The 56,562-nt window shown below is 61.6% G+C and carries 54 protein-coding genes (2 of these 54 cut by a window edge); 23 read left to right on the plus strand and 31 right to left on the minus strand.

Features of this window, described 5'->3' with window-relative positions:
• The 3 genes from uvrD to HX801_RS16925 all read left to right on the plus strand — a co-directional run.
• On the plus strand, positions 1-46 hold the end of the coding sequence (uvrD, locus tag HX801_RS16915) for a DNA helicase II (protein ID WP_003213452.1). It extends 2,138 nt beyond the left edge of the window; 46 of the gene's 2,184 nt are visible here — the last part of the coding sequence; the start codon falls outside the window, past its left edge; its stop codon occupies positions 44-46.
• Between the two features lie 191 nt (positions 47-237).
• Positions 238-1,113 carry a Tim44 domain-containing protein gene (locus HX801_RS16920; protein ID WP_003213454.1) on the plus strand — a complete coding sequence of 292 codons (876 nt, stop codon included), beginning with the start codon at positions 238-240 and terminating at the stop codon, positions 1,111-1,113.
• Positions 1,114-1,249: 136 nt separating this feature from the next.
• Positions 1,250-1,657, plus strand: coding sequence for an SMI1/KNR4 family protein (locus HX801_RS16925; RefSeq protein ID WP_003213456.1), 408 nt, complete (start codon positions 1,250-1,252; stop codon positions 1,655-1,657).
• Positions 1,658-1,737: 80 nt separating this feature from the next.
• On the opposite strand, the gene HX801_RS16930 is transcribed toward HX801_RS16925, so the two are convergent.
• The gene (locus tag HX801_RS16930) at positions 1,738-3,501 is read right to left on the minus strand and encodes a cation:proton antiporter (RefSeq protein ID WP_177022401.1); all 1,764 of its coding nucleotides are present in this window, start codon (positions 3,499-3,501) and stop codon (positions 1,738-1,740) included.
• Between the two features lie 295 nt (positions 3,502-3,796).
• Between HX801_RS16930 and HX801_RS16935 the strand changes: the two genes are divergently transcribed.
• Positions 3,797-4,282, plus strand: a complete 486-nt coding sequence (locus HX801_RS16935) for an acyl-CoA thioesterase (RefSeq protein WP_003213461.1) — start codon at positions 3,797-3,799, stop codon at positions 4,280-4,282.
• On the opposite strand, the gene pdxY is transcribed toward HX801_RS16935, so the two are convergent.
• Positions 4,279-5,151, minus strand: coding sequence for a pyridoxal kinase PdxY (pdxY, locus tag HX801_RS16940; protein ID WP_003213465.1), 873 nt, complete (start codon positions 5,149-5,151; stop codon positions 4,279-4,281). The two genes, HX801_RS16935 and pdxY, sit on opposite strands and share 4 nt — an antisense overlap.
• A 117-nt stretch (positions 5,152-5,268) precedes the next feature.
• On the opposite strand from pdxY, the gene HX801_RS16945 reads away from it, so the two are divergent.
• Positions 5,269-5,667 (plus strand): DUF3301 domain-containing protein, encoded by a 399-nt coding sequence (locus tag HX801_RS16945; RefSeq protein ID WP_003213466.1) that lies wholly within the window; start codon positions 5,269-5,271, stop codon positions 5,665-5,667.
• Here the strand turns inward: HX801_RS16945 and HX801_RS16950 are convergent.
• Genes HX801_RS16950 through dksA form a run of 4 tightly spaced genes read right to left on the minus strand, consistent with a single transcriptional unit; the run spans position 5,661 to position 8,950 of the window.
• Complete coding sequence (locus tag HX801_RS16950) at positions 5,661-6,623, minus strand: GTP-binding protein (RefSeq protein ID WP_008439499.1); 963 nt, start codon at positions 6,621-6,623, stop codon at positions 5,661-5,663. The genes HX801_RS16945 and HX801_RS16950 overlap by 7 nt on opposite strands.
• 45 nt (positions 6,624-6,668) lie before the next feature.
• Complete coding sequence (locus tag HX801_RS16955) at positions 6,669-7,313, minus strand: DUF1826 domain-containing protein (protein WP_102370191.1); 645 nt, start codon at positions 7,311-7,313, stop codon at positions 6,669-6,671.
• The gene (gene zigA, locus HX801_RS16960) at positions 7,313-8,518 is read right to left on the minus strand and encodes a zinc metallochaperone GTPase ZigA (RefSeq protein WP_177022402.1); all 1,206 of its coding nucleotides are present in this window, start codon (positions 8,516-8,518) and stop codon (positions 7,313-7,315) included. The genes HX801_RS16955 and zigA overlap by 1 nt, the downstream gene beginning before the upstream one ends.
• 27 nt (positions 8,519-8,545) lie before the next feature.
• On the minus strand, positions 8,546-8,950 hold the full coding sequence (gene dksA, locus HX801_RS16965) for an RNA polymerase-binding protein DksA (RefSeq protein WP_003213474.1): 405 nt from the start codon (positions 8,948-8,950) through the stop codon (positions 8,546-8,548).
• A gap of 127 nt (positions 8,951-9,077) precedes the next feature.
• On the opposite strand from dksA, the gene HX801_RS16970 reads away from it, so the two are divergent.
• Positions 9,078-9,446 (plus strand): hypothetical protein, encoded by a 369-nt coding sequence (locus tag HX801_RS16970; RefSeq protein ID WP_003213476.1) that lies wholly within the window; start codon positions 9,078-9,080, stop codon positions 9,444-9,446.
• Here the strand turns inward: HX801_RS16970 and HX801_RS16975 are convergent.
• Positions 9,443-10,666: an N-acetylmuramoyl-L-alanine amidase gene (locus HX801_RS16975; protein WP_003213478.1), complete on the minus strand. Its 1,224-nt coding sequence runs from the start codon at positions 10,664-10,666 to the stop codon at positions 9,443-9,445. The two genes, HX801_RS16970 and HX801_RS16975, sit on opposite strands and share 4 nt — an antisense overlap.
• Positions 10,667-10,794: 128 nt before the next feature.
• Here HX801_RS16975 and folE2 point away from each other — a divergent pair, with 128 nt between their 5' ends.
• The 7 genes from folE2 to HX801_RS17010 are packed head-to-tail and all read left to right on the plus strand — an operon-like array spanning position 10,795 to position 16,437.
• On the plus strand, positions 10,795-11,691 hold the full coding sequence (gene folE2, locus HX801_RS16980; RefSeq protein WP_177022403.1) for a GTP cyclohydrolase FolE2: 897 nt from the start codon (positions 10,795-10,797) through the stop codon (positions 11,689-11,691).
• On the plus strand, positions 11,688-12,356 hold the full coding sequence (locus HX801_RS16985; protein ID WP_008439505.1) for a metal ABC transporter ATP-binding protein: 669 nt from the start codon (positions 11,688-11,690) through the stop codon (positions 12,354-12,356). Before folE2 ends, HX801_RS16985 begins: the two co-directional genes overlap by 4 nt.
• Positions 12,356-13,222 (plus strand): metal ABC transporter permease, encoded by an 867-nt coding sequence (locus HX801_RS16990; protein WP_003213483.1) that lies wholly within the window; start codon positions 12,356-12,358, stop codon positions 13,220-13,222. Before HX801_RS16985 ends, HX801_RS16990 begins: the two co-directional genes overlap by 1 nt.
• An 11-nt stretch (positions 13,223-13,233) precedes the next feature.
• Complete coding sequence (locus tag HX801_RS16995) at positions 13,234-14,118, plus strand: metal ABC transporter substrate-binding protein (protein ID WP_003213485.1); 885 nt, start codon at positions 13,234-13,236, stop codon at positions 14,116-14,118.
• Positions 14,115-14,540, plus strand: a complete 426-nt coding sequence (gene hisI / locus HX801_RS17000; protein WP_008439510.1) for a phosphoribosyl-AMP cyclohydrolase — start codon at positions 14,115-14,117, stop codon at positions 14,538-14,540. Before HX801_RS16995 ends, hisI begins: the two co-directional genes overlap by 4 nt.
• Positions 14,537-15,097: a DapH/DapD/GlmU-related protein gene (locus tag HX801_RS17005; RefSeq protein ID WP_087694587.1), complete on the plus strand. Its 561-nt coding sequence runs from the start codon at positions 14,537-14,539 to the stop codon at positions 15,095-15,097. Before hisI ends, HX801_RS17005 begins: the two co-directional genes overlap by 4 nt.
• 2 nt (positions 15,098-15,099) lie before the next feature.
• A complete protein-coding gene (locus HX801_RS17010) occupies positions 15,100-16,437 on the plus strand; it encodes a dihydroorotase (RefSeq protein ID WP_177022404.1) in 1,338 nt (445 codons plus the stop codon).
• Positions 16,438-16,579: 142 nt separating this feature from the next.
• Here HX801_RS17010 and HX801_RS17015 read toward each other — a convergent pair whose 3' ends face one another.
• Complete coding sequence (locus tag HX801_RS17015) at positions 16,580-17,101, minus strand: DUF3617 domain-containing protein (protein WP_003213494.1); 522 nt, start codon at positions 17,099-17,101, stop codon at positions 16,580-16,582.
• Positions 17,102-17,231: 130 nt separating this feature from the next.
• Between HX801_RS17015 and cls the strand changes: the two genes are divergently transcribed.
• On the plus strand, positions 17,232-18,671 hold the full coding sequence (gene cls, locus HX801_RS17020) for a cardiolipin synthase (RefSeq protein ID WP_134327562.1): 1,440 nt from the start codon (positions 17,232-17,234) through the stop codon (positions 18,669-18,671).
• Between the two features lie 145 nt (positions 18,672-18,816).
• Here cls and cfaB read toward each other — a convergent pair whose 3' ends face one another.
• The 8 genes from cfaB to hflK (HX801_RS17060) all read right to left on the minus strand — a co-directional run bounded on the left by cfaB (position 18,817) and on the right by hflK (HX801_RS17060) (position 27,998).
• The gene (gene cfaB / locus HX801_RS17025) at positions 18,817-20,001 is read right to left on the minus strand and encodes a C17 cyclopropane fatty acid synthase CfaB (RefSeq protein WP_177022405.1); all 1,185 of its coding nucleotides are present in this window, start codon (positions 19,999-20,001) and stop codon (positions 18,817-18,819) included.
• A gap of 87 nt (positions 20,002-20,088) precedes the next feature.
• On the minus strand, positions 20,089-20,874 hold the full coding sequence (locus tag HX801_RS17030) for a DNA-binding domain-containing protein (protein ID WP_177022406.1): 786 nt from the start codon (positions 20,872-20,874) through the stop codon (positions 20,089-20,091).
• Complete coding sequence (locus HX801_RS17035) at positions 20,865-21,710, minus strand: DUF692 domain-containing protein (RefSeq protein ID WP_087694584.1); 846 nt, start codon at positions 21,708-21,710, stop codon at positions 20,865-20,867. The genes HX801_RS17030 and HX801_RS17035 overlap by 10 nt, the downstream gene beginning before the upstream one ends.
• A 66-nt stretch (positions 21,711-21,776) precedes the next feature.
• On the minus strand, positions 21,777-22,028 hold the full coding sequence (locus tag HX801_RS17040) for a hypothetical protein (RefSeq protein ID WP_003213503.1): 252 nt from the start codon (positions 22,026-22,028) through the stop codon (positions 21,777-21,779).
• Positions 22,029-22,135: 107 nt separating this feature from the next.
• Entirely contained in the window at positions 22,136-24,031 is a 1,896-nt protein-coding gene (locus HX801_RS17045) for a cation-translocating P-type ATPase (RefSeq protein ID WP_008439522.1), read from the minus strand.
• Positions 24,028-25,062, minus strand: coding sequence for a protease modulator HflK (gene hflK, locus HX801_RS17050; RefSeq protein ID WP_177022407.1), 1,035 nt, complete (start codon positions 25,060-25,062; stop codon positions 24,028-24,030). Before hflK (HX801_RS17050) ends, HX801_RS17045 begins: the two co-directional genes overlap by 4 nt.
• Complete coding sequence (hflC, locus tag HX801_RS17055) at positions 25,059-26,057, minus strand: protease modulator HflC (RefSeq protein WP_161635746.1); 999 nt, start codon at positions 26,055-26,057, stop codon at positions 25,059-25,061. The genes hflK (HX801_RS17050) and hflC overlap by 4 nt, the downstream gene beginning before the upstream one ends.
• Positions 26,058-26,066: 9 nt before the next feature.
• Positions 26,067-27,998, minus strand: coding sequence for a protease modulator HflK (gene hflK / locus HX801_RS17060; RefSeq protein WP_177022408.1), 1,932 nt, complete (start codon positions 27,996-27,998; stop codon positions 26,067-26,069).
• Between the two features lie 184 nt (positions 27,999-28,182).
• On the opposite strand from hflK (HX801_RS17060), the gene HX801_RS17065 reads away from it, so the two are divergent.
• Genes HX801_RS17065 through HX801_RS17090 form a run of 6 tightly spaced genes read left to right on the plus strand, consistent with a single transcriptional unit; the run spans position 28,183 to position 33,870 of the window.
• A complete protein-coding gene (locus HX801_RS17065) occupies positions 28,183-28,806 on the plus strand; it encodes a CDP-alcohol phosphatidyltransferase family protein (RefSeq protein ID WP_102370198.1) in 624 nt (207 codons plus the stop codon).
• A gap of 10 nt (positions 28,807-28,816) precedes the next feature.
• Positions 28,817-30,571 carry a bifunctional alpha/beta hydrolase/class I SAM-dependent methyltransferase gene (locus tag HX801_RS17070; RefSeq protein ID WP_177022409.1) on the plus strand — a complete coding sequence of 585 codons (1,755 nt, stop codon included), beginning with the start codon at positions 28,817-28,819 and terminating at the stop codon, positions 30,569-30,571.
• A 3-nt stretch (positions 30,572-30,574) separates the two neighbouring features.
• Positions 30,575-31,873, plus strand: coding sequence for a phosphatase PAP2/dual specificity phosphatase family protein (locus HX801_RS17075; protein ID WP_177022410.1), 1,299 nt, complete (start codon positions 30,575-30,577; stop codon positions 31,871-31,873).
• Positions 31,863-32,306: a hypothetical protein gene (locus HX801_RS17080; protein ID WP_003213520.1), complete on the plus strand. Its 444-nt coding sequence runs from the start codon at positions 31,863-31,865 to the stop codon at positions 32,304-32,306. Before HX801_RS17075 ends, HX801_RS17080 begins: the two co-directional genes overlap by 11 nt.
• A gap of 9 nt (positions 32,307-32,315) precedes the next feature.
• A complete protein-coding gene (locus HX801_RS17085) occupies positions 32,316-32,936 on the plus strand; it encodes a 1-acyl-sn-glycerol-3-phosphate acyltransferase (protein ID WP_003213522.1) in 621 nt (206 codons plus the stop codon).
• Position 32,937: 1 nt separating this feature from the next.
• A complete protein-coding gene (locus tag HX801_RS17090) occupies positions 32,938-33,870 on the plus strand; it encodes a phosphatidate cytidylyltransferase (RefSeq protein WP_003213523.1) in 933 nt (310 codons plus the stop codon).
• A 301-nt stretch (positions 33,871-34,171) separates the two neighbouring features.
• Here HX801_RS17090 and HX801_RS17095 read toward each other — a convergent pair whose 3' ends face one another.
• Positions 34,172-34,645 (minus strand): Lrp/AsnC family transcriptional regulator, encoded by a 474-nt coding sequence (locus HX801_RS17095; protein ID WP_032899927.1) that lies wholly within the window; start codon positions 34,643-34,645, stop codon positions 34,172-34,174.
• A gap of 145 nt (positions 34,646-34,790) precedes the next feature.
• Here HX801_RS17095 and HX801_RS17100 point away from each other — a divergent pair, with 145 nt between their 5' ends.
• From HX801_RS17100 to pbpC, 3 genes are all read left to right on the plus strand, one after another.
• Positions 34,791-35,420, plus strand: a complete 630-nt coding sequence (locus HX801_RS17100; RefSeq protein WP_177022411.1) for a LysE family translocator — start codon at positions 34,791-34,793, stop codon at positions 35,418-35,420.
• A 79-nt stretch (positions 35,421-35,499) separates the two neighbouring features.
• Complete coding sequence (locus HX801_RS17105; protein WP_177022412.1) at positions 35,500-41,343, plus strand: alpha-2-macroglobulin; 5,844 nt, start codon at positions 35,500-35,502, stop codon at positions 41,341-41,343.
• Positions 41,324-43,621: a penicillin-binding protein 1C gene (gene pbpC / locus HX801_RS17110; RefSeq protein WP_177022413.1), complete on the plus strand. Its 2,298-nt coding sequence runs from the start codon at positions 41,324-41,326 to the stop codon at positions 43,619-43,621. The genes HX801_RS17105 and pbpC overlap by 20 nt, the downstream gene beginning before the upstream one ends.
• Here the strand turns inward: pbpC and HX801_RS17115 are convergent, their stop codons facing one another.
• The 14 genes from HX801_RS17115 to HX801_RS17180 form a co-directional block, all read right to left on the minus strand.
• The gene (locus HX801_RS17115) at positions 43,622-44,788 is read right to left on the minus strand and encodes a hypothetical protein (protein WP_177022414.1); all 1,167 of its coding nucleotides are present in this window, start codon (positions 44,786-44,788) and stop codon (positions 43,622-43,624) included.
• Positions 44,785-45,366, minus strand: a complete 582-nt coding sequence (locus HX801_RS17120) for a LemA family protein (protein WP_003213535.1) — start codon at positions 45,364-45,366, stop codon at positions 44,785-44,787. The genes HX801_RS17115 and HX801_RS17120 overlap by 4 nt, the downstream gene beginning before the upstream one ends.
• A gap of 161 nt (positions 45,367-45,527) precedes the next feature.
• On the minus strand, positions 45,528-47,360 hold the full coding sequence (gene glmS / locus HX801_RS17125; RefSeq protein ID WP_008439539.1) for a glutamine--fructose-6-phosphate transaminase (isomerizing): 1,833 nt from the start codon (positions 47,358-47,360) through the stop codon (positions 45,528-45,530).
• Between the two features lie 10 nt (positions 47,361-47,370).
• A complete protein-coding gene (locus HX801_RS17130) occupies positions 47,371-48,138 on the minus strand; it encodes a DeoR/GlpR family DNA-binding transcription regulator (RefSeq protein ID WP_003213539.1) in 768 nt (255 codons plus the stop codon).
• Between the two features lie 228 nt (positions 48,139-48,366).
• Entirely contained in the window at positions 48,367-49,734 is a 1,368-nt protein-coding gene (glmU, locus tag HX801_RS17135) for a bifunctional UDP-N-acetylglucosamine diphosphorylase/glucosamine-1-phosphate N-acetyltransferase GlmU (RefSeq protein WP_177022415.1), read from the minus strand.
• Between the two features lie 115 nt (positions 49,735-49,849).
• Positions 49,850-50,275: a F0F1 ATP synthase subunit epsilon gene (locus HX801_RS17140; RefSeq protein WP_008439541.1), complete on the minus strand. Its 426-nt coding sequence runs from the start codon at positions 50,273-50,275 to the stop codon at positions 49,850-49,852.
• 44 nt (positions 50,276-50,319) lie between these two features.
• Positions 50,320-51,699 carry a F0F1 ATP synthase subunit beta gene (atpD, locus tag HX801_RS17145; protein WP_003213545.1) on the minus strand — a complete coding sequence of 460 codons (1,380 nt, stop codon included), beginning with the start codon at positions 51,697-51,699 and terminating at the stop codon, positions 50,320-50,322.
• Positions 51,700-51,726: 27 nt separating this feature from the next.
• A complete protein-coding gene (gene atpG / locus HX801_RS17150) occupies positions 51,727-52,587 on the minus strand; it encodes a F0F1 ATP synthase subunit gamma (protein WP_003213547.1) in 861 nt (286 codons plus the stop codon).
• Positions 52,588-52,637: 50 nt separating this feature from the next.
• A complete protein-coding gene (gene atpA / locus HX801_RS17155; RefSeq protein ID WP_003213549.1) occupies positions 52,638-54,182 on the minus strand; it encodes a F0F1 ATP synthase subunit alpha in 1,545 nt (514 codons plus the stop codon).
• 21 nt (positions 54,183-54,203) lie between these two features.
• On the minus strand, positions 54,204-54,740 hold the full coding sequence (locus tag HX801_RS17160) for a F0F1 ATP synthase subunit delta (RefSeq protein WP_003213551.1): 537 nt from the start codon (positions 54,738-54,740) through the stop codon (positions 54,204-54,206).
• 12 nt (positions 54,741-54,752) lie between these two features.
• Positions 54,753-55,223 (minus strand): F0F1 ATP synthase subunit B, encoded by a 471-nt coding sequence (locus tag HX801_RS17165; protein WP_008439543.1) that lies wholly within the window; start codon positions 55,221-55,223, stop codon positions 54,753-54,755.
• 56 nt (positions 55,224-55,279) lie between these two features.
• The gene (gene atpE / locus HX801_RS17170; RefSeq protein ID WP_002555987.1) at positions 55,280-55,537 is read right to left on the minus strand and encodes a F0F1 ATP synthase subunit C; all 258 of its coding nucleotides are present in this window, start codon (positions 55,535-55,537) and stop codon (positions 55,280-55,282) included.
• Positions 55,538-55,670: 133 nt separating this feature from the next.
• Positions 55,671-56,540 carry a F0F1 ATP synthase subunit A gene (gene atpB, locus HX801_RS17175; RefSeq protein WP_003213554.1) on the minus strand — a complete coding sequence of 290 codons (870 nt, stop codon included), beginning with the start codon at positions 56,538-56,540 and terminating at the stop codon, positions 55,671-55,673.
• Positions 56,541-56,556: 16 nt separating this feature from the next.
• Positions 56,557-56,562: the 3' portion of a F0F1 ATP synthase subunit I gene (locus HX801_RS17180; RefSeq protein ID WP_003213556.1), read on the minus strand. It continues 402 nt past the right edge of the window; 6 of the gene's 408 nt are visible here — the last part of the coding sequence; its start codon lies off the right edge, out of view — the gene reads right to left on this strand; the stop codon is at positions 56,557-56,559.

Here is a 56,562-nt window from a genome sequence, read left to right on the forward strand (position 1 = left end):
CAGCAAGTGGCTGATGATGGGCTACGCCAAGCTCGAAGCAATCTGAAACAACTGTAGAACATGAAGGATGTTGCCCCACCCTTGTATTTGGCAGCGGTGGGGCCAATATCTGTAATAAGTCCTACAGACGATTCGGTATTGGCCCTACGCAAAAGCCCGAAACACTATGCCGCTAGCCACTGACATCACACCTGTGCAACATGGCGCGCGTGCAATCCACAAATGGGAATTCCCTTTATGAAACGTTTTCTTAGCATCGCCATGGCGTTGTGCATCGGCCTGACGATGAGCCTCGACGCCAACGCCAAGCGCTTCGGTGGCGGCAAATCCATGGGCTCGGCGCCGAGCCACCAGACCAGCCAAATGGCCCCATCCGGCGGCGGCATGGGCGGCGCAGCTGCGACCGCTGGCGCTGCCGGTGCCGCAGGCGCTGCTGCCAAGGCTGGCGGTGCTTCGCGCTGGCTGGGCCCTCTGGCCGGTATCGCGGCCGGCGGCCTGCTCGCCTCCATGTTCATGGGCGGCGGCTTCCAGGGCATGCAGATCTTCGACATCCTGATCATGGCGGTCATCGCCTTCCTGATCTTCCGCTTTATCGCCGCCCGTCGCCGCAAGCAACAGGAGCACATGGCTCCCGCCGGCGCGCCGATGCAGCGTGAAGTGTTCGAGCAAAAGCCTGCTGCCATGGGTTCGATCTTCGGCGGTTCGGCTGCTCCTGCCGCCGCTCGTCCGGTGATCAACGCACCCGCCTGGTTCAACGAAGAGCGCTTCGTCGAAGCGGCCCGCAGCCACTTCCAGTCCCTGCAGCAACACTGGGACGCCAACGAAATGGACAAGATCGCCGAGTTCGTGACCCCGCAACTGCTGGAGTTCCTCAAGCGCGAACGTGCCGACCTGGGCGACGGCTTCCAGTCGACCTACATCGACGACCTGAAAGTGCAGCTTGAAGGTGTGGATGACCGCGCCGACAAGACCATCGCCACCCTGACCTTCAGCGGTGTGTCGAAGACCTCGCGTTTCGACCAGGGCGAAGTGTTCAGCGAAAGCTGGAACATGGAGCGCCCACAAGGCGAAAACCAGCCTTGGCTGGTCGCCGGTATCCGCCAGAACGGCTGATCCCTGCCCGCTTTGAGTACGCAGTAACAAAAACCCCGGACTTGTCCGGGGTTTTCTATTTCACGGTTGCACTTATAGCGAGCTACTGTATAAAACGCCCCTATAAACCGCGCCATCTAGCAAGAGGATCCCGGCCGTGGAAGAAGTTATCGAACAATTGCGTGAAGCCAACGAACCGGTACCGGTTCCTCTGGAGCTGCCTGACGAAGATCAACTGGTGGAAATCGAGGAACAGCTGTTCATCGATATTCCGTTCGTCTTCCGTGAATTTCTGCTGACCGTCAGCGATGTGGTCTACGGCAGCCTGGAGCCGGTGACCGTCACCGACCCACAGTCCCACACCTACCTGCCGGACGTTGCCGCCAACGCCTGGGATGCCGGTGTTGACCGCAGCATGATCCCGATCTGCCAGGACGGCGACGACTACTACTGCGTCGAGGAAGACGGCACCGTGGTGCTGTGGTCCGGCGAAGAAGAACTCGTCACCGAAGAAACCTGGGAATCGGTGTGGCACTGGGCGCGGGACGTCTGGCTGGAAAGCTGAGACCCCTGTGTGCCGAGGGCGCTTGTTGTGGCGAGCGAGCTTGCTCGCGCTGGGCTGCGAAGCAGCCCTCTGCGACCCACTCAGTGCTCCGGCGTATCCTTATGGTTATCCAGGGTCTCCAGCAAGGCGACCTGCATCCGCGTATGCACGCGGATGAACCAGCGCCAGAGCACGGCGGCCACTGCGGCCGTCACCACGGCGATCAGCACCAGCAACTTGTTGGTCGGCAGGATACTGGCCGACAAGGCTGCCAATAGCAGGAAAATCACCAGCAGCGAAAGAATCGGGATCACTTCGGCGATCACCCGGCGCACGCGCTGAGTGTGGCGCCCTGCCATTTCCGGCTTCACGCTCATCTCCGCCAGCAGCATCGACAGCGCCTTGAGCTTGCGGTACGCCGCAATCAAAAACGGCAGCGACAGCAGCAACGCCCCACCCCAGATCAATGCCTTCTGCCAGCTCGGATCGCTGACCCAGCCTTCCAGGTAGCTGCCAATACGCTCCGCGAAAAAGCTGCCGGCAAAGAAGATTGCCACCACCAGCGCCAGGTTCACCCCCACCTGCAGAATGATCTTGCGGATCATCGACGCCAGCATCGCACCCTCGCCCTGGGGCTGAATGCTGCGCAGCCACTCGCCATACATCCCGAACACCCGGCTCATGCGCTTGGGCATCACTGCGGCAATCTTCAGCGACAGCGGGTCTGCGCCACGGATCAGATAGGGTGTGAGCAGTGTGGTAATCGCAGAAACAGCCACCGCCACCGGATACAGGAAGTCGCTGGTGACCTGCAACGTCATCCCCAGCGCGGCGATGATGAATGAAAATTCGCCGATCTGTGACAGCCCCATCCCCACTCGCAATGAAGTGCGGCCATCGTTACCCGCAATGAACGCCCCCAACCCACAGGACAACATCTTGCCCAGCACCACGGCCACGGTAATCACCGCAATCGGCCAGGCGTATTGCAGGAGGATCTGCGGGTCGATCATCAAGCCAATGGCGACAAAGAAGATCGCGCTGAACATGTCGCGAACCGGTTCGATCAGGCGCTCAATCTTCAGCAATTGCCGGGATTCAGCCATGATCGCGCCTATCAGGAATGCCCCCAGCACCATGCTGTATTCCAGCTTGACCACCAACAGGCAGAAACCGAAGCACAGGCCCAGCACGGTGATCAGCAGCATCTCGTTGCTTTCGAATTTGGCCACGTATTCCAGCAGGCGTGGCACCAGCAAAATCCCGATCACCAGCGCGACAATCATGAACAGCGAGAGCTTGCCGACGGTGGAGAACACCTCGCCGGAGCTGACCGTGCCGCTGACGGCAATGCTCGACAGCAAGGCGATGATGCCGATGCCGAGGATGTCTTCGACGATCAGCACCCCGAAAATCAGCTGGGCAAAGCGCTGGTTTTTCATCTTCAGGTCATTGAGCGCCTTGACGATGATGGTGGTCGAGGAAATCGCCAGGATCGCGCCCAGGAACAGCGAGTCCATGGTGTTCCAGTCGAACCAGCGGCCGATTTCGTAGCCGATCCAGATCATCAGGATGATTTCGAGGAACGCCGCGATAAATGCGGTGGCGCCAACCTTGAACAGCTTGCGCAGGCTGAACTCAAGGCCCAGGCAGAACATCAGGAAGATCACCCCAAGCTCGGCCAGGGTCTTGATCGTGTCTTCGTCGTGGATCAGGCCAAACGGTGGGGTGTGCGGGCCGATGATGAAGCCGGCGACGATATACCCCAACACCACCGGCTGCTTGAGGCGATGGAACAGGATCGTCACCACCCCGGCCACCAGCATGATCACGGCCAGGTCCTGGATAAAGCTGATGGCGTGCATGGCGAGGGGCTCCTTGAGGGGTACTGGCGCTTTTCCCATTTCCACGCATGCACCCCGAAAGGTCGCAATGAACGGAAAGAAAAGTCTGCCTTGATCGTAAGAATTGCCTTTGAGACGGGCTTTTGAAGGGTAACACCGCGACTTGCGGCAGAAAGCCGGTGCAATATATGGAAACAGATCGCCCCAGGCGTGACGGCAAGCCTGGGCCCAGCGTCCCGTTATGAATGGCTCTGCAAAGATTCCAGCACCCGCAGAGGTGCCTCCCCACCCAATGCCTACAACCCGTGAGTGTGCTATGGAACCCGGAAACGCCCAGCTGTCGATGACAGTATTGATGACCCCTGACATGGCCAACTTCTCTGGCAATGTGCACGGCGGCACGCTGCTCAAGTACCTCGACGAAGTGGCCTACGCCTGCGCCAGCCGTTATGCCGGGCGCTATGTGGTGACGTTGTCGGTGGACCAGGTGATTTTTCGCGAGCCGATCCATGTCGGCGAGCTGGTGACCTTCCTGGCCTCGGTCAACTACACCGGCAACACGTCGATGGAAGTGGGGATCAAGGTGGTCACTGAGAACATCCGTGAGCGTTCGGTACGCCACACCAATAGCTGCTTCTTCACCATGGTCGCGGTGGATGACCAGCGCAAACCGGCCGCCGTGCCGCCGCTGCAACCGCAGAACAGCGAAGACAAGCGCCGGTTTGTGCAGGCTCAACAGCGCCGGCAGATTCGCCAGGAGCTGGAAAAGCGCTATCAGGAAATCAAGGCAGACGGGCCTTAAAGCCCTATCGGGGTTGCCTCGAAGCGAACTCGCGGATGGGCAATCCGGTCCTGGGCGCGCACCAGTTCCAGCTCATAGCTGGCGCACGCCTGGGTTTCCAGCAGTACTTCATGCACCGCTGCAGCAGTGAACTCAAAGGCCGCCACCAGGCTATCCCCCAACAACACCCGCGCCAGGAACAGGCCCGACGTCAGGTCGCCCACGCCCACCGGCTGACGCGGGAATGCCAGCAGTGGCCGACGCAGGTGCCAGCTGCCTTCAGCCGTCACCAACAGCATTTCGAAGCCGTCCGGCAGCTTGCCGGGATAATCCAGGTGCTTGACCAACACCGCTTTCGGCCCGCGGGCCAGTAACGCACGGGCCATCCCCAGGCAATCGAACAGCGACTGCGGCTTGCGCCCGGCAAAGCTGTCCAGCTCCAGCTGGTTGGGGCACAGGAAGTCGGCCATCGCCGCCGCTTCCTCCAGCAGGAAGTCGCTGACCTCCTGGGGCACGATGCAGCCTTTTTCCGGATGCCCCATCACCGGGTCACACAGGTAAAGAGCCTTGGGGTTGATCGCCTTGATCCGCGCCACGCCGGTGAGGATCGCCCGGCCCTGGGCCGCACTGCCCAGGTAGCCCGACAGCACTGCATCACAGTTGCCCAGCTCGCCAATCGCCGCGATGCCTTCCACCAGCGCAGGAATTTGCTGCGGCGCCAACACTTCTCCCGCCCACTGACCATACTGAGTGTGGTTGGAGAACTGCACCGTATTGAGCGGCCACACGTTCACCCCGACCCGTTGCATGGGGAACACGGCGGCGCTGTTTCCGGCGTGGCCGAAGACCACATGAGACTGGATCGCAAGCAGATGGGGCGTACGTTTCATGCAGGGGATTTCCGTAAAGCCGTTGATATTCTGGCTGCGCAGTATGCGACTAAACGCGGCCTGTACGACAGACCGGAGACGCAGTTAAGCTGGCCCTACTTTGTTGGAGTTCATCGAATGCTGACCCTCGGAAATATCTTCGTGCTGATGCTGCTGGCGACCGGTGCCGCCTGGCTGTGGCACAACCACGGCCTGCGCGAGCGGGCGCTGGAACGGGTCAAGCAGCACTGCGCCAAGCTCGACATCGAGCTGCTCGATGGCGCCGTGGCGTTGAAGCGCATCGGTTTTGTGAAAGATGCCAGCGGGCGGCGGCGCCTGGCACGGATCTACAACTTCGAATTCACCGTGACCGGCGAAACGCGGCACCCGGGGACCATCACCCAATTCGGCGCCCACAGTGCACAAATCGAGTTGGCGCCCTACCCGTTCGAGATCAAGACGCCATTGCCCAGCGCCGAGATCATTGAGCTAAGCCAGTGGCGCCAGGAGCATGGCAACAGCAAGACCCGTCACTGACGGCAAGCGGTTAACCCACCCTGTAACTGCGCAACGTCCTGCACTTCGCTGAAGATCAATTCGATACGCGAATCCCGCCGCCATTCGCTGGGCTGCCAGGCCAATGCGGCGTTATCCACAGCGTTGGCCGATACCCAGCCATCCAGGCTGTGGATAACCAGTTTTGCCCGTCGCCAGTCCAACGATTGCAGCCATTGCTGAATGCGCCGCGCGTCGAATCGCTGACTCGGATGCCAGCGCCAGCCAATGCTCCAGCCATCCTCCTGGCCCTGGCTGAGGCAGATCGGCGATGCCGGATCCGTCCAGATGGCCGGCATTTGCCCCAGGCCTTTGGGCAACTCGAAGTTATCCACAGCCGCTGCCGCTTGAGCATTCACACCCGGTAACCGGGCCAAGGGCAGTTGCGCCTGCTGCGTCCAATAGATCGGTCGATCGGGCAGTTGCCCTTGAATCAACAGGCGCTGCGCATCACTTAAGGCTTCATTCTTGTTCAATACCAACAGCCCGGCGCTGGCTAATGCCTCCCGTTGGGCATTGGGTAAAGGTTTGCCCGCCGCCAACGCCTGGGCGTCCAGTACGAGTACGCACGGCTGCACCGCCAGTACCTGCTGCCAGGGTGCTTCCCGCAGCTGCTTGAGCAATTGAGCCGGGTGCCCAAGCCCGGACGGCTCGATAAACAGCCGGTCGGGCCTGGCCTTACGCAACAAACGCCCCAGTCCTACCTGAAACGGCGCCCCGTTGACGCAACACAGGCAGCCACCCGCCACTTCACCGAGGGCAATCCCGTCGTCATCACGGGTGAGCAACGCGGCATCCAGGCCAATCTGCCCGAACTCATTGATCAACACCGCCCAACGCTCGTTGGCCGGGCGCTGGGCCAGCAGGTGCTTGATCAGGCTGGTCTTGCCGGCGCCCAGGGGCCCGGCAATCACGTGGGTGGGAATGTTCTGCAGCATGGTGGACATCATTCAGACCGTGTAGAGAGGTTCGATCCTACCCGGTTACGCCAACCAATCCAGCGTCAGAATCAACCGTCGTTGATCCGCTTGCAGCGGCGGCGAGCGGTGGATCAGGCCAAAGCCTTCGTTGCCGTGCCATTTTTCGCCCTTGAGCAACGCCACTTCACCGCAGTGGATTTGCTCAATGCATTCTTCCGGCTCAGCACTCGCCTGGCTCAGGTGCCGCCGCTCCATCACACCTTCGCGTAGCCATTGGCTGCCAATGCCGGCGTAGGTAGTGATCAGCCGCACCGGCACATGATCCACATGAAAACGCGGGCACATGGCCTTGTCCAATAGCCGCAAACGCACGCCGATACGCTTGGCTCCCAGCAAACAGGCAAAGGCGCTGACCAGCCACGACACATCGGCGATAAAGCCTTCGTAGCCTTCAAGGTCACGGCAACCCGATGCAAAGTCCTGCAGGTTTGGCTCGGCGTCTTCGCTGTTCAGTTCAACCACCAGCGACTCGGCCAATGGCTCATTGAGTGCCACCAGTAACGCGCCGAACTCGGCGATGTGCAGAGGCAACTGACGCTGCCACACCGCTAGGTTCACGCCGTCCTCAAGGATATCGGTGAGCACGGCCGGGGTTTCGCCGTGGGTCTGGCGAACCACCGGGCGCAGTTTCAGGGTCGGTGCCAGCATCAGGCAGCCTCTTCGAACCAAGGGCCAAAGGGATCGGCCAACAAGCGCCAGCCTTCGACACCCGTGGCCATTTCATCGTCGGTCAGCAAACAAGCGTCCAGCTCGGCGGTCATCTGGGCGAAGTCGATGTTCTGGCCGATAAACACCAGCTCCTGCCGGCAATCGCCGGTGCTCAGTTGCCAGTTTTTCATGATTGCGGCGGTGCCTTCCTCGTCCTGGGGCCACTGGGTTTTCGGCACGAAACGCCACCAGCGCCCGGCAAACCCATGGCGCATCAGGCCGCCAGCCTGGGACCAGCTACCGGCGTCCTGGTGTTTGCTGGCCAGCCAGAAAAAGCCCTTGGAACGCAGCAGTTTTCCATTCACCCAAGGCCGGTCGATAAAGTCGAAAAACCGCTGCGGGTGGAACGGGCGGCGGGCGCGATAGGCGGTGGAGGCGATGCCGTACTCTTCGGTTTCCGGCAGGTGTTCGCCACGCAGTTCCTGCAACCAGCCCGGCGCCTGGGAAGCACGCTCGAAGTCAAAACGGCCGGTGTTGAGGATCTTCGCCAACGGCACTTCGCCCATGACCATCGGGATGATTTCAGCCTGGGAGTTCAAGCGCTCCAGGATCGCCATCAACTCCTCGCGCTCACTGCTGCTGATCAGGTCGATCTTGCTGATGAGGATCACATCCGCAAATTCGATCTGCTCGATCAGCAGGTCGGTGATCGAGCGCTCGTCCTCTTCACCGAGGGTTTCGCCCCGGGACGCCAGGCTTTCGGCAGCCTGGTAGTCGAGCAGGAAGTTCATGCCGTCGACCACGGTGACCATGGTGTCGAGCCGGGCAATGTCCGCCAGGCTCTGGCCGTCTTCGTCGCGAAACGTGAAGGTTTCCGCCACCGGCAACGGCTCGGAGATCCCAGTGGACTCGATCAACAGGTAATCGAACCGACCTTCCTTGGCGAGCTTTCCGACTTCTTCCAGCAAGTCTTCGCGCAAGGTGCAGCAGATGCAGCCGTTGCTCATCTCCACCAGTTTTTCTTCGGCGCGATTGAGGGTGACGTCGCGCTGGACCTCACTGCCATCGATGTTGATTTCGCTCATGTCGTTGACGATCACCGCCACCCGCAGGTTTTCGCGGTTGCGCAGGACGTAGTTGAGCAGCGTGCTTTTGCCGGCGCCGAGGAATCCGGACAGCACAGTAACGGGGAGACGATTGGGCATCAGGTATTCCTCATCAGGGTTGGCCGGTCAAATCGCCCGTTGATGGCGTTCGCGCAGCTCTTCACGTTCTTTGGCTTCGATACACAGGGTGGCCGTGGGGCGCAGCAGCAGGCGCTTGAGGCCGATGGGTTCGCAGGTTTCACGGCACCAGCCGTATTCACCGCGGGCCAGGCGTTCCAGGGCTTCGTCGATCTTGTCCAACAGCTTTTTTTCGCGCTCCAGCAGGCGCAGTTGCCATTGGCGCTGTTCTTCGGCGCTGCCGACATCGGCGGGATCGCTGTTGGGCTCCTGTTCGCGCAGCACCATGAATTCAGCGTCGATACGCGCTTGCAGCTCGTTGCGCTGGGCCAGCAGCAGCTCGCGGAAGAAACCTTGCTGGGCTTCATTCATGTAGTCGGCGCAGGGTTGGGCGAGAAGGTCTTGTTCGGTCATCGGAGGTGGTTCACGGGTCAGGCTGTTTTTTAATGTTATAGTATAACAATGCAAATAAGCCAATCCCCCTTGCTCGTGACGACGAAGGGCGCAATGCTGGCAGCCGAATAACGCCCCGAGAGCCTCTATGAAATACCTGCTGTGTGCTGTGTTGCTGATGCTGGCGAGCCTGGCCAACGCCCAGGTGCCCAGCCTGCTGGCCAACTGCACCCGCAGCGCCAACCTGCTGGCGTGCGTCGACGCCCAGGGCAATGCCTACAGCGTCGCGACGGCAGGCAGCACTACGTATTTGCGGGGCTTTGAAGTGATCGGAAAACGCTATTGGGCACAGACCAGCAGCCGCTACGGGCAACTGACGTTCTTTACCGGGTTGGCATCCGATGGTGAGGCGTGGGTGGGCTACACGCGGCGAGTGGGCTGGACCACCCTCAACCGGTTTTCCAGTTCCGGTGGTGCCAGCGCCAAGTTCACCTGTAGTCGAATCACCGGCTGTTAGACCTGGCCGGTTTTCTGTTCCTGAACCCAGGCCATGTAGCTGTTCATCGGCGGGTTCTTCTGGAAGTAATTTTTCAACCCTTCAAATAAACCGTCTGCCACCGCCTGTTGATGGCGCGCGGTGACCAGTCGCTGGGCGTCCTGGGTGTTGGAGATAAACCCGGTTTCCACCAGGATCGACGGCACGTCCGGCGACTTGAGCACCGCAAAGCCGGCCTGTTCCACGCGTTTTTGATGCAGCGTGGTGATGCTTTGCAGGCTGCCCAGTACCGAGCTGCCCAGTTGCAGGCTGGAGGCGATGGTGGCGTTCATCGACATGTCGAGAATCACCCCGGCGAGCATCGGGTCCTTGTCCTTGAGATTGAGCAAGGTGGTGGCGCCCAAGAGGTCGGCGCCGTTTTCCCGCTGCGCCATGAACCGTGCGGTGGCGGAGGTGGCGCCGCCTTCAGACAGCGCATAGACAGAGGCGCCGGACGCCGTAAGCCGTGGCGCGGCATCGGCGTGTACCGAGATAAACATGTCGGCTTTGTGCTGACGGGCGATGTCCACACGTTTACGCAGCGGCACGAAGAAGTCGTCGTTGCGCACCAGCTTCACATCGAAGCCCTTCTCGCGCTTCAGACGCTTGGCCAGCAATTGGGCGATGGACAGCACCACGTCTTTTTCGCGCTGGCCCTTTGAGCCAATCGCGCCGGGATCCTTGCCGCCGTGCCCAGGGTCGACCACCACGATGATGTCGCGTTTCGGATGAGCCCTGTCCACCGGCGCCGGCACGGGTGCAGCCAACGCGGCCGGTGCCGCAGCGATTTGCATAGGCGCATGAGTGGCGCTTGTCAGGTCCAGCACGAGGCGGTGGCCCTGGCCATCCTGCGGCGGCAGGAGAAAGCTGTTGAGCTGCATCGGCGCCTTCAAATCCAGCACGATCCGCGTATCGCCCTGCCCGAAATGCCCCGAGCGAATCGAGGTAATGCCGCTGTTGGTCAGGGCCAGTTGGCTGAAATCACCGGTCAGCTTCGCGCCGCTCAAATCGATGATCAACCGCTCCGGCGCGGTCAGGGTGAAGGTCTTGTATTGCACCGGGCCGCTGAGGTCCAGCACCAGCCGCAGCTTGTTATCCGACCGCCACAGCCGTGCATTGCGGATCTGCGCGGCAGACACGCCCAAGGGCAAGGTGAACACCGCACTGGCCAGCAGCAGGTTGAGAAGTTGACGTCTGTGCATGACTTACACCGCAAATAAAGGAGCTTCCGTACTCGACATGACTGAACAAAAGACAGAACAGAAAAACTTTCGTCGTTTCAATTGTAATAATATAACATGTCTTTTTATTTCCAACGATGGACCTGCTCATGAACGCGCTGACTCTGCCCGATATCGCCGCGCAGGCTTCACGCCAAGCCTTGCCGCTCGATTGGGTGGGCATGTGCGGCATTGCCCTGCCCATTCTGATCGACGGCCAAAGCCTTAGCGCCACGGCTGATGCCGGCGTCAGCCTGGACGACGGCGAGGCCCGTGGCATTCATATGTCTAGGCTTTACCTGGCGCTGGAAATGCTTGAACAGCAACCGCTTTCGCCAGCACTGCTGCGCAGTGTATTGCAACGTTTTCTCGACAGTCATGAAGGTTTATCCACAAATGCCTACCTGCGAATTCATGCAGGTCTGTTGCTGAAACGTCCGGCGCTGGTCAGCCCGTTGGCCGGCTGGAAAAGCTATCCGGTGAGCATCGAGGCGCGCCTGGAAAACCAGATGTTCCACGTGGAACTAAAAATTGACGTTACTTACTCTTCAACCTGCCCTTGCTCCGCTGCCCTCGCCAGGCAATTGATTCAGCAGCAATTTATCGAGGACTTTGCCGGCACACCGCTGCAGCACGAAGACGTACTGACCTGGCTCGGCAGCGCAAACGGCATCGTCGCCACGCCCCACAGCCAGCGCAGCAGCGCGCTGTTGCAGGTCCGGCTTCAGGACGATCAGCCAACACTGCCGCTGACCCAGTTGATCGACGAAACCGAAGCCGCCCTCGGCACTGCCGTGCAAACCGCCGTAAAGCGTGCAGACGAACAAGCCTTCGCCCTGGCCAACGGGCAGAACCTGATGTTCTGCGAAGACGCCGCCCGCCGCCTGAACCTCGCCTTGAAACGCTCGGATGCGGTCAATGCCTTCCACTTGAGAGTGATCCACGCCGAAAGCCTTCACGCGCACGATGCCGTGGCCGAAAGCCGCTGGACGAGACCTTCCGAATGATCACCTGCACCGCTTTGCGCTGGGGCGCCCCCGGCCAACCACTGACCCCCGCCGTGGATTTCACCCTGGAAAAAGGCAGCCTTACCGGCATCATCGGCGCCAACGGCACCGGCAAAAGCAGCCTGCTGAAAGTTATCGCCGGATTGCAGAAGCCACTGGCGGGGAAAGTGACGATCGATGTTCCACGCCGAGGTGGCCTGTCGTTTTTGCCCCAGCAACAGAACCTCGACCGCCAGTTTCCTATCAGCCTCGAAGAGTTGGTGGCCGCCGGTTTTTGGGGCAGCAGGCAAACCCCGCAACAACGTACCGAACGCCTGAGCGCCGTGCTCGAAGACTGGTGCCTCAGCGGCCTGGAGCATCGGCCGTTGATGGCCTTGTCGGGCGGCGAACTGCAACGCGCCCTGCTCGCCCGCATGAGCCTGGCCGAGTCGCCGATATTGCTGCTGGACGAACCCCACGCCGCCCTCGACGAAGACGGCCAGGCGCTGTGCTGGAAACACATCCACGCCTGGCACGACGCAGGCCGCACGGTGGTCGTGGTGTGCCATGACCTCGGCTCCGTACGCCAACACACCCAGCAAGTGGTGCAGATCAAAAGCAGTGGCTGCGTGTTCGGCTCCAGCAAAGAACTGATCCGCCCGCAGCCGCAAATGCAGGTGGCCTGATGCACTTCGCCGCCCACCTGTGGATGCCGTTTCTCGATTTCGTTTTCATGCGCCGCGCGCTCGTCGGCGGTCTGGTATTGGCATGCAGCACCGCGCCGCTCGGGGTGTTCCTGATCCTGCGCCGCATGAGCCTGATCGGTGACGCGGTGTCCCACGGCATCCTGCCCGGCGCCGCACTGGGCTTCTGGTTTGCCGGCCTGAGCCTGCCCGCGCTGACCATCGGCGGCCTGGGCGCCGGCCTGAGCATGGCCGGCCTCGCCGCCTGGATTACCCGTCGCACCGGGCTGAAGGAAGACGCCAGCCTCGCCGCCATCTACCCGATCTCCCTGGCCAGCGGCGTGCTGATCCTCGGCCTCGCCGGCAAACGCCTGGACCTGCTGCACCTGCTGTTCGGCTCGGCCCTGGCGGTAGACGGCCCGACCCTCACCGGCATGCTCTGGGTCTCGGGCTTCAGCCTGATCGCCATGGTGGTGATCTACAAACCGCTGCTGCTGGACACCCTCGACCCGCTGTTCCTGCAAACCGTCAGCCGCCTCGGCCCGCTGGCCCACGGCCTGTTCCTGACGCTGGTGGTGCTAAACCTGGTGATCGGTTTCCAGGCCATCGGCGCGTTGATGGTGGTCGGCCTGATGATGTTGCCGGCGATTGCTTCACGTTTCTGGAGCCGGCGCCTGCCGGTGTTGATCGCCATATCAGCAGTGCTGGGATGCCTGTCGGTATGGCTTGGCTTGTTGCTGTCGTTCTACTACTCGCTGCCCAGCGGCCCGGCAATTGTGCTGGTGGCTGGCGGCTGGTACCTGCTGTCCGTGGTCTTCGGTCCGGTGCACGGCTTGCTGCGCCGCCCGCCTTTGCTTACATCCCAATGAGGTGTTTCCCGATGCGCGCTCTACTCGTGCTGTTCAGTGTGTTGCTGCCGCTGTCGTTCGCGACGGCCCAGGCTGCCGACAAGCTTCAGGTGGTTACCAGCTTCAGTATTCTTGACGACATGACCCACCAGGTCGGTGGCGATCATATCCAGATCAGCAACATGGTCGGCCCCGACGCCGACGCCCACACCTACGAACCAACACCAGACGATGCCAAGGCCCTGCTCAAGGCCAAGGTGATCATCAAGAACGGCCTGGGCTTCGAGCCGTGGCTGGATCGCCTGGTCACCAGCACCGAGACCAAGGCCACCGTGGTCACTGCGAGTAAAGGCGTGCTCTCCCACACCATGGAAGAGGACGGCGAAACCATCCCCGACCCGCACGCCTGGCACAACCTGGCCAACACCGTTATCTACGTGAACAACATCACCAAGGCGCTGATCGCTGCCGACCCGGCCAACAAGGCCGACTACGAGCACAACAGCCAGGTGTACCTGAAAGAAATCTACCGCCTGCTGGCTGAAGCCAAGGCCAAGTTTGGCGCGCTGCCACCGGGTAACCGTCGCATCGTCACCTCTCATGACGCCTTCGGCTACCTGGGCCAGGCCTACGGTATCGAGTTCCTGTCGCCTCAAGGTTTGTCCACCGAACGTGAACCGTCGGCCGCCGAAGTCGCCACGCTGATCACCCAGATCCGCAAGGACAAGGTCAAGGCCGTGTTCATGGAAAACATCAAGGACTCGCGTCTGCTCCAGCAGATCGCTGATGAGAGCGGCGCGCAGATCGGCGGCACGCTGTATTCGGACGCCCTGGCTGCAGAAGGTCCGGCCAGCACCTTTACCGGCCTGTTCGAATACAACCTCAACACCCTGTGCGCGGCCCTGAGCAAGCCGTGAGCCTGAGCATGCTTGACCTGGAAGAGGCTGCCATCGGCAGCCGCTTTCCACTCGATAGCGTGCTCGACGCCCTGCCGTGGAACAGCGATGGCCTGATCGCCGCCATCGCCCAGCAACACGGCAGCGGCGAAGTGTTGATGCTGGCCTGGATGAACCGCCAGGCCCTCGACGAAACCCTGGCCACCGGGCACGTCTGCTACTGGTCCCGCTCGCGCCAGCAACTGTGGCGCAAGGGCGAAACCTCCGGCCACTGGCAACTGCTGGTGGAGGCCCGCCTGGATTGCGACGGCGACGCGGTATTGCTGATCGTCGACCAGCAAGGCCCGGCCTGCCACACCGGCCGGCCCACCTGTTTCTACAACGCCATCGACGGCCATCACGTAAACATCATCACCGCGCCTCTCAAGGAACCTGACCCATGATCCGCAAGAACCCTTCCGGCGATCTGCCCGTGATTGCCGAATCGGCCTACGTCGACAAAACCGCAATCATCTGCGGCAAGGTGATCATCGGCGAAAACGTATTTGTCGGCCCTTACGCGGTGATCCGCGCCGACGAAGTCGACGCCAACGGTGACATGGACCCGATCACCATCGGTGCCAATTCGAATATCCAGGACGGCGTGGTGATCCACTCCAAATCCGGCGCCGCCGTAACCATCGGCGAGTTCACCTCCATCGCCCACCGCTCCATCGTCCACGGGCCCTGCACCGTTGGTGACCGGGTGTTCATCGGCTTCAACAGCGTGCTGTTCAATTGCGTCGTCGGCGATGGCTGCGTGGTGCGGCACAACTCTGTAGTCGACGGCCGCGATTTGCCCGACGCGTTCTACGTGCCCTCCACCACCCGCATCGGCCCCAACACCGACCTGTCCCAGTTTCCGCCGGTGAGTGTCAGCGCTTCGGAGTTTTCCGAAGACGTGGCACGCACCAACGTCGACCTGGTCCTGGGTTACAAAGCCCTGCAAAACGAGTTCTGACCATGAGCCGCCTGCTGATCCGCAACGCCCGCCTGGTGAACGAAGGCGAGGAATTCGAGGCTGACCTGCTGGTCGCCAATGGCCGTATCGAGAAGATCGCCGGCAGCATCGACAACGCCAACGCCACCGTGGAAATCGACGCCCAAGGCCAGTGGCTGCTGCCGGGAATGATCGACGACCAGGTGCACTTCCGAGAGCCCGGCGCGCCGGACAAAGGCAGCTTCTACAGCGAGTCCCGCGCGGCGGTGGCGGGTGGAATCACCAGTTTCATGGACATGCCCAACACCAACCCGGCGACCCTGAACCTGGAAGCCCTGGCCGACAAGAAGCGCCGCGCGGCGCTGCATTCGGTGGCCAACTATGGCTTTCACTTCGGAGTGAGCAACGACAACCTCGACACCGTCGCCGCGCTGGACCCGCGGGAAGTCGCCGGGGTCAAAGTGTTCATGGGTGCGTCTACCGGCAATATGCTGGTGGATGATCCGAAGATCCTCGAGCGTCTGTTCGCCGAGGTGCCGACCATTCTCCTGGCCCACTGCGAGCACACCCCCAGCATCCTGGCCCGCGAGCAAAGGATGCGCGAGCGTTTCGGGGAGCACATTCCTGCCGTGGCACACCCGCTGATCCGCGATGCCGAGGCCTGCTATCGCTCCTCGTCCCTGGCGGTGGAACTGGCCAAGCGGCACGGCACGCGCCTGCATGTGCTGCACATCACCAGCGCACGGGAGTTGGTGCTGTTCGAAGACAAACCCCTGGCGCAAAAACGCATCACGGCGGAAGTCTGCCTGCATCACCTCTTGTTCGATGACCGCGACTACGCCCGCCTCGGCCACCAGATCAAATGCAACCCGGCGATCAAGACACGCGCCGACCGCAACGCCCTGCGCCTGGCATTGTTGAGTGATCGTCTGGATGTAATTGGCAGTGACCATGCGCCGCACACCTGGGCGCAAAAACAGCTGCCCTATCGCGAAGCGCCGTCAGGCTTGCCGCTGGTGCAACACGCCCTGCCGGCGCTGCTGGAATTGGTCGCCGACGGCCTGCTGCCGCTGACCACGCTGGTGGCGAAAACCAGCCATCGGGTCGCGGACCTGTTTGCGATCCCCGACCGTGGCTACCTGCGCGAAGGCTATTGGGCCGACCTGGTGCTGATCCAACCCGAGCCTCACGGCAACCCCGTCAGCAGCCAGCCGATCCTGGCCCGTTGCGGCTGGACGCCCTTTGCGGGGCGCAGCTTCCGGCACAGCGTCAGCACCACGCTTGTGTCGGGCCACCTGGCCTGGCACGACGGGCGCGTGCACGACAGTTGCCAGGGGCTGCCGCTGCATTTTCAGCGCTGAAGAGACTCTGTACCTGGCAATCCAATCAAATGTGGGAGCGGGCTTGCTCGCGAATGCGGTGGGTCAGCCAATACACCTGTGACTGATTCACCGCATTCGCGAGCAAGCCCGCTCCCACATTTTGATCGGGGTATGTCTTAGGTTAGGCGCGGGGTTTGACCGTGCCGCAGTTGCTGCCCAACCACTGCGCGTGGGTGTCCAGGCTGCCCTTCTGCTGTACGCCGGTGGCGTTGAAGGTACCGTTAACCGTAGTGGTGAATTCCTGCTGGCTCTGGAACGTCGCCACGCCAGTGCCCTGGGCTTTCGGGCAACTGAAACGGAATTTCCATTGGTTGCCGGTCTTGTCCGTCACTTCCTGCTTGCAGCCCGATTGCGGATCGGTCAGCGGGATGGAATCGGACGCCACCTGGGCCGGAGTCAGGCACACCTGCACGCCTTTGCCGGCCATGGTGATGCCTTGCTTCTCAAGCATCGCGCGTTGTTCCGGGGTCATCTGTTGCTTGAGCTGACCGAGGATCAGCGACAAGTCCGGCAGGTCCTGGTTATCGACCTTCATGTTGCTGGTGGTCAACTCCCACAAGCCCGGCGCCAACATCTGCGCTTGCGCCGCCACAGGCAGCGTCAAACCAACAACCATGGCCAAACCAAGCAGACGAGCATTCATCGGGTAACTCCTGGGCAATTGTCGGCGTTAGACGCCGCAAAAGCGCCAGTGTTGCACAGCAAATAAAATAGCGACATTCGTGGCCGAACATGGTCTGTTAGGCACTTGTTCGTCAGGAGTACCGTTGTCCATGGATTTCTTTGGCCCGCACCTGCTCGCCTATTTCATTGCCACCCTGCATTTTCTGGGCACCCTCGCCGCCATCCATGCGGTGCTGACCGTCAGGACCGCCCAAGGCTCGATTGCCTGGGCATTGTCGCTGATGTTCATCCCCTACCTGACGCTGATTCCCTACCTGATCTTTGGCCGGAGCACTTTCGACGCCTACATTCAGGCGCGGCGCCAGGCCAACCAGGAAATGCACAAGGCGATCACCGAGCTGAACTGGCGCCCATGGGTTGAAGAGGCATTGGCCGCGCGCAACTCCCAGGCCTACGCTTCGCTACGGGCCATGCCCAAGCTGGGGCGCATGCCGTGCCTGGCGAATAATCAGGTGCGTTTGCTGATCAATGGCGAGGCTACGTTCAGCGCGATTTTCGAGGCGATTCGCTCGGCAAAGACCGCTGTGCTGTTCCAGTTCTTCATCATTCATGACGACGAACTTGGCCGCCAACTGCACACCTTGCTCAAGGAAAAAGCCGCCGAAGGCGTAGCCATTTTCGTGCTATACGACCGTATCGGCAGCCATGCCCTGCCCCATCGTTATGTGCAGTCGCTACGAGACGCCGGGGTGCAGGTCAAGGCCTTCGCCACGCGCAGCGGCTGGCTCAACCGCTTCCAGGTCAACTTCCGCAACCACCGCAAGATCGTGGTGGTGGATGGCATTACCGGGTTCGTCGGTGGGCATAACGTCGGCGATGAGTACCTGGGCAAGAAACCGCCGCTGGCGCCATGGCGTGACACCCATGTGCAAGTCAGCGGCCCGGTGGTGGCGTGCTTGCAGGAGTCGTTTGCCGAAGACTGGTTCTGGGCCGCGCGTGAGCTGCCGCCGCTGCTGCTGCCGGATACCTACCCGGACGACGGCGTGCTCTGCCAATTACTGGCCAGCGGCCCGGCGGATCCCTATGAAACCTGCTCGCTGTTTTTCGTCGAGGCCATTCATGCGGCCACCGAACGGGTGTGGATCACCAGCCCGTATTTCATTCCCGATGAGGCGGTATTTGCGGCTTTGAGGTTGGCGGTATTGCGCGGTGTCGACGTGCGTCTGCTGCTGCCGTCACGGCCGGATCACCGCATCGTCTACGCCGCTTCCAGCCTGTATGCGATCGAAGCCGTGCGCGCCGGGGTGCGGGTATTCCGCTATACGCCAGGGTTCCTGCATCAGAAAGTGGTGTTGGTCGACCGTGAAATCAGCGCCATCGGCAGTGCGAACCTGGATAACCGCTCGTTCCGGCTGAATTTCGAAGTGATGTTGCTGACGGTAGATGACACTTTCGCCAGCCAGGTGGAGCACATGCTGCTGGAAGACTTCGCCCTGGCCCATGAAATCAGCCAGGAAGAAAACCGCCAGACCCACCGCCTGCAACAATTGGGCATGCGGATCGCGCGGCTGATTTCTCCAATTTTGTAAGGCTTGCACCGAACCCAATGTGGGAGCGGGCTTGCTCGCGAAAGCGGAGTGTCAGTCACTGAATGTGTTTCTGATACAACGCCTTCGCGAGCAAGCCCGCTCCCACACAAGCCCGCTCCCACATTCAGATCACCGGTAACATTGCTTACTGGTACAGGTCATCCCGCGTCCACGGCAGCTCATGGCTACCATCGGCATGGGGTTTCACCGCCAGAATCTGATGCAGGTTGATCCAGCCCCGGGCAAACGCATACGCACAGCCGGCCAGGTACAGGCGCCAAATGCGCAAGGCTTGTTCCGGCACCATCTTGCCTGCCGCTTCCAGGTTGTCTTCGAGGCGCTCGCTCCAGTGATCCAGCGTGCGCGCGTAATGCAGGCGCAGGCTTTCGACGTCGACGACTTCCAGGCCCACGTCGCTGATCTCGGCGGTCATCATCGACAGATGCGGCAACTCGCCGTTGGGGAACACATAACGCTCGATAAAATCCCCGGCGCCACGGCCTACGGGCCGGCCATCAATGTGCTTGGCGGTAATCCCGTGGTTCATCACCAGGCCGCCCTCACGCACCGCGCCGTAGAGAATCTTGCAGTACTCAGCCAGGTTGGCGTGGCCAACGTGTTCAAACATCCCCACGCTCACCACCTTGTCGAACCGGCCATCCTGGGGCAAGTCGCGGTAGTCGAGCAGCGTCAGCTCTACCTGGTCTTCCAGGCCTTCGGCCTTCACCCGCTCCCGGGCCAGCGCCAGCTGTTCCTTGCTCAGGGTGATACCAAACACCTTGACCCCGAATTCCCGCGCGGCATACCGCGCCAGCCCACCCCAACCGCAGCCCACGTCGAGCAAATACTCCCCCGGCTGCAGCCGCAATTTGCGGCACAGGTGGCGGAATTTGTCTTGTTGCGCTTGATCAAGGGATTCGCTGCCGGTTTCGAAATACCCGCAGGAATAGGCCATGTCGCGGTCCAGCCACAGCTGGTAGAACTCGTTGGACAGGTCGTAATGGTAGGAAATAGCAGCTGCGTCGGTGGCCTTGTCGTGGATCGAGCGCACCGGACGACTCCCCTCGTCGTCATCAACCAGGGCATGACTCAACTCGTCAACGACCCTGATCACTTCGGAAATGGAGCCTTCCAGCTCCAGTTTGCCCTCGACGAAAGCTTCGCCCAGTGAGTCGAGCGTCGGATGGCTGAGCTTGGAAACCATCATGGGGTCCTTGACCACAATGGTGACGCTGGGATCCGGGCCCAGGTTGAATTCATGGCCGTCCCAGAGTCGAAGACGCAGCGGTAGCTTGAGATTCTGTAAGGCCGGTGGAAGTTGCGCGAGCATGAGTAGTCCCCCCTTGTTTCAGACGTCTGAAATGAGGGTAGACCATCCACGGAAAAATTAGCAGGCTATCGAAACAATAGCGCCTTTCTATGGTGCCCGCCGCTGGAGCAAACCCTCCTGGACCCACTGTTTCAGCCAGGTAACCGCTTGCAATGGCGCGCCCTCCTGGTAAGTGACTGCCAACTCGGCACACAGTTCGGAAAAACTCCAACCGTTGGCGACCATGCCTGTCAGCGCGCAGGCTTGCGCCGGTTCAACGCTGCGGTATTGGCAGACATTCTGATGGCGCCAGACCAGGCACACCTGCGCCAATGGCAGGGCTTCGCTGCCGGGAAAGTCCCACTCGCCCTTGCTCGCACGCCAGATGCCCAGGCTGTTGAAATCACACAGCACCTGCTGCACCGAGGGCACCAACTGCACCTGCAGCCCAGGCCAGTCTTCGGGCGGCAGCGTTGCCATGTCTTGCAGGGTCAACGGCTCGCCCTGCGGTGCATCAAAGGCCAGGGTGAATGCCCATTCGAGCCGCGCCAGCTCGGCAGGCGCCAAACCTTGCTCGCCATAATGCTCAACGATAAACCCGGGGAACCGCTCGCCAAACCAGCGCAGGCTGTAATGGGCCGAGGGATAACGGCAGATATAGGCCGAACCCAACGCTGCAAACTCCTCGTCCCCCAGCCAATACCAGACGGCGCTGAAGTCATCGCGCAGCACTTCCTGCAATCGGGCGTGATAGGCGTTGTGGTAAATCGCCAGGCCCGTCTCGACATCCAGGGTCGGGCCGCCGATCAAGGTGGCGCTGAAGCTGTTGCTGGCAGTGGAAGACTCGGCCAGCAAATGCCGCTCAAAGGCCAATTGCCAATCGATCAGGCGCATAACGCTCTCCTGTCCAGCGCGCTCGCGCCCAGTTCGCGGGCCTTGTTCAACTCGTCGAGCAGCTCCTGGAAAGGCGGGAAATGGTCATCGCGTTCGAGCAAGGTCGAGACTGGCCCGAGGTGCTCCAGAGTCCGCTGATACAGCGCCCACACCGGATCGCATACCGGATGGTCATGGGTGTCGATCACGTAGTCGCCGTAATCCATATGCCCGGCCAGGTGCAGTTGGCGGATGCTTTCGGGCGGCAGGTTGCGGATAAATTCCCAGGCGTCGAACCCGTGATTGCGCGAGCTGACGTAGACGTTATTCACGTCCAGCAGCAACTGGCAGCCGGTGAGGTGGCTCAGGGCGTTGAGAAATTCCCACTCGGTAAACTCATCCGCCTTGGAGCGCACGTAGCTGGAGACGTTTTCCAGCACGAACGGGCGCTGCAACACATCCTGCACCTGCCGCACGCGAGCGGCGACGTGGTACAGGCTTTCTTCGGTGTAGGGCAGCGGCAGCAAGTCATGCAACTGGTGCGCGTTGCCACGGCTCCAGCACAGGTGATCGGAAATCCACGCCGGCCGGATGCGCTCGGAGAGCTGCTTGAGTTGTTTCAGGTAATCGGTATCGAGGGCATGGGGCCCGCCGATTGAAAGGGACACACCGTGCATCACCAGGGGATAACGCTCGGCTATCGCATCCAGGTAGTACAAGGCCTTGCCGCCCTGCACCAGATAATTCTCGGAGATCACTTCGAACCAATCCACGGCGGGCGATTGTTCAAGGATCTGCTGGTAGTACTCGCTGCGTAGACCCAGGCCGTAACCCAGACTCGGAAGGGAAGCGGACATAAAAACACTCCTGGGGAAAGTGTCCGCAGCGGAGGGGGGCCCGCTGCGGTTGCACTCGGTTGTCGGTTATTCGCCGACTTTGCCGCCTTTCTGATCGCACATCGCCTTGCTCATCGACAGGAAGCCCTGGCCTTTGCAAGAACCCATGCCTTTGCAGGCGTGGTCTTTGGTTTTGCAGTCGTTCTGGCCTTTGCAGGCGTTGACGCCATAGCAATGGACCTGGGCGTCTGCTGCCTGTACCTGAGTGGCAACACCGGCAAACATGCCAGCAGCGGCGATAGCGAGGGCGGCACCAGCAGCAGCGGATTTGATGTTCATTGTGTATTCCTCATGATCGGTAGTGGAGCCGGTCTGAACGGATTGTTCAGTCTCGACATAGCACTAGAGTGAGGTCCCCCCATGGCGTTACAGCGCGACTGAAAAATTTATTCCTCGAGTTTCAATAGCGGCTCCTGGAACCGCAACAGACGCCCCGCATTGCCCAGCACCAGCAGCGTACTGAGGTTGTGCAGCACCGCCGCAATCATCGCTCCCGCCGCGCCCAGCCAGCCAAATGCGGCGAACACCACGATCGCCAGCGTCCAGCCCAGACCGATGATCACGTTAACCTGCAACGTGTGCCGGCACTGGCGACTCAAGCGCACACAGGTGCCCAGGCGCCGCAGGTCGCTGCCGATCAGCACCACGTCCGCCGATGCCAGCGCGATATCCGCCCCGCCCGCGCCCATCGCCACGCCGACCACGCCGGCCTTGAGCGCCAGGGAATCGTTGATCCCGTCGCCCACCACCATCGGCCGGAAACCGCTGCCGATTTCCCCCAGCACGCGATTGAGCTTGTCCTCCGGCAAAGCCTGGGCTTCGACGTCGCTGATGCCCACTTCCAACGCCAGGCTGTCGGCCACGCTCTGGCGGTCGCCGGTCAGCAGCAGTTGGCGCCCCAGGCCCAATTCACGCAGCTCTTTCATCGCCTGGCGCGCTTCAGGTTTCACGCTGTCCGCCAGCAACAGCCAGGCAAGGAATTGCCCGTTCAACGCAAGCCCGGCAATCGGGCCGTCGTGATTGGGGACCGCCGTGGTCGTGATGCCCAGTTGCTCAAACAATTCCGGCCGGCCGAGGGCGGCTTCGCCCTGCCCGGTCTGCGCGACCACACCGAGGCCCTGGCGCTCGCGAATATCCGACAGCACCAGCATTTGTTCCTGAGTCGCCAGCCCCGCCAATGCCCGGCTGACCGGGTGGCTGCTGGCGGAGCCGAGGCTGGCCGCCAGGTTGAGCAGCACTTGCCGATCCGGCTCGCGGGTGTCGATGGACTGCAAACGCAGGGTGCCAAACGTCAGGGTGCCGGTCTTGTCGACCACCAGCGACGTCAGGTCCGCCAGCTCTTCGAGAAACGCAGAGCTGCGAATCAGAATGCCGTGACGCGCCGCCACCGCAATGCCCGCAATCGCCGTGGCCGGAGCCGACAACACCAAAGCACACGGGCACGCCGCCACCAGCACCGCGAGCATCGCCTGGGCGTCGTTGGTGACAAACCAGGTGACCGCCGCCAGCAACAACACCAGTACCATGTAGCTGCCGGCGTAGCGCTCCAGCAATCGGGTGATCGGCGGCTTCGAACGTTCGGCGCTCTGCATCAGGGCGATGACTTTGCCCAGCGTCGACTCATTGCCGGTGCGGGTCACTTCCAGGCGCAGCAAACCGTCGAGGTTGATCGCGCCACCAAACACCTGCACGCCGACACTCGCTTCCAGCGGCACCGATTCACCGGTAATCGGCGCGGTGTCGAGGCTGGCCTGGCCCGACAGCACCACGCCGTCGGCGGGCACGCGGTCACCGGCACGCACTTCGACGATATCGCCGGTCTTCAGGATGCCGTTGTCCACTTCCAGGATCGTCCCGTCCGCCTGCACCAACCGTGCGTGGCTACGGGTCAGCTTGCCCAGGGCATGAATCGCTTCCTGGGAGCCGATGACGCTGCGCTCTTCCAGCACATGGCCGAAGATCATGATGATCGGCAGCAGCGCGGCGGTCAGCAGGTCACCGGTAGCCCAGGCGCCGAGCATCGCCAGCGCAATGAGTTGGTCGGTGATGCCATGCAAACTTGGATACCGCAGGCTGTACCAGGCCGAGCGCATCACGGGCACGGCCACCAGCAATGAGGCGACGCCCAACAGCAGTTGGCTCACGCCGGTCTGGTCCGGCGCCAGCCAGCGCCATACCAGGCCCAGGCTGAGCAGGCCCAGGGCGAGCATCGCCAGGGTCAGTTGCCGGGCGGCGCTGCGTTGTTCGGCCGACGAGAGCATCGGGGCTGCGTGGGCGGTCATTGTTCGGCTCCCTGAATGATCAGGCGGGAATCGTCTTTAGGGTCAACCGTGGTCACGGAGCCGGCCTGCCCGAGAATCTTCGGCAGGCGTTCGCGGTAGAGGCGCAGCAACAGGCCTGGGTCTTGGACCTGGGCCAGGCTGGCGACGGTAGCGGTTTGCGCCTGGGCGTTGGACAGCCGTTCGCTGGCCTGGGCGTGAGCCACTTGCACGGCGCGGTCGGCGTCCTGGTTGGCGGTCTGGGTAAGTTTTTCGGCGTCGGTGCGCGCATTGGCCACCGCCTTGTCGGCTTGCTGGCTGGCGGTCAGCACTGCGTTGAAGGCATTGACCGCCGGGCCCGGCAAGCTCGATTGCACGTCGACCCGGGTGACTTCGATGCCCAGGCCAAGGCCGGTGGACGCCAGGTCAGCCAGGCGTTGATTGATGCCGCGCACCAGGTCGCCACGCAGCCGTTCGCGGCGTTCGGCGGCCTGGTTGTCGGCGCCGATCAACTCGGGGCGCGCCACCAGAATCGTATCCAGATCCCGCGCCGCAGTCAGCACCACAGCGCTGCGAGTGACCAGTCGATCCAGCGCCGGCAGCACGTGATCGCCCTGCAACACAAACGCATAGGGTTCGGTGACCTTGTAGAAGACCCGCACATCCAGCTGCACCACGCCGGAATCGCCGGTCAGCAGGTAGCCGGAGCCGGCCAGGGCATCGCTCAGCGGCGTGGCAAAACTGGCCACGCGATCGGCTTGGGTGGCCGCATCGGAACGCAGCAGGTTTTCCACCCGGCGCTCGATCACCCGGTCCGCGGCGGGCAACAGCACCACTTGTTCAAACGGACGCGGCCAGGCCAGCAGCAGCCCGGCATTCTGGATCCGGTCCAGCGCGCCGAAGTGCAACACCACGGCACGGTTCTGCGGGTCGATCTGGCGCACGTTGGAAAACGCCCACGCCAGCGCGGCCAATACCGTCACCGCATACAGCGCCAGGAACGTCAGCCGTCCAGCCTGGATCCACGGGCTGTCGAGGCTTTCCCGCTCACTCATGGCTGGACATCCTTCGGCCCATCCACCAGCGCGCGGAAAGGCGCGGCGTCGGTGCGCAGGATGATCTTGGTGCCCGGCGTGACCACTGTGCCAAGGGTGTCGAGGGAACGCAGCAGGTTGTACAACTGCGGATTGCCGGCGTAGGCACGGCCATAAATCTGCGCCGCTTCCACCCGGGATTGCGCTTCGATATCGGCGGCTTTCACCGTGGCGTCGGCCTGGACGATTCGCGCATCACGCTCGGCAGCCGAACGAATCTGCGCCGCCTCACGCTTGCCCACGGCGGTGCGTTCCGTGGCGATGGTCTCGCGCTCGGCACGCATGCGGTCGACAGTGGCGGCCAGGGTCACCGACGGCAAGGTCAGCCGTTCAACACCGACCTGCACCACACGCACGCCATAGGTGGTGAGCAATTGTTGATCAATCTGCTGGCGCAACTGCGCTTCAAAATCGGCAATGCGCACCTGGCTGGCATCGGTGTTCACCAGGTTGGCCAGGTCGAAACTGGCGGCGGTGGTTTCCAGCGCCGAGCCGACAAAGGTGCGAATCTGCCGCGCCGCTTCATCCGGCTGGTTCTGCACCGCACGCATAAAGCGCTGCACGTTGTCGGGGTCGCCCTGCACCTGCCAGGCTACGTAGGCCTGCACGATGATCCGCAGGCCATCGCGGGTGCCCACATCCTGCAAACCGCTGGAGGTGGTGCGCAGGCGCAGGTCCACCGGAATCGCCGCCTCGAACGGCGCCGGCCAGCGCCAGCCCAGGCCCGGTTCCAGCAATACCCGCGACGGATTGCCGAAGCGGGTAATCACCGTGGCTTCACCGGAACGCACCTGCACCAGGCTCGCCGCGGCGACCGCGAACAGCACGAGCAATACCGCCCAGCCCATACGCCGCCAGGGGAACGGGCCGGCTTCGTGCTCATCGCCATGATGGTGATGATGGTGGCCGTGGTGGTGACCATGGCCTGCGTGATCGTGAGAATGAGCGCTCAACAGATGAACTCCTTATTGAACGGCTTTACGCGGCACCGCAGGGTCGGCCGGTAAGGTAAAGGAACGCAGATCGATGGTCGGTGCGCCACTGGCGCCCAGGCGATGATCAAGAATGAGTAACTTGGCGTGAGCCAGGCCCTGGCTCAGTTGGCTCAGGTACTGCTCCAGCACGAACGCCTGGCCGGCTTGTTGATAGGCCTTTTGTTCGGCGCTGAAACGCAGGTCTGCTGCCTGGGCGCCGGCGCTGACTTCATGGGCCGTGGCCTGGGCCTGGTCGCGGGCGGTACTGGCTTGCAGCAACGCCTGGTTGGTCTGCTCACTGGCAGCGCCGCGCTCCCGGGAAATCAGCGCCTGGGCGCCGATCTGCGCAGCTTGCACCGCGTGGTAGGCATTCGCCGCACCGGAGGGCGGGTGAATGGCTTCCACCACGGTGGCGAGAATTTCCACGCCGCTGTCGAGTTTCTTCAGGTCCGCTTGCACCGCCTGGCCAATTTCATCGGCGAGGCTGTTGCGTTCCTCACCCAGCAATTCATCAAGGGTTCGCGAGGCAAACTCGTGCACCAGGATGCGGCTGGCGGTGCTGCGGATCAGCGTGGGCACATCGGCGCTGTTATAGGTGGCGGCGAGTGCGGCCTGGTCGGTCAAGCCGATGCGGTACACAAAGCGCACGTCCATATTGACGATCTGGAAGCTCTGCTTGTCGCCGCTGCTGCTGGCGATCACCTGGGATTTGTCATTCACATGGCTGGCGTCCCACAGGCGGTTGGCGATCAGCGGCGCCGGGCCCTCGGCCGGAGCGACGTCGGTGTTTGCCGCTTCGCCAACGCTGGTGGCCAGCTCATGGACCACGCCGTTTTCCACGTTCAGTACGCGACCCAGCGGCCACGGCAAACCGGCATGCAGGCCAGGCCCGAAGACCTCCACCGGCTTGCCAAAGCGTTCATAGATCCCACGGCTTTGCAGGGCGACTTCATGCACGCCGGTCAGCAACCAGCCTACGGCCAGCACCACCACCAGCACTGGCAGGAATGCCCGGCGCATATAGGTGAAGGCCCAGATCTGCCGCAGGTCGATGCCGAAACGGTTGTGCAGTTCGTGCTGCAAGGCGAGCAACGGTTGCGGCGGCCAGCGCAGCATCCCGGCGATAAAACTTTGCGCCATCAGGCGCGGTTCAAGCCGCTCCTGGCGCGGGCTGAACAACGACAGCAGGCCTCTTAGCAGAAACTCCAGCGCCACCAGGGCCGGCAACAGGCCGATCAACACGGCCAGGCGCAATGGCCACACGGATTCTTCACCGGCAAACAGCAGACAAATCGCACTGATCACCAGGCAAATAATCGCCACCCGGCTCAGTTGCGCGAGTTGCGCGGCTTCCGGCCATTGGGCGGTGCTTTCCTGGGCCATGCGCCGTTCAAACACCAGCAAGCCGAATGCCAGTGCCAAGGCAATGGCGGCGCCCACACTGGCAGCCTGGCCCAGCGCCGCGGCGGGCAAGGTCAAGCTCCAGAATTCCAGAACGCTGAAGAATGCCAGCAACGACCAGCCGCACAGCCAGAACACCGGTGCGCCAATCTGCACCAGCAAGCCGTTACCGACGCGACCGAACTGCCGGTTTAGCCAGCCAGGTTCTTCTTGTGGCAGCGGCGGTTCGATCAGCCGTGCAGCCGGCTCCTCCAGCGCCATGGCCCGCCAATCCGCGACCCACCACGCCGATTGCAAGCCAGCCACCAGCACCAGCAACGCCGAGGCGCAGTTGATCAGCACCACCGGCCAGATCGACAGCGGGGCGAACAGCGCCACAAACAGCGCCAGCATCCAGCCGCCGACCGCCAGCACCGTCAGGCCAATGCCGGCCTGCCTTAACCGGCGGGCATGAAACAACCCCTGCTGAAAACGCGGCAGCCCTTCGATGGCCACGTCATCAGCGTCTAGATCCACTCGCATCCCCAAACGCCCACCCAGAAACAATTAGTTACTCTATAACCCGAAGCGTGAAATTTTTGTTTGGTTTCACACAGATAGTGACGAAAGCCCCAGAAACACGAGCCATCACTGGTTTCAGCGGTGATAAATCGGCACACTCCCCAGAGTTTTTCGCGGGCTTACGGACAAGGAAGCGTCACTCCCCATGATTTCGATCTATCAGCTTAAACCGCGTTTTCAGAACCTGCTGCGCCCGCTGGTGCAGCGCCTCTACGACAACGGCACCACCGCCAACCAGATCACCGTGCTGGCCGGGGTGGTTTCCCTGCTGGTGGGATTGCTGATTGCCGGCTTCGCACAACATGTGTGGCTGTTTGCGCTGATCCCGCTGTGGATGATCCTGCGCATGGCCCTCAATGCCATTGACGGCATGCTCGCCCGGGAATTCGGCCAGCAGTCGCGACTCGGCGCCTACCTCAATGAACTGTGCGACGTGATCGCCGACAGCGCACTGATCCTGCCGTTTGCGCTGATCCCCGAGGTCAGCCTGGCGCCGGTGTTGCTGGTGACGCTGCTGGCGGTGTTCAGCGAATACGCCGGCGTGCTCGGGCCGATGGTCGGGGCCTCGCGGCGCTACGACGGCCCGATGGGCAAGAGCGATCGGGCGTTTGTGCTCGGGGTGCTGGCCACCGGCGTGGCGCTGGGTTGGCTGGGTGCCGGTTGGGTCGATGCGGTGATGTGGCTGGTCGCGGCGTTGCTGGCCTACACCCTGGTCAACCGTGTGCGCCAAGGCTTGAAAGAAGAAACGAACACCTCCCCTTCTGCATAAGGATTTTGCGATGCGTGAACAGCAAGAGCACACCTTCAGCACCCATGACGGGGTGGAGCTTTTCTACCGTCATTGGCCCGCCACCGCACCCGCGGGCTTTGCGCCGCGCAAGGCGATCTTGCTGTTCCATCGCGGCCACGAGCATTCCGGTCGTATCGCCCACCTGGTGGACGAGCTGAACCTGCCGGAGTTCGACTTCTTCGCCTGGGACGCCCGTGGCCACGGCCAATCCCCCGGCGCGCGCGGCGACAGCCCGAGCTTCGCCACCAGCGCGCGGGATGTGCAGACCTTCGTTGACCATATCGGCGCCACCTACAACATTGAGGAAGAAAACCTCGCGGTGATCGCCCAAAGCGTCGGCGCGGTGATCGCGGCCACTTGGGTGCACGACTACGCGCCGAAGATTCGCTCGCTGGTACTCGCCTCCCCCGCATTCAAGGTCAAGCTCTACGTGCCCTTCGCCCGGCCGGGCCTGGCGTTGATGCGCAAGTTTCGCGGCAACTTTTTCGTCAACAGCTACGTCAAGGCCAAGTTCCTGAGCCATGACCCGGAGCGCGTGGCGTCCTACGACAGTGATCCGCTGATCACCAAAGCCATTTCCGTGAATGTGCTGCTGGGCCTGTACGAAGCGGCCGACCGGGTTGTAGCCGATGCCCAGGCAATTCAGGTACCGACCCAACTGCTGATCTCCGGCTCGGACTTTGTGGTGCACCGCAAACCCCAGCAGCAGTTTTTCGACCGCCTCGGCAGCTTGAAGAAAGAGCTGCACATCCTCCCCGGCTTCTTCCACGACACCCTCGGTGAACGTGATCGTGCCGTGGCCTTGAGCAGCGCCCGGCGCTTTATCCTGCAGAACTTCGAACACCCGCTGGACCGCGCCAACTTGCTGGACGCCGACAAGATCGGCCTGACCTGCGCCGAATCCGAGTCCCTCGCCGCGCCGTTGCCACGCAACTCCCTGCGCGACCTGTACTGGCGCATGACCCGCGCCAGCATGGGCCTGGGCAGCAAACTGTCGGATGGCGTGAAGCTCGGTTTCGACACCGGCTTCGACTCCGGCAGCACCCTGGACTACGTATACCGCAACAAACCCACCGGCAAAGGCGGGCTGGGGCGGATGATCGACACCAACTACCTGAACTCCATCGGCTGGCGCGGTATTCGTCAGCGCAAGTTGAACGTGGAAGAGCTGCTGCGCCTGGCGATGGCCAAGCTGCGGGACGAGCAGCGGGAAGTGCGCATCGTCGACATCGCCGCCGGGCATGGTCGGTACATACTGGAAGCCTTGCAGGGCGTTTCGCCGTTGCCGGAATCGATCCTGCTGCGGGACTACAGCGACATCAACGTGCGCGACGGTGGCGCGCTGATTCGTGAAAAAGGGCTGGGAGATATCGCCCAGTTCGTCAAAGGCGATGCGTTTGACCGGGCGGACCTTGCGGCGCTGGAACCCAAGCCGACGCTGGCGGTGGTGTCCGGGCTATATGAACTGTTCGCGGATAACGCGATGGTCGGTGGCTCGCTCGCGGGCTTGGCCGAAGCCGTGGAGCCCGGTGGTTATCTGGTGTACACCGGCCAACCGTGGCACCCGCAACTGGAACTTATCGCCCGCGCCCTCACCAGCCACCGCCAGGGCCAGGCCTGGGTAATGCGCCGACGCAGCCAGGCGGAAATGGATCAACTGGTGGCAGCCGCCGGTTTCCGCAAGATCACCCAGCGTGTGGATGAGTGGGGGATTTTCAGCGTGTCCCTGGCACAGCGAGTCTGACCCATGCGTGAACCGGGCCTGTTAAAACCGGCGGTGCTGTGGCTGCTGCTGTTGGCGCCGCTGTTTTTCAGCACCTACGGCTTTGCCACGTGGGTCACCAGCCAGCGCAGCGACGTGGGCACGATGGTGTTCGGCTGGGAAACCCATATCCCGTTCTGGGCCTGGACCATCGTGCCCTACTGGTCGATCGACCTGCTCTACGGTTTCTCCCTGCTACTGCCAAGCACCCGCCATGAACTGAAACAACATGCCTTGCGCCTGCTGACGGCCCAAGTGATTGCCGTCACCTGCTTCCTGATCTGGCCCTTGCGCTTCACCTTTGAAAGGCCGGCGCTGGACGGCGTGTTTGGCTGGCTGTTTGCGGTACTCGCCGGGTTCGACAAGCCGTTCAACCAGGCGCCGTCATTGCACATCGCGCTGCTGGTGGTGCTATGGATAATGTATCAGCGGCATAGCCAGGGCCTGTGGCGCTGGCTGGTGCATGGCTGGTTCGCGTTGATCGGCCTTTCGGTGCTGACCACTTATCAACATCACTTTATTGACTTACCCACAGGCGCCCTCGCCGGCTGGCTGTGCGTGTGGCTGTGGCCGCTGGAACATCCGAGCCCGCTGCTGAATGCCCAGCTTACCAGGGACCGCCAGCGTTGGCGGCTGGGGCTGCGCTATGGCTTCGGGTCGCTGGTGTGTTTGATCCTGGCGTTTTCCCTTGGCGGCGGCTGGTTGTGGCTGCTTTGGCCGGCGGTATCCCTTGGCTTGATGAAGGCGAATTACCTGGTACTGGGCGTTGCAGGATTTCAGAAACGCGCCGACGGACGACTCACTCCGGCGGCGCGCTGGTTGTTGGCGCCTTATCTGGTGGCCGCCTGGATCAATTCCCGCCTGTGGACACGTAGACATCCACAGCCCGATCAGGTTGTGGATAACGTTTGGCTGGGGCGAATTCCCACCAGCGGTGAGCTGGGATCATTCAAGGCGGTGGTCGATCTGTGCGCCGAATTGCCGATTAATCCACAGGGTCGCGCCTACTACAGCCTGCCAGTGCTCGACCTGACGGCGCCCACTGCAGCGCAATGCGTGGAAGCCGCCCAAGCGATAGAGCGGCTACGCTCAGCCGGACCCTTGCTGGTGTGCTGCGCCCTCGGTTACTCACGCAGCGCCACCGCCGTGGCTGCATGGCTGCTACATACCGGGCGCGCAGGCAATGTCGACGAGGCGGTGGCTATTATTCGTACAGCACGCCCACGTGTGGTCCTGCATTCCGCGCACCGTGAAGCCCTGGAGGGTTTAGCCCATGCCCGCTGATATGGAATTACAGGTCGTCGCCAGCCTGCTGCGGCGGGGCCGTTCCCTGGATCAGTTATCCACAGGCCTGACCCTGCTCGGCGTACTGTTCGGCCTCGCTCAACTGCTGATGGCCAGCATCACGCCGGTCTGCCTGATCCTCAGCCTGTGGATGATTGTGCTCGGGCTGCTGGAAAAATATTGGGCGCTGCGGGTGGCCTTCGACGCCGACCTGTTCGCCCTGCTCGCCCGCGACACCGACCGCACGCCCGACTTCGACCAGGCCATGCAAACCCTTGGCCTGCAATCCGCCAAACGCGCAGGCCGCCCCTGGACCGAGCGCCGTCGCGGCGCCCTGAAACTGTTGCGCAAGCAAGCCTACCTGCTGGCGGCGCAAGTGCTGCTGACCGTGGCCGTCATCCTGGCCAGCCCCTGGCTGCCCTTCGCCGGATAAGGAATTCTCATGTTCGAACCCGTGGTCGCCACCCTGATTACCTCCATGGCCCGCACCGTCACCGGCGCCCGCAGCCTGTGGCTTGGCTGCGCGCCGGTGCCGGTGCAACGCATCTACTACGCCAACCACAGCAGCCACGGCGATTTCGTGCTGCTGTGGGCCTCGTTGCCGCAGAACCTGCGTAAATTCACCCGCCCGGTGGCCGGCAGCGACTACTGGAACACCAGCGCCCTGCGCCGCTACATCATCAACCGGGTGTTCAACGGCGTGCTGATCGACCGCGAGCGCAAGGACCCTGTGGATAACCCTCTGGCGCCGATGCTTCAGGCCCTGGAAAACGGCGACTCGCTGATCATCTTTCCCGAGGGCACGCGCAACCTGGAAGACGGCCTGTTGCCGTTCAAAAGCGGGCTGTATCACCTGGCCAAGAGTTATCCACAAGCCGAATTGATCCCGGTGTGGATCGCCAACCTCAACCGGGTCATGCCCAAGGGCCGTGTGCTGCCGCTGCCCTTACTGTGCACCACCAGCTTCGGCGCACCGCTGCAACTGGAGGACGGCGAAGACAAGGCGCTGTTCCTCGCCCGCACCCGCGACGCCTTGCTCGCCCTTGCCCCGGAGCATTCCTGAGATGGATAGCCAAACCCTGATGTTGTTCGGCGGGATCGGCGCGATCCTGGTGCTCGCCTCGCTGATCGGCCTGATCCTCAAACTGCGCACCCGTGGCACACCCAACGCGGTGATCGACAACCTCAACGCCCGCATCAATGCGTGGTGGGTGATGGTGGTGGTGATTGGCATTGCGTTCTGGCTCGGCACCGGCGCGGTGATCCTGCTGTTTTACGCCGTGTCGTTCTATGCCCTGCGGGAATTCCTCACGCTGACACCCACCCGGCGCAGCGATTACCCGGCGCTGGTGGCGGCCTTCTACTTGGCGCTGCCGCTGCAATACCTGCTGATCTACTTCGACTGGTACGGGCTGTTCTCGATCTTTATCCCGGTGTACGTGTTCCTGCTGCTGCCGATCCTCGCGTCACTGGGCGGCGACAGCACGCACTTCCTGGAACGGGCGTCGAAGGTGCAATGGGGGCTGATGATCGCGGTGTTCTGTGTGTCCTTCGTGCCGGCGCTGCTGACCCTGGATATCGTCGGCTACGAAGGCCGCAACCTGCTGCTGATTGCCTACCTGGTGATCGTGGTGCAACTGTCGGACGTGTTGCAGTACGTGTGCGGGAAGCTGTTCGGCAAACACAAGATCGCGCCCAACTTGTCGCCGTCTAAAACCGTGGAAGGGTTTGTCGGCGGGATTCTGCTGTCATCCCTGATCGGCGCGGCGCTGTGGTGGACCACGCCGTTCAATCCCTGGCAGTCGTTCCTGATTGCGCTGTTGATCAACCTGCTGGGGTTTGCTGGCGGGATCGTGATGTCAGCGATCAAGCGCGACCGCGGCGTGAAGGATTGGGGGCACATGATCGAAGGGCACGGCGGGATGCTGGATCGGCTGGATTCAGTGTGTTTTGCCGCGCCGATCTTCTTTCATCTCGTGCGCTACTGGTGGACCTGACGACTACCTCCCTCCCCAAATCCACACAACCCCAGTGGCGAGGGAGCTTGCTCCCGCTGGAGTGCGCAGCGCTCCCAAGATTTTGGGGCCGCTACGCAGCCCAGCGGGAGCAAGCTCCCTCGCCACAACAAGCGTCCTTACCACAATAAGAAATCACCAGCCGGGAAGATGCCCCCGGCGTCATTATCTGATCGTTCCCACGCTCTGCGTGGGAATGCATCCGGTGACGCTCCGCGTCACGACTTTTAAAGCGGACGCGGAGCGTCCAGGGCGGCATTCCCACGCGGAGCGTGGGAACGATCTAGCCGGGAAGGTGACTCAGCGGCAACGCCCCGGGCGTCTTCACCGTCTGAATCGCGAAGTTGCTGCGGATATCACTCACCCCCGGCAACTTCAACAAGCTCCCGGTCAGGAACCGTTCATACCCGCGCAAGTCCGGCACCACCACTTGCAGCAGGAAATCCGACTCCCCCGACACCAGAAACGCCGAAATCACCTGGGGCAGCGCCGTCACCGCCAACCGAAACGCCTCCGCCTGTTCGTCGTTATGCCGCTCCACTTTCACCCCGACAAACACCGTCAGCCCCAACCCGACTTCATCCCGGTCCAGGCTTGCCTGATAACCACGAATCACCCCGGCCTCTTCCAGCAGCCGCACACGCCGCAAGCAGGGCGAGGCCGACAGGCCAATCTCGTCCGCCAGTTGCACGTTGCTCAGCCGGCCATCCCGTTGCAGGGCTTCAAGAATCTTGCGGTCAAATGCGTCCAGCTTCAGATTTGGCATAAGTGAAATGTTTCGCCCGAAAAAAGTGGCAGATTGTGCCAAGACTAGACGCTTTTCCATCTGACTACGCAAGCACCTGCCCCGGCCTTCACCTCTAAAATTGCCCTACGAATCACCTACCGCAAGGGGCAGGCGCATGGCAGAACTCTGGTTGTTTTTAGTCGCGTTGGCAGTGGTGTACCTGCTGCCCGGCCCGGACATGATCCTGCTGCTGCAAACCGGCGCCCGCCAGGGCAAGGCGATGGCACTGGCAACCGCAGGCGGCTTGGGCTTGGCGCGAGCCTGCCACGTGGCGCTGGCGGGGATGGGCCTGGCGACCCTGTTCAAGGTCGCACCCTGGACCTTCGATGTGGTGCGCCTGGGCGGTGCGGCGTATCTGCTGTGGATCGGCGTGCAGTGCCTGCGCTCAAACCTGCTGCCCAACCTGAACGCCGAGCACAGCACGGCGCCGGCGCATGCCTGGTGCGAAGCCTTCCAGCGGGGTTTGCTGACCAACCTGCTCAACCCCAAGGCGCTGCTGTTCTGCTCCGTGCTGCTGCCGCAATTCATTGATCCACATGGCGCATCGGTGACTGCGCAGTTTGCGCTGTTGGGGGCGATTCTGGTGGCGGTCGGCCTGGGATTCGACAGTTGCTATGGATTGGCCGGCGCAAGAATCGGCCGCTGGCTGGAACGCAGCCCGTCCGCCCAGCGCCTTCAGCAATGGCTGTTTGGCAGTCTTTTGATCGGTTTTGCGATACGCCTCACCTTCGTACAGCAAGCCTGAGCTTTGCGGCGCATTTGCCGTCATCTTTTGTATCAAAGAGACGTGTAAGATACGCGACACATTGCCAGGGATGCTCACCATGTTTGATTCGTTAAAAGCGACCAGCCGCCGTTTTTTCGGGGCCTTGATCTCAGTGGTGAGTGTTCTGTTCAGCGCCGTTCGATGGCTGGCGCGCAGCCTGTTCGGCCAGTGGCAGCCGCCGCGCTGGCTGCAAGCCACAGGCAACGGCCTGGTCAACGTCGGCCACAAGGCCCGGGCTTATCCGCGCCAGGCTGCGGGCGGCGCGCTGGCCCTGGTACTGGTGCTGGCCGCGGGCTTTTACGGCTGGCACTGGTATTCCCACCTGCCACAGCCCCACACCGTGGGTTATTCGCTGCACAAGCCCAACCTGACGGATTACACCCAGCCGCAACCGGTTGTGGATAACTTGCAGGTACGCTTCGCCGAATCCGTGGCCCCGCTGGCGGCCATCGGCAAGCCGGTCACCGAAGGCATCACCCTCAAGCCTGCCATCGCCGGCGCCTGGCGCTGGGCGGATGACCGCAGCCTGGTGTTCACCCCGGAAAAAGACTGGCCCGTCGACGCCCACTACACCATCGACCTGGCCAAGAAAACCCTGTTGGCCGACGGCGTACTGCTCAGCCAATACACCAGCCAATTCTCCACCCAGCCGTTCCGCGCCACCTTGACGCAAAACGAGCTGTACCAGGACCCGAGCAACCCGACGCAGAAACAGCTGGTAGCGACCTTCCACTTTTCCCACCCGGTAGACGAAGACAGCGTACGCAAACGTGCCTCGGTCACCCTCGGCAAAGGCTTGGCCTACCGCGATGCGCAACTGCCCAATCGCCCGGAAATCACCTTCGACGAACACAAGCTCAACGCCTTTGTGCGCTCTGCCGCCCTGGCCACCCCACTGGAAAGCACCCCGGTCAGCGCCAAGCTCGATGAAGGCCTCAAGGCCCGTGATGGCGGCAATCCCAGCTCGGCACCGCTGGTGGCCGAAGTCACCGTGCCCGGCCGCTATCGCCTGACCTTTACCGGCGCCGAAGTCAGCTTTGTCGACAACGAGCGCGGCGAACCCGAGCCGGTGTTGATGTTCAGCAGTTCCAGCGCCGTGGCCGACGAGACCATCGCCAACAAGGTGCAGGCCTGGATGCTGCCGGAAAAAGCCGAGGACGATACCCGCCCCTGGAACCTGCAAGACATCGACGACAAGCTGTTGGCCAGCAGCACCAAGGTCAAGCTGACCCACGTGCCGAGCGTCGAACCGCTGAATACCCTGCACGCCTTCAAGTTCAAGGCCCCGCCGGGCCGCGCCCTGTATGTGCGGGTGCCGGCCAACCTGGAAGCCATCGGCGGCTACTTGGCGAAAAATCCGACAGCCTCTCTCGTGAGCATGCCGGCTTATCCACGCACGCTGCAGTTCCTGTCCGACGGCGCCCTGCTCAGCCTCACCGGCGAAAAACGCCTGGGCTTCATGGCCCGTGGCGTACCCGGCGCCCATGTGGAAATCGCGCGCCTGCTGCCCAACCAGTTGCAACACCTGGTGGACCAGAGCAGCGGCAGCTTTGCCCGACCGAATTTTGCCAATGACTACTTCGACCGGATGGTGGAGCGTCAGAGCCTGGACATTCCGCTGTCGGCTGGCGACCCGTCGAAAACCGTCTACGACAACGTCGACCTGAGCAACTACCTCACGGCCAACGGCGGCCGCCGGGGGATTTTTGTGCTCAAGCTGAGCCCGCAGGACGACCCGGCTGATCGCACCTTCGACTACTCGCGCAACACCACCAGCGACCTGCGTTTCATCGTGGTCACCGACTTGGGCATCATCGCCAAGCGCTCCAGCGATGGCAGCCACGATGTGTACGTGCAGTCCATCGGCAACGGCTCGCCGGTGTCCGACGCCCAGGTCGATATCATCGGCCGCAACGGTTTGCCGGTCGCCAGCGGCCATACCGACGCCGAAGGTCACGCGCACTTCGCCAAGCTGGATGAACTGCGCCGTGAGAAAACGCCGTTGATGTATGTGGTCAGTCGCGGCAATGACCAATCCTTCCTGCCGATTGCCCGTCAGTCGCAACAGCTGGATTTGTCACGCTTTGATGTAGGCGGCCTGGAAGAGGACGGTGCGATCAATCGCCTCAGCGCCTACCTGTTTACCGATCGCGGCCTGTACCGGCCCGGCGAGACCGCGCACCTGGGCATGATCGTGCGCAGCGGCGACTGGAAAGGCGCCCTGCAAGGCCTGCCGGTTGAGTTGCAGATCACCGACCCCCGTGGCCTTGAGGTGATTCGCCAGCCGTTGAAACTGTCGGCCAGCGGTTTTGAAACCTTCGATTTCCCAAGCAGCGAAGTAGCGCCATCCGGCGATTACACCGCGACCCTGCAACTGATCGGTGAGAAGCAGCGTCGTACCGACCTGGGCAGCGTCAGCTTCAAGGTCCGCGACTTTGAACCGGACCGGATGAAAGTCAGCCTGAGCCTGCACGATACACCGGTGCTGGGCTGGATCCCGCCGGATCAGGTGGTGGCCAAGGTCACCGCGATGCACTTGTTCGGCGCTCCGGCGGCGGGTCGTCGCGTCACGGCGAAAATGTCTCTGAGCCCGACGCTCGCGGCCTTTGATCGCTACCCGGATTACCGCTTCCGCCTGAATGACTCGCTGGAAGAAGCCAGCTCCGAAGACCTGGCCGAAACCACCGTCGACGACAATGGCCAGGCGGTGCTGGACCTGAACCTGCAACGCTTCGCCAACAGCACCTACCGCCTGCAAGTGATGACCCAGGTGTACGAAGCCGAAGGCGGTCGCAACGTCGCCGCACAAAGCGCATTGCTGGTGTCGGCGGCGCCGTACCTGGTGGGTGTGAAGAGCAAGGATTCGCTGTCTTTCGTCGCCAAGGACGCCCCGCGTGAAGTGCAATGGCTGGCCGTGGCGCCAGACCTTACGCCAGTCGCAGTCGACGGCCTGACCAGTGAAGTGGTCGAGCACCGCTACGTCTCGGTGCTGGTGAAGCAATCCAACGGCACCTACAAATACGAGTCGCGCATCAAGAACATCAGCCAGCCGGCCTCGCCGCTGGTGATGACCAAGGACGGCGCCAAGCAAACCCTGAACACCGGCACCCCGGGCGATTTCACCCTGCAACTCAAGGACGCCAACGGCAACCTGCTGAACCAGATCGACTACAGCGTCGCCGGCCGGGGCAACACCTCGCGCTCCCTGGAGCGCAACGCCGAACTGCAACTGCGCCTGGATAAACGCAGCTACGCCACCGGTGATGAGATCGCCATCAGCATTCGCGCGCCGTACACCGGCGCCGGGTTGATCACCATCGAGCGGGACAAGGTCTACACCCAGCAGTGGTTCAAGGCCGACAGCACCAACAGCGTGCAACACATCCGCGTTCCTGCGGGGCTTGAGGGCAATGCCTACGTCAACGTGCAGTTCGTACGGGACATTGGTTCGTCCGAGGTCTACATGAGCCCGCTGTCCTACGGCGTAGTGCCGTTCAGCATCAACCTCGACGCGCGGCGCATGGCGCTGAAAGTCGAAGGCCCGGCGAAGATCGAGCCGGGGCAGACCCTGGACATCAAGGTCAACGCCGACCGCCCTGGCCGCGCAGTGGTCTACGCGGTGGACGAAGGCATCCTGCAAGTGGCGCGCTACCAGACGCCGGACCCGTTGGGCTTCTTCTTCCAGAAGCGGGCGCTGGAGGTCGGTACCAGTCAGATCCTTGACCTGATCCTGCCGGAATTCAGCCGCCTGCTCAGTGGGGCAGCGCCGGGTGGCGATACGGAAGGCGCCCTGGCCAACCACCTCAACCCGTTCAAGCGTAAACATCAGCCGCCTGTGGCCTGGTGGTCTGGCCTGGTGGACTTGCCGGCCGGTGAAACCGTGCTGCACTACCAGGTTCCGGACAGCTTCAACGGCAAGCTGCATCTGTTTGCGGTGGCCGTGGACAGCGACAGCGTGGGCGTCAGCGAGGCCAACACCGAAGTGCGCGGGCCGCTGGTGATCACGCCGAACGTGCCGGCCTTTGTCGCACCGGGGGATGTGTTCAGCGTCAGCGCCGGGGTGTTCAGCAACCTGGACGCGGCGGCGGACGTGAAGTTTGAAGTGCAGACCAGCGATGGCCTGCAGGTGCAAGGCGACAAGGCCAGCACCCTGGCCCTGCAACCGCGCAAGGAAGGTGTTGCCGAGTTCAAGATCAAGGTTGGGGAAACCCTAGGCTCGGCCGACTTGCGCTTCGTCGCGGTGCTGCCGGATGGCAAGCGTATCCAGGTGGCGGAAACCACGTCGATCCGCCCCTTGAGCGAGCATCGGGTGGCCCTGAGCCTGGGCCGTTTCGACAGCGCCAGCAAAGAGCTGAAACCGACCCGCGAGCTGTTCAGCCAGTTGCGCGATGTGCAGTTGGGCGTCGCCGCTTCGCCGCTGGTATGGGCCAACGGCCTCAGGCATTACCTGGATGACTATGGCTACGCCTGCACCGAGCAATTGGTGTCCAAGGCCATGCCGGCGTTGATCTGGGGTGGTAACGCGCCGGAGGCCGAGCAGGCCTTCAGCGGTGCGGTGCGCATGCTGCGTCAACGGCAGAACCAGGCCGGCGGTTTCGGCTTGTGGGCGGCCAACCCGGACGTGGCGCCGTATGCCAGCCTGTACGCCACCGACTTCCTGATCGAAGCCAGGGAGCGCGGGCTGCCGGTGCCGGAAGACCTGCTGCAACGTTCCAACGCGTACCTCACCGACCTGGCCAACGGCCCGAGCGAAGGCCTGTCGGAATTGCGCAACCGCGCCTACGCCAGTTACCTCCTGAGCCGTCAGGGGATTCTGGTGAGCGGCGCCTTGAGCGATATCCGCGAGCGCTATGAAAGCTACTTCAAGGACACCTGGCAGAACGACATTGGCGCGGCGTACCTGGCCGCCAGCTACAAGCTGCTCAAGCAGGATCGTCAGGCCGATACCTTGTTCCGCAAGGTGCCGTGGCTTTCCCTGTCGGATAAATGGAACAGCGACGGCCTGTATTACGACCCGCTGGTGCACGACGCCGAGCACCTGCATTTGCTCGCGCGGCACTTCCCGGAAATGCTCGACGATGTGCCAACAAGCCTGCTGGATAAACTCGGCAAGCGTCTCAACGAGCAACGCTACAACTCGCTGTCGGCGGCACTGTTGCTGCGGGCCCTGGACAATTACGGCCAGCGCGCCCAAAGCGACATGACCCTCAAGGCCACCGCATGGCTCAGCGACAAGCAGCAACAGTTGTTGCAGATGGCCGGCCAGCCGCCACGTGCGGCGGTGCCTGCCGGTACGCAAAAACTGCAGATGGAAAAATCCGACGGCCCGGCGGCGTTCTACATGCTGAGCGAAGCGGGCTATGACAAGGGCGCCAACCTCAAGCCGATCAACAGCGGCCTGGAAATCATCCACGAATACCTCGACCTCAAGGGCAATCCAGTCAGCAAGGTCGCGGTAGGCGATGAGTTCCTGGTGCGCCTGCGCTTGCGGGCCACCGACCGTGATCAGGTGCAGCAAGTGGCCGTAGTCGACTTGCTGCCGGGTGGTGTCGAACCTGTGTATAACTTGCCGCCGGAGCCGGAAGCGGCCAGCACCGAGGAAAGCGAAGGCGACGATTCGGAGTACGTTGAAACCGGCGAAGACACCGAAGAAGCCGACTCCTGGCAGGCGCCGATTGGCGAGACCGACTTGAGCAACTGGCAACCGGACTACGTCGACGTGCGTGATGACCGAGTGGTGTTGTACGGCACCGCGCTGCGGGATGTAGGCACCTTCGTGTACCGCGTGCGCGCCACCAACGCCGGTACCTTCAATACGCCACCGGCCTACGCCGAGGGCATGTACGAAACCACCCTGCAAGGACGCGGCAAAGTAGGCCAGCTTGAAATTACCAAGCCTTAAAAGCCTGACGCCGCTGCTGGCAGCGGCGTTGATTCTGGCGGGGCTACGGTTGTGGCCCCACGCGCCGCTGGAACAGGCAGCCACCTCATCACGGGTGGTGTTGGCCGATGACGGTTCGCTGCTGCGCATGACCCTGGCGGCTGACGGGCAATATCGCCTGTGGCTTCCCCTGGAACGGATTTCTCCGTCACTGGTGGAGGCGTTGCTGCTCAAGGAAGACCGCAATTTCTACTGGCACCCGGGGATCAATCCCCCGGCGTTGCTGCGGGCGGCCATGGCCACCTATAGCGGCGGCCAGCGTCAGGGCGGCTCGACCCTTAGCATGCAACTGGCCAGGCGCTTGTGGGATCTCAATACTCGCCAAGTGCCCGGCAAGCTGCAGCAGATGGCCCTGGCACTGTGGCTGGAGGCGCGTTACAGCAAGCACGACATCCTTGAGGCCTACCTCAACCTGGCGCCCATGGGCGGCAATATCGAAGGTGCCGAAGCGGCCAGCCGGATCTATTTTGGCAAGTCAGCGGCGCAGTTGTCCTTGTCTGAAGCCCTCGCGCTGGCCGTGATTCCCCAGCAACCGGGTCGTCGGGCGCGCTTTGGGCCTTCCCTGCAAACCGCCCGGCAACGGCTGATGGCCGACTGGCGGGAAACTTATCCACAGGACCCGCGTAACGACAGTTTGCTGGACCTGCCGCTGGAAGCCCGCAACCGCCAGCAGATCCCGTTTCTCGCGCCGCACCTGAGCGAACAGTTGCTGGCCTCGCAAACCGGCAATGAGTTGAACAGCACCCTCAGCCTGGCGCTGCAACAATTGCTGGAACGGCTGATCACCGGCTTCATCGCCGAGCGCCGCAGCAGCGGTGTGGAAAACGCCACGGCGATCCTGATCGACAGCCGCGACCAGAGCGTAAAAGCCCTGGTGGGCTCGGCAGACTACTTATCCACAAGCATCCACGGCCAGGTCAACGGCGTGTTGTCGCGGCGCTCGCCGGGCTCCACCCTCAAGCCATTCCTGTATGGGCTGGCGCTGGACCAAGGGGTGATCCACCCCATGAGCATCCTCAAGGACATGCCGAGTAACTTCGGCTACTTCCAGCCGGAAAATTTCGACGGCAGTTTTGTCGGGCCGGTGACAGCCCGTGACGCGCTGATTCGCAGCCGCAATATTCCGGCGGTGTGGCTGGCCAGCCAAACCCGCTCTCCGTCACTCTACGGATTGCTGCAAAGGGCCGGGATCAAGGGCCTGCGCGGCGAAAGCCATTACGGCTTGGCGCTGGCCTTGGGCGGCGGCGAGATGACGCCCGAGGAGCTGGCGCGGCTGTATGTGATGCTGGCTGGTGACGGGCATTTGCGGCCGCTGCGCTATTTGCAGGAACAGCCGCAAACCACTGGCGCCCAGCTACTCACGCCGCAGGCCGCGTTTATGGTGCGCGACATGCTGCGGCGCAACCCGCGCCCGGACGGGCTGCCGGGGCGCCACTGGCGTACGGCCTGGAAGACCGGTACATCCTGGGGCTTTCATGATGCATGGAGCGCCGGCCTCGTAGGCCCGTACGTGCTGGTGGTGTGGGTGGGCAACTTCGATGGGCGTCCGAATCCTGAGTTTATCGGTGCGAAAACTGCGGCACCGCTGTTCTTCCGTATCGCCGACGCCCTGCCGCTGGCCTTGCCCAATGTGGTGATCAAACCCGACAAGCCGCCCGCCGGGCTGATCCGCATCGACGTCTGCGCGGCCTCTGGTGACTTGCCCAACCGCTGGTGCCCACGTACCCGCAAGACCTGGTACATCCCCGGCGTGTCACCGATTCGGGTGTCCAACCTGCACCGCCCGGTGCTGATCGACACCCGCACCGGCAAGGCCGCGTGCCCGCCGTTCGACCCGCAGTACACCCGTGAAGAAGTCTTCGAGTTCTGGCCCAGCGATGTGCAGCGGCTGTTCCGCGCCGCCGGGCTGCCCCGGCGTACGCCGCCCAATGTGCAGAAAAGCTGCCAACCCAACCGTGTCGGCGATCAACGCGAAGCGCCACAGATTCGCACGCCGCTGACCCAGGTCAGCTACCACCTGCGCCTGTCCCAGCCCCAGGAAAGCATCCCGCTGAACGCCAATGCGGCCAGTGATGCACTGACGCTGTATTGGTTCGCCGACCAGACCCTGATCGGCCAGGGCCCGCCGCAAACCACGCTGAACTGGCGGCCGGGTAAGTCGGGGGAGTACCGGTTGCGGGTCACTGACGATCAGGGCCGCAGCGCCAGCCGAGGCTTGAAGGTTGAGTTTGTACCCTGATCAGGCGTCCTCGTCGCCTAAACCGGCAGTGCCGGCATCTTTTGCGAAATGCTTGTACGCCACCCCCAGCTTGCGTTGCTCAAAGATCGAAAACACCAGGGTGCCCAGCAGAATCATCATCCACACCAGGAACACCTTCATGGTGTCCACCTGGGCCACCACCAGCAGCAAGGTCACTACGCCGCCAATCACCATGCCCAGGCCCATCCAGGCGCCCAGCACGCGGCCTACCGCCAGGCGCATGCCCTTGGGCAGCAAGAGCCGCAGCGCGAGCAACACCACAAACATCGTCAGCAAGAAGCCAAACGCGGCCATGAAAGGAATCACGAAGCCGTTGTCACGGTACAACCAGGCCAGAAACCGATAGGCGGGATTCAGCTCTGCCATTTGCTGGTAGGTGGCGGGGCCCGGCAAATGCAGTTGGGCAAAATGTTCCGGCGTCATGGCCATGATGCCGACGCCGATCAAACCCACCACCACCGCGTAGAAACCACCGGCGCGCCACAGCGGCGCCAGCACACGGCGGTTTTCCACATCCTTGGTCTCGGCCAGGCCGAACACCGCGTCAGGTTGCCGGCCCTGGGCAATCACCGTCTTGCCCGCACGCTCGCAGGCGTCGCCAATCAGCATCACCTGCATATCCTGGGTGAGGAGCAGTTCGCCCTGGCGGCGGGAGCTGCTGATCCATTCATGGTCGTCCGGGCGCTTCTTGCCGAACAGGTCGATACCCTCGGCAATCACTGTCACTTCACCGGTGGCGTCCTGCAGGCGGAAGTCATTGCAGCGAGCCTCGGCCGAGACCTGGCTCCAGCTCCAATCGCCATCCTTGTCTTTGGTGCCTTCTTCGATGACCCACACGTAACCGGCGCAAGGCTTGCCGTGGACCGGGGAGATCAGCGGCGAGTCGACGATCACCTTGCCGTTCACCTCCACCAGCCCCATGGCCAATGAGCGTATCTGGCTGGTGGCCAGGCGCTGTTCGGTGCGATAGAAATTGGGGCCGAAGCTGGCCAGCAGTCCGATCAGGATGCACACAGGAAAAAACAGCGCCACCAGGATCGTCGGGGCGTAGACCATCAGGCCAATAAAGCCGGCGAGAAAGACCAGTGCCACCAGGGTTTTCCACGCTGGTTTTTTTGTGACAACCCCTGCCTGGGTGGTTTTCATGCCCCCGGCACCTCAAGCTTCACGCCGTCGTAGCGGGTTTCTTCGGCGCTGATGGCCAGCAGCGGAATGCGCTGATAGCCGAGCATCTTGGCGAAGAACAGATCAGGAAAAATCGCGATGGCGATGTTGTAGAGGTTGACCGACTCATTGAAGAACTCGCGACGGTCGGCGATGCGTTCCTCCACCGCCGAGATCGCCTGCTGCAACTCGACCATGTTGGGGCCGGAGATCAGCGTCGGATAATTCTCGGCCACTGCAATCACCGACTTGAGCGCCGTATTGAGCTGGTTGGAGGCATCGACTTTATCGGTGAGGCTGCTGGCGTTGAGGTACGCGGTGCGGGCGTCGCTGAGGCGGGTGAACAGCGCGTTCTCATGGTTCATGGCGGTTTGCACCACGCGCATCAGGTCGGGAATCTGGTCTGCCCGCTGCTTGAGCAGCACGTCGATGTTGGCGAAGGCTTTATCCACATCGTTGCGGCGCATCACCAGGCCGTTGTAGACCCCCACCAGCCAGCCGACCAGGCCGACGACAATAATCAGCACGACGATACCGGCGATCAGCAGTTCGATGTTCATGGCGGCGGCATTCCCTGGCTAGTTATCCACAGGGCGCATTCTAGGGGTAAAGCAGGGGAATACTCCCGGAATTAGTCCACAGAAACGGCAAGACCCGATATCCGGTAGCCTGAAAAAACAAAACCCCCGAAGAACGGGGGTTTTGGTGGTTCGGGTGCGGCTTATTCCACCGTCACCGACTTCGCCAGGTTACGCGGCTGGTCAACGTCGGTGCCCTTCAGCACAGCCACGTAATACGACAGCAGCTGCAGCGGGATGGTGTAGAGGATCGGCGACAGGGTGTCGTGGATGTGCGGCATGTTGATGACGTGGGTGCCTTCGCCATTGGTCATGCCGGCCTTCTCGTCGGCGAACACGATCAGTTGGCCGCCACGGGCGCGCACTTCCTGCAGGTTGGACTTGAGCTTCTCCAGCAGTTCGTTGTTCGGCGCGACGGTAACGACTGGCATGTCGTCATCCACCAGGGCCAGCGGACCGTGCTTGAGCTCACCGGCCGGGTAGGCTTCGGCGTGGATATAGGAGATTTCCTTGAGTTTGAGCGAACCTTCCATTGCCACCGGGTATTGCGCACCACGGCCGAGGAACAGGGTGTGGTGTTTGTCGGCGAACAGCTCAGCGACTTTCTCCACAGTGCTGTCCATGGCCAGGGCTTCACCCAGGCGGGCCGGCAGGCGGCGCAGTTCTTCGACCAGGTGTGCCTCGACGCCTTCGCCCAGCGTGCCGCGAACCTGGCCCAGGGACAGGGTCAGCAACAACAGGCCGACCAACTGGGTGGTGAAGGCCTTGGTGGATGCCACGCCGATTTCACGACCGGCCTGGGTCAGCAGGGTCAGGTCGGACTCGCGCACCAGGGAGCTGATGCCGACGTTGCAGATCGCCAGGCTGCCGAGGAAGCCCAGTTCCTTGGCGTTGCGCAGGGCGGCCAGGGTGTCGGCGGTTTCGCCGGACTGGGAGATGGTCACGAACAGAGTGTCGGGCTGCACCACCACCTTGCGGTAGCGGAATTCGCTGGCGACTTCGACCTGGCACGGGATGCCGGCCAGTTCTTCCAGCCAGTAACGGGCGACCATACCGGCGTGGTAGCTGGTGCCGCAGGCGACGATTTGCACGTTGCGCACTTTGGCGAACAGCTCGGCAGCTTGCGGGCCGAAGGCTTGCACCAATACCTGGTTCTGGCTCAGGCGACCTTCCAGGGTGCGTTGCACCACGGCCGGTTGCTCGTGGATTTCCTTGAGCATGAAGTGGCGGAACTCGCCCTTGTCGGCGGCTTCGGCGCCGTCGCGGTACTGCACGGCTTCACGTTCCACGGACTGGCCGTTGACGTCCCAGATGGACACGCTTTCACGGCGGATCTCGGCGATGTCGCCTTCTTCCAAGTACATGAAGCGGTCGGTCACCTGGCGCAGGGCCAGTTGGTCGGAGGCGAGGAAGTTCTCGCCCAGGCCCAGTCCGATCACCAACGGGCTGCCACTGCGGGCGGCGACCAGGCGGTCGGGCTGGCTGGCGCTGATCACGGCCAGGCCATAGGCGCCGTGCAGTTCCTTGACGGTGGCCTTGAGAGCGTTGGTCAGGTCGCCGATGTCCTTGAGCTTGTGGTTCAGCAGGTGGGCGATGACTTCGGTGTCGGTGTCCGAGGTGAAGACATAACCCTGGCCTTTGAGCTGTTCACGCAGCACTTCGTGATTTTCGATGATGCCGTTGTGCACAACCGCCAGGTCACCGGAGAAGTGCGGGTGAGCATTGCGTTCGCACGGCGCGCCGTGGGTGGCCCAACGCGTGTGGGCGATACCCAGGCGGCCTACCAGCGGCTCACCGGCCAACGCTTGTTCGAGTTCGCTGACCTTGCCCGGGCGACGCATGCGCTCAAGCTTGCCGGCGTTGGTAAAGAGCGCCACACCGGCGCTGTCGTAGCCACGGTATTCCAGGCGTTTGAGGCCTTCGAGCAAAATGGCAGTGACGTTTCGTTCAGCGACTGCGCCAACAATTCCACACATGGTTTCTCTCCTAGATGACTGCCGCGCAAATCAGCGTGATGCCGCGGGCTTGAATCTGGTCGCGGGCCTCAAGTGGCAGGCGATCATCGGTAATAAGGGTATGGACGCTGCTCCAGGGCAGTTCCAGGTTGGGGATCTTGCGGCCAATCTTGTCGGACTCGACCATCACCACCACTTCGCGGGCGACTTCGGCCATGACGCGGCTCAGCCCCAGTAATTCGTTGAAGGTGGTGGTGCCGCGCTCCAGGTCGATGCCATCGGCACCAATAAAGAGCTGGTCGAAATCGTAGGAACGCAGTACCTGTTCGGCGACCTGACCCTGGAACGAGTCCGAATGCGGGTCCCAGGTGCCGCCGGTCATCAACAATACCGGCTCGTGTTCCAGGTCGCTCAAGGCGCTGGCCACGTGCAGGGAGTTGGTCATCACCACCAGGCCGGGCTGGTGGCCCAATTCGGGGATCATGGCGGCGGTGGTGCTGCCGCTGTCGATGATGATGCGCGCGTGTTCCCGCAAACGCCGGACGGCCGCACGGGCGATGGCGCGCTTGTAGGCCGAAATGGGCTGTGCCGGATCACCGACCAGTTCCTGAGGCATGGTGATGGCGCCACCGTAGCGACGCAGCAACAGACCGTTACTTTCGAGGGCAGCCAGGTCCTTACGGATGGTGACTTCCGAGGTTTCGAAACGCTTGGCCAATTCGTCCACGCTGACTTCACCTTGCTCGGTGAGCATGGCAAGGATGTTGTGGCGACGTTGGGGTGTATTTCGTTTCGACATGGTGATGATAAGTTTCGTTTCGAAAGATAACGAAGGCAATAAAAACCTATTCATTCAAAATGGTCAAGCATGCGACTGAGTTTTTTGAATCAACACAGATAAAAATGTGGGAGCGGGCTTGCTCGCGAAGGCGGTGTGTCAGTCGGCGCATGCATCAACCGAAAGACCGCCTTCGCGAGCAAGCCCGCTCCCACATAAGTACCGCAGTGTTTCAGGGTTGTGGATAACTCAGGTCTTTTTGATTTTGACCGGGCGTTTCCAGCCGTCGATGTTGCGCTGGCGGGCGCGGGCCACGGCCAACTGGGACTTATCCACATCCTGGTTGATGGTGGAACCTGCGGCGGTGTTTGAACCATCACCGATAGTGACGGGGGCGATCAGCGAGTTGTTGGAGCCGATAAACACGTCTTCGCCAATGGTCGTCTGGTACTTGTTGGCGCCGTCGTAATTGCAGGTGATGGCGCCTGCGCCGATATTGCTGCGGGCACCGATCACTGCATCACCGAGGTAGGCCAGATGGCCGGCCTTGGCGTCGTCGCCCATCCGGGCGTTTTTCAGTTCTACAAAGTTACCCACATGGGCGCGGGCGCCCAGCACGCTGCCCGGACGCAAACGCGCGAACGGGCCGGCATCACTGCCCTCGCCCATCAGCGCACCGTCGATATGGCTGTTGGCCTTGATCACCACACCTTTGCGCAGGGTGCTGTCCTTGATCACGCAGTTAGGCCCGATCACCACGTCATCTTCGATGACCACGCGGCCTTCGAGGATCACGTTGATATCGATCAGCACGTCGCGGCCAACGGTGACGTCACCCCGCACATCGAAACGTGCCGGATCACGCAGCGTCACGCCCAGCGCCATCAGGCGGCGGCCTTCACGCAGTTGGTAGTGACGCTCCAGCTCCGCCAGTTGCTTGCGGTCGTTGGCGCCCTGCACTTCCATCGGGTCGTGGGGCTGTTCGGTGGCTACCACCAGGCCATCGCTGACGGCCATCTCGATGACGTCGGTCAGGTAGTACTCGCCTTGGGCGTTGTTGTTGGACAAGCGGCTCATCCAGTCAGCCAGGCGGTCAGCCGGCACAGCGAGGATGCCGGTGTTGCCTTCAGTGATGGCGCGCTGGGCTTCGCTGGCGTCTTTATGCTCGACGATGGCGGCGACCTTGCCGTCAGCGTTGCGCACGATGCGACCGTAGCCGGTCGGGTCGTCCAACTCGACAGTGAGCAAGCCCATCTGGCCTGGCACCACGTGCTTGAGCAGGCGCTGCAAGGTTTCCACTTCGATCAGCGGCACGTCACCGTAGAGGATCAGCACGGTGTCGGCCTTGATGAACGGCACGGCCTGCGCGGTGGCATGGCCGGTACCCAATTGCTTGTCCTGCAATACGAAATTCAGGTCATCCGCCGCCAGCCGCTCACGCACCACATCGGCACCGTGGCCGATCACCACATGAATGCGCTGTGGATCCAGCTGCCGGGCGCTGTGGATAACATGGCCAAGCATGGAGTTGCCGGCAACCGGGTGCAGCACCTTGGGCAGGGCCGAACGCATACGGGTGCCCTGGCCTGCGGCAAGAATTACGATTTCGAGAGACATGAATGGCTACCAATCCTGGGCGGTCAGACTTCAGACCAAAGAAGTGTTTTGCAAAAAAAGAAAAAGGGTAGCCGAGGCTACCCTTTTTAATCAATCACGCATGAGGCTTGACGGCTTAGCCGCCAAACTTCTTGCGGATCTGCTGGACGGTGCGCAGCTGAGCTGCGGCCTCGGCCAGACGTGCAGCAGCAGAACCGTAGTCGAAATCTGCGCCTTTTTCGTTCAGGGCCTTCTCGGCAGCCTTGACGGCTTCCTGAGCGGAGGCTTCATCCAGGTCGGCAGCACGTTGCACGGTGTCGGCAAGTACCTTGACCATGTTCGGCTGAACCTCGAGGAAACCACCGGAGATGTAAAACACCTCCCGTTCCCCGCCCAGCTTGGTCAGAGTGATCGGACCAGGCTTCAAGGATGTAATCAATGGCGCGTGGCCAAAGTTAATACCCAGGTCGCCCAGTTCGCCGTGTGCAATCACACTCTCGATCTGACCGGAGAAGATTTCCCCTTCCGCGCTGACGATATCGCAATGGAATGTCATAGCCATCTGCTTGCCTCAACCTGATTAGCGCCCGTTACCGGGCGCCGGAATTACAGTTTCTTGGCTTTCTCGATCGCTTCTTCGATGCCGCCGACCATGTAGAACGCTTGTTCTGGCAGGTGGTCGTAGTCACCGTTGAGGATGCCTTTGAAGCCAGCAATGGTGTCTTTCAGGGAAACGTATTTACCCGAGGCACCGGTGAAGACTTCAGCCACGAAGAACGGCTGCGACAAGAAGCGCTGGATCTTACGAGCGCGGGATACCAACTGCTTGTCGGTTTCCGACAGCTCGTCCATACCCAGGATCGCAATGATGTCCTTCAGTTCTTTGTAACGCTGCAGAACGTACTGGACGCCGCGAGCGGTGTCGTAGTGTTCCTGGCCGATGACGTTCGGGTCCAGCTGGCGCGAAGTCGAGTCCAGTGGATCGACCGCTGGGTAGATACCCAGGGAGGCGATGTCACGGGACAGTACGACGGTGGCGTCCAAGTGGGCGAACGTGGTCGCTGGCGACGGGTCAGTCAAGTCATCCGCAGGTACGTATACCGCTTGGATCGAGGTGATCGAACCGTTTTTGGTCGAAGTGATACGCTCTTGCAGAGTACCCATCTCTTCGGCCAGGGTCGGCTGGTAACCTACTGCGGAAGGCATACGGCCCAGCAGTGCGGATACTTCAGTACCGGCCAGGGTGTAACGATAGATGTTGTCGACGAACAGCAGAACGTCGTTACCTTCATCACGGAACTTCTCGGCCATGGTCAGGCCGGTCAGTGCTACGCGCAGACGGTTACCCGGCGGCTCGTTCATCTGACCGTAAACCAGTGCCACTTTGTCCAGAACGTTGGAATCCTTCATCTCGTGGTAGAAGTCGTTACCCTCACGAGTACGCTCACCCACACCGGCGAACACGGAATAACCGCTGTGCTCGATGGCGATGTTACGGATCAGTTCCATCATGTTTACGGTTTTGCCTACACCGGCACCACCGAACAGACCGACTTTACCGCCCTTGGCGAACGGGCAAACCAGGTCGATAACCTTGATGCCGGTTTCCAGCAGGTCGTTGCCGCCCGCTTGTTCCGCGAAGGAAGGCGCAGGACGGTGAATGCCCCAGCGCTCTTCGGTGTCGATTGGACCGGCTTCGTCGATCGGGTTACCGAGGACGTCCATGATCCGGCCCAGGGTCGCTTTACCGACCGGTACGGAGATGGCTGCGCCAGAGTCAGTGACTTCCAGACCGCGCTTCAAGCCTTCGGTGGAACCCATTGCAATGGTACGAACCACACCGTCGCCCAGCTGCTGCTGAACTTCCAGGGTGGTGCCTGCATCGCTTTTGACTTTCAAAGCGTTGTAGATGCTCGGTACGCTGTCGCGTGGGAATTCCACGTCGATAACGGCGCCGATGATTTGAACGATACGTCCGCTACTCATAGCTGGATCCTCTGAATATTTGAACCGTTAAACCGCGGCAGCGCCGCCGACGATTTCCGAGATCTCTTGGGTGATCGCAGCCTGACGCGCCTTGTTGTAGATCAGCTGCAAATCGCTGATCAAATCACCGGCGTTGTCGGTAGCGTTCTTCATCGCGATCATCCGCGCAGCTTGTTCAGCCGCGTTGTTCTCGACCACCGCCTGGTACACCTGCGACTCCACGTAGCGCACCATCAAGCCGTCAAGCAGCTCTTTGGCGTCTGGTTCGTAGAGGTAGTCCCAGTGGTGCTTGAGTTCTTGTTCCGGGGCGGCCACCAATGGAATCAACTGCTCCACGGTAGGCTGTTGCGTCATGGTGTTGATGAACTTGTTGGATACCACGGAGAGGCGGTCAATCCGGCCTTCCAGGTATGCATCCAGCATCACCTTGACGCTGCCGATCAAATCATTGATCGACGGTTCTTCACCCAGGTGGCTGATAGCTGCAACGACGTTACCGCCGAAGTTGCGGAAAAAGGCCGCACCCTTGCTACCGACCACACACAGATCGATCTCGACGCCTTTTTCGCGGTTTACCGCCATGTCCTTGACCAGGGCCTTGAACAGGTTGGTATTCAAACCACCGCACAAACCACGGTCACTGCTCACCACGACATAACCGACGCGCTTTACTTCGCGATCGATCATGAACGGGTGGCGATATTCCGGGTTGGCGTTGGCCAGATGACCAATAACCTGGCGGATACGCTCCGCGTAGGGACGGCTAGCAGCCATGCGCATTTGTGCCTTGCGCATTTTGCTGACCGCCACTTTTTCCATGGCGCTGGTGATCTTTTGCGTGCTTTTGATGCTCGCAATCTTACTGCGAATCTCTTTTGCGCCTGCCATGTAACACCTATCAGGTTAGCAAGCGGGAGCCTCGCGGCCCCCGCTGCGGCTTACCAGGTTTGGGTGGCCTTGAACTTCTCGATACCGGCTTTGATGCCAGCGTCGATGTCGTCATTGAAGTCACCCTTCACGTTGATCTTCGCCATCAATTCGGCGTGATCGCGGTTGAAGTAAGCAATCAGCGCTTGTTCGAAGCTGCCGACCTTGGTGATTTCAACGTCGGTCAGGAACCCACGCTCAGCGGCATACAGCGACAGCGCCATGTCAGCGATCGACATTGGTGCGTATTGCTTCTGCTTCATCAGCTCGGTAACGCGCTGACCATGCTCAAGTTGCTTACGGGTCGCTTCGTCCAGGTCAGAAGCGAACTGGGCGAATGCCGCCAGTTCACGGTACTGAGCCAGAGCGGTACGGATACCACCGGAGAGCTTCTTGATGATCTTGGTCTGAGCGGCACCACCCACACGGGATACCGAAACACCGGCGTTCACTGCAGGACGGATCCCGGAGTTGAACATGGCCGATTCCAGGAAGATCTGACCGTCGGTGATGGAAATCACGTTGGTCGGAACGAACGCGGAAACGTCGCCAGCCTGGGTTTCGATGATCGGCAGTGCGGTCAGGGAACCGGTTTTGCCGGTCACTGCGCCGTTGGTGAACTTCTCTACGTATTCTTCCGAAACGCGGGATGCGCGCTCCAGCAGACGGGAGTGGAGATAGAACACGTCGCCTGGGTAAGCTTCACGGCCTGGTGGACGGCGCAGCAGCAGGGAAATCTGGCGGTAAGCCACTGCTTGCTTGGACAGATCGTCATAAACGATCAGCGCGTCTTCACCGCGGTCGCGGAAGTATTCGCCCATGGTGCAACCGGAGTACGGTGCCAGGAACTGAAGTGCAGCGGATTCGGAAGCACTGGCGGCCACGACGATGGTGTTAGCCAGGGCGCCGTTTTCTTCCAGCTTGCGAACCACGTTGGCGATGGTCGATTGTTTCTGACCGATGGCTACGTAGACGCAGAAAATCCCGCTGTCTTTCTGGTTGATGATCGCGTCGATCGCCAGAGCGGTTTTACCGATCTGACGGTCACCGATGATCAGCTCACGCTGGCCACGGCCGACAGGAATCATGGCATCGACAGCCTTGTAGCCAGTCTGTACAGGCTGGTCTACCGACTTACGCCAGATCACGCCTGGAGCAACTTTCTCGACCGCATCGGTCTCGGTGTTGTTCAGCGGACCTTTGCCGTCAACTGGGTTACCCAGTGCGTCGACAACGCGACCCAGCAGTTCCTTACCAACCGGAACTTCCAGGATGCGGCCTGTGCACTTGGCGCTCATGCCTTCGGCCAGAGTCTGGTAGGAGCCCAATACAACGGCACCTACAGAGTCTTGCTCCAGGTTGAGGGCCATACCGTAGACGCCGCCCGGAAACTCGATCATCTCGCCGTACATTACGTCGGCCAGACCGTGAATCCGCACGATGCCGTCAGATACGCTGACGACAGTGCCTTCGTTACGGGCTTGGGAGGTCACATCGAGCTTGTCGATGCGGCCCTTGATAATTTCACTTATTTCGGAAGGATTGAGTTGCTGCATTGCTCTGCTGCCCCTTCAAACTCAAGATTTCAATGCTTCGGCAAGATTCGCGAGTTTGCCGCGAATCGAGCCATCGATAACCAGGTCGCCGGCGCGAATGATGACACCACCAATCAGGGTGGCATCCTCCGCAACTTGCAGGCGCACTTCCCGGTCGAGTCGTGCACTGAGAACCTTGGCGAGTTTGTCTTGCTGTTCTTGGTTCAATGCAAAAGCACTGGTCACTTCAACATCTACCGATTTCTCTTGTTCGGCCTTGTACAGGTCAAACAGAGCGGCGATCTCCGGCAGAAGCGGGAGACGGTCGTTTTCGGCAACGACGTGGATGAAGTTCTGCACTTTTACATCAAACTTGTCGCCGCACACGTCAATAAACGTGGCGGCCTTGTCTGCGCTCGTCAGTCGCGGGGCCTTGAGCACGCGCTGCATGGTGTCGTCTTGCGACACTGCTGCAGCCAGGCCGAGCATGGCTGACCAAGAGGCCAGCTGCTGGTGGGCCTGGGCGTGCTCGAAGGCTGCCTTAGCGTAAGGTCGGGCCAACGTGGTCAATTCTGCCATGATCGCCCTCGCTTAAATTTCAGCAGCCAGTTTGTTTACCAGCTCCGCGTGCGCGTTTTGATCGATTGTGGCACCCAGGATCTTCTCAGCACCGCCGACGGCCAGAGCACCCAGTTGGGCACGCAGCGCATCTTTGACACCGTTCAGTTCCTGCTCGATCTCGGCTTGAGCCTGAACCTTCACACGGTCAGCGTCGATACGGGCTTTTTCAACAGCCTCTTCAACGATCTGGTTACCGCGTTTCTTGGCTTGCTCAATGATTTCAGCTGCCTGAGCTTTCGCTTCGCGCAGTTGTTGACCCGCTTTATCTTGGGCCAACTCCAGGTCGCGAGCTGCTCGTGCGGCAGCGTCCAGTCCGTCTGCGATCTTCTTCTGACGTTCGTGCAAAGCCGCGATGACCGGAGGCCATACGAACTTCATGCAGAAAACTACAAAAATCAAGAACGCTAAGGACTGACCAATAATGGTTGCATTAATGTTCACGCCAATACCTCGCTCGTTCGTTGCACAACACACCAATCACTCGAAAAAACGAGTGATTAACCGGCGAGTTGACCAACGAAGGGGTTCGCGAAGGTGAAGAACAGAGCGATACCAACACCGATCATGGTCACGGCGTCGAGCAGGCCGGCGACGATGAACATTTTAACTTGCAGCATTGGAACCATTTCTGGCTGACGCGCTGCGCCTTCCAGGAACTTGCCGCCCAGCAGGCCGAAACCAATGGCAGTACCCAGGGCGCCCAGGCCGATCAACAGTGCAACAGCGATAGCGGTTAGACCAACTACAGTTTCCATCTTTCCTCCCGACTTTTACGTCGTATGGTTTAGGTTTTTTAGATTTTAAAGCGGTAAAACAAATCGTTTCATAGCCCTTCAGGGCTACCCTCCCGTTTGACCGGGAGGGACATCAGACTAGTCGAGACTGGTCTTAATGGTTCTCTTCGTGCGCCATCGACAGGTAGACGATGGTCAGCATCATGAAGATAAACGCCTGCAGGGTGATGATCAGGATGTGGAACACAGCCCACGCCCACTGCAGAACAATGCCCAGGCCGCTAAGCCAGAGCAGACCACTGCCGAACATCACAGCGATCAGAATGAACACCAGCTCGCCGGCATACATGTTGCCGAACAGTCGCAGGGCCAGGGAAATCGGCTTGGCGACCAGGGTCACGAACTCCAGCAGGAAGTTCACCGGGATCAGCAGCGCTTGAACGAAGATGTTCTTGCTGCCGAACGGGTGCAGGGTCAGTTCGCCGATGAAGCCGCCGATGCCCTTGATCTTGATGCTGTAGAAAATGATCAACGCGAACACCGACAGGGCCATGCCCAGGGTGGCGTTAGGGTCCGTGGTCGAAACCGCACGGAATGGAATGTGGTGATCGCCGGAGATCAGGATGGCCAGCTGAGGAATCCAGTCGACCGGGATCAGGTCGACGGCGTTCATCAGGAACACCCAGACGAAGATGGTCAGTGCCAACGGTGCAATCACCGCGCTACGACCATGGAAGCTGTCCCGCACGCTGCCATCGACGAATTCGACCAATACTTCAACGAAGTTCTGCAAAGCACCTGGCTGACCGGAAGTCGCCTTCTTTGCCGCCATGCGGAAAATCAGGACGAAGATCAGACCCAATGCGACAGACCAGCCCAGAGTATCCAGGTGGAATGCCCAGAAGCCCATTTCTTTGGCTTCTGCTGCGGAGTGGGCAAAGCCCCAGCCGCCGTTGGGAAGCTGACCGAAGGTCAGGTTCTGCAAGTGGTGCTGGATATAGCCCGAAGCGGTTGTTTCTGCCATGGTTGCCTCAAACGCCCTAAGG

This window comes from Pseudomonas sp. G1002, assembly GCF_013385455.1.
In the GTDB taxonomy this organism is placed as follows: domain Bacteria; phylum Pseudomonadota; class Gammaproteobacteria; order Pseudomonadales; family Pseudomonadaceae; genus Aquipseudomonas.

Excerpts from the sequence above, each read along its gene's own strand:
- HX801_RS16920 (WP_003213454.1), top strand. The coding sequence starts at position 238 with ATGAAACGTTTTCTTAGCATCGCCATGGCGTTGTGCATCGGCCTGACG.
- HX801_RS16930 (WP_177022401.1), bottom strand. The coding sequence starts at position 3,501 with ATGCACGCCATCAGCTTTATCCAGGACCTGGCCGTGATCATGCTGGTG.
- HX801_RS16935 (WP_003213461.1), top strand. The coding sequence starts at position 3,797 with ATGGAACCCGGAAACGCCCAGCTGTCGATGACAGTATTGATGACCCCT.
- pdxY (WP_003213465.1), bottom strand. The coding sequence starts at position 5,151 with ATGAAACGTACGCCCCATCTGCTTGCGATCCAGTCTCATGTGGTCTTC.
- HX801_RS16945 (WP_003213466.1), top strand. The coding sequence starts at position 5,269 with ATGCTGACCCTCGGAAATATCTTCGTGCTGATGCTGCTGGCGACCGGT.
- HX801_RS16950 (WP_008439499.1), bottom strand. The coding sequence starts at position 6,623 with ATGCTGCAGAACATTCCCACCCACGTGATTGCCGGGCCCCTGGGCGCC.
- HX801_RS16955 (WP_102370191.1), bottom strand. The coding sequence starts at position 7,313 with ATGCTGGCACCGACCCTGAAACTGCGCCCGGTGGTTCGCCAGACCCAC.
- zigA (WP_177022402.1), bottom strand. The coding sequence starts at position 8,518 with ATGCCCAATCGTCTCCCCGTTACTGTGCTGTCCGGATTCCTCGGCGCC.
- dksA (WP_003213474.1), bottom strand. The coding sequence starts at position 8,950 with ATGACCGAACAAGACCTTCTCGCCCAACCCTGCGCCGACTACATGAAT.
- HX801_RS16970 (WP_003213476.1), top strand. The coding sequence starts at position 9,078 with ATGAAATACCTGCTGTGTGCTGTGTTGCTGATGCTGGCGAGCCTGGCC.
- HX801_RS16975 (WP_003213478.1), bottom strand. The coding sequence starts at position 10,666 with ATGCACAGACGTCAACTTCTCAACCTGCTGCTGGCCAGTGCGGTGTTC.
- folE2 (WP_177022403.1), top strand. The coding sequence starts at position 10,795 with ATGAACGCGCTGACTCTGCCCGATATCGCCGCGCAGGCTTCACGCCAA.
- HX801_RS16985 (WP_008439505.1), top strand. The coding sequence starts at position 11,688 with ATGATCACCTGCACCGCTTTGCGCTGGGGCGCCCCCGGCCAACCACTG.
- HX801_RS16990 (WP_003213483.1), top strand. The coding sequence starts at position 12,356 with ATGCACTTCGCCGCCCACCTGTGGATGCCGTTTCTCGATTTCGTTTTC.
- HX801_RS16995 (WP_003213485.1), top strand. The coding sequence starts at position 13,234 with ATGCGCGCTCTACTCGTGCTGTTCAGTGTGTTGCTGCCGCTGTCGTTC.
- HX801_RS17005 (WP_087694587.1), top strand. The coding sequence starts at position 14,537 with ATGATCCGCAAGAACCCTTCCGGCGATCTGCCCGTGATTGCCGAATCG.
- HX801_RS17010 (WP_177022404.1), top strand. The coding sequence starts at position 15,100 with ATGAGCCGCCTGCTGATCCGCAACGCCCGCCTGGTGAACGAAGGCGAG.
- HX801_RS17015 (WP_003213494.1), bottom strand. The coding sequence starts at position 17,101 with ATGAATGCTCGTCTGCTTGGTTTGGCCATGGTTGTTGGTTTGACGCTG.
- cls (WP_134327562.1), top strand. The coding sequence starts at position 17,232 with ATGGATTTCTTTGGCCCGCACCTGCTCGCCTATTTCATTGCCACCCTG.
- cfaB (WP_177022405.1), bottom strand. The coding sequence starts at position 20,001 with ATGCTCGCGCAACTTCCACCGGCCTTACAGAATCTCAAGCTACCGCTG.
- HX801_RS17030 (WP_177022406.1), bottom strand. The coding sequence starts at position 20,874 with ATGCGCCTGATCGATTGGCAATTGGCCTTTGAGCGGCATTTGCTGGCC.
- HX801_RS17035 (WP_087694584.1), bottom strand. The coding sequence starts at position 21,710 with ATGTCCGCTTCCCTTCCGAGTCTGGGTTACGGCCTGGGTCTACGCAGC.
- HX801_RS17040 (WP_003213503.1), bottom strand. The coding sequence starts at position 22,028 with ATGAACATCAAATCCGCTGCTGCTGGTGCCGCCCTCGCTATCGCCGCT.
- HX801_RS17045 (WP_008439522.1), bottom strand. The coding sequence starts at position 24,031 with ATGACCGCCCACGCAGCCCCGATGCTCTCGTCGGCCGAACAACGCAGC.
- hflK (WP_177022407.1), bottom strand. The coding sequence starts at position 25,062 with ATGAGTGAGCGGGAAAGCCTCGACAGCCCGTGGATCCAGGCTGGACGG.
- hflK (WP_177022408.1), bottom strand. The coding sequence starts at position 27,998 with ATGCGAGTGGATCTAGACGCTGATGACGTGGCCATCGAAGGGCTGCCG.
- HX801_RS17065 (WP_102370198.1), top strand. The coding sequence starts at position 28,183 with ATGATTTCGATCTATCAGCTTAAACCGCGTTTTCAGAACCTGCTGCGC.
- HX801_RS17070 (WP_177022409.1), top strand. The coding sequence starts at position 28,817 with ATGCGTGAACAGCAAGAGCACACCTTCAGCACCCATGACGGGGTGGAG.
- HX801_RS17075 (WP_177022410.1), top strand. The coding sequence starts at position 30,575 with ATGCGTGAACCGGGCCTGTTAAAACCGGCGGTGCTGTGGCTGCTGCTG.
- HX801_RS17080 (WP_003213520.1), top strand. The coding sequence starts at position 31,863 with ATGCCCGCTGATATGGAATTACAGGTCGTCGCCAGCCTGCTGCGGCGG.
- HX801_RS17085 (WP_003213522.1), top strand. The coding sequence starts at position 32,316 with ATGTTCGAACCCGTGGTCGCCACCCTGATTACCTCCATGGCCCGCACC.
- HX801_RS17090 (WP_003213523.1), top strand. The coding sequence starts at position 32,938 with ATGGATAGCCAAACCCTGATGTTGTTCGGCGGGATCGGCGCGATCCTG.
- HX801_RS17100 (WP_177022411.1), top strand. The coding sequence starts at position 34,791 with ATGGCAGAACTCTGGTTGTTTTTAGTCGCGTTGGCAGTGGTGTACCTG.
- HX801_RS17105 (WP_177022412.1), top strand. The coding sequence starts at position 35,500 with ATGTTTGATTCGTTAAAAGCGACCAGCCGCCGTTTTTTCGGGGCCTTG.
- HX801_RS17115 (WP_177022414.1), bottom strand. The coding sequence starts at position 44,788 with ATGAAAACCACCCAGGCAGGGGTTGTCACAAAAAAACCAGCGTGGAAA.
- HX801_RS17120 (WP_003213535.1), bottom strand. The coding sequence starts at position 45,366 with ATGAACATCGAACTGCTGATCGCCGGTATCGTCGTGCTGATTATTGTC.
- glmS (WP_008439539.1), bottom strand. The coding sequence starts at position 47,360 with ATGTGTGGAATTGTTGGCGCAGTCGCTGAACGAAACGTCACTGCCATT.
- HX801_RS17130 (WP_003213539.1), bottom strand. The coding sequence starts at position 48,138 with ATGTCGAAACGAAATACACCCCAACGTCGCCACAACATCCTTGCCATG.
- glmU (WP_177022415.1), bottom strand. The coding sequence starts at position 49,734 with ATGTCTCTCGAAATCGTAATTCTTGCCGCAGGCCAGGGCACCCGTATG.
- HX801_RS17140 (WP_008439541.1), bottom strand. The coding sequence starts at position 50,275 with ATGGCTATGACATTCCATTGCGATATCGTCAGCGCGGAAGGGGAAATC.
- atpD (WP_003213545.1), bottom strand. The coding sequence starts at position 51,699 with ATGAGTAGCGGACGTATCGTTCAAATCATCGGCGCCGTTATCGACGTG.
- atpG (WP_003213547.1), bottom strand. The coding sequence starts at position 52,587 with ATGGCAGGCGCAAAAGAGATTCGCAGTAAGATTGCGAGCATCAAAAGC.
- atpA (WP_003213549.1), bottom strand. The coding sequence starts at position 54,182 with ATGCAGCAACTCAATCCTTCCGAAATAAGTGAAATTATCAAGGGCCGC.
- HX801_RS17160 (WP_003213551.1), bottom strand. The coding sequence starts at position 54,740 with ATGGCAGAATTGACCACGTTGGCCCGACCTTACGCTAAGGCAGCCTTC.
- atpE (WP_002555987.1), bottom strand. The coding sequence starts at position 55,537 with ATGGAAACTGTAGTTGGTCTAACCGCTATCGCTGTTGCACTGTTGATC.
- atpB (WP_003213554.1), bottom strand. The coding sequence starts at position 56,540 with ATGGCAGAAACAACCGCTTCGGGCTATATCCAGCACCACTTGCAGAAC.